General features: G+C 41.2%; 49 protein-coding genes and 2 tRNA genes (1 of these 51 running past the window's edge). 32 read left to right on the top strand and 19 right to left on the bottom strand.

What is annotated here, in order from left to right:
• Positions 1-64 precede the first annotated feature (64 nt).
• On the bottom strand, positions 65-280 hold the full coding sequence (locus F994_RS11425) for a hypothetical protein (RefSeq protein WP_004650633.1): 216 nt from the start codon (positions 278-280) through the stop codon (positions 65-67).
• A 240-nt stretch (positions 281-520) separates the two neighbouring features.
• Between F994_RS11425 and F994_RS11420 the strand changes: the two genes are divergently transcribed.
• The gene (locus F994_RS11420; protein ID WP_004650632.1) at positions 521-721 is read left to right on the top strand and encodes a dodecin family protein; all 201 of its coding nucleotides are present in this window, start codon (positions 521-523) and stop codon (positions 719-721) included.
• Between the two features lie 83 nt (positions 722-804).
• On the opposite strand, the gene F994_RS11415 is transcribed toward F994_RS11420, so the two are convergent.
• On the bottom strand, positions 805-1,506 hold the full coding sequence (locus F994_RS11415) for a DsbA family oxidoreductase (protein ID WP_004650631.1): 702 nt from the start codon (positions 1,504-1,506) through the stop codon (positions 805-807).
• A 180-nt stretch (positions 1,507-1,686) separates the two neighbouring features.
• On the opposite strand from F994_RS11415, the gene F994_RS11410 reads away from it, so the two are divergent.
• On the top strand, positions 1,687-2,436 hold the full coding sequence (locus F994_RS11410) for a hypothetical protein (protein WP_004650630.1): 750 nt from the start codon (positions 1,687-1,689) through the stop codon (positions 2,434-2,436).
• A 148-nt stretch (positions 2,437-2,584) separates the two neighbouring features.
• Here the strand turns inward: F994_RS11410 and F994_RS11405 are convergent, their stop codons facing one another.
• From F994_RS11405 to ompR, 3 genes are all read right to left on the bottom strand, one after another.
• Positions 2,585-4,102 (bottom strand): acetyl-CoA hydrolase/transferase family protein, encoded by a 1,518-nt coding sequence (locus F994_RS11405; RefSeq protein WP_004650629.1) that lies wholly within the window; start codon positions 4,100-4,102, stop codon positions 2,585-2,587.
• Positions 4,103-4,306: 204 nt separating this feature from the next.
• Positions 4,307-5,767 (bottom strand): ATP-binding protein, encoded by a 1,461-nt coding sequence (locus tag F994_RS11400; protein ID WP_004650627.1) that lies wholly within the window; start codon positions 5,765-5,767, stop codon positions 4,307-4,309.
• A gap of 231 nt (positions 5,768-5,998) precedes the next feature.
• Complete coding sequence (ompR, locus tag F994_RS11395) at positions 5,999-6,763, bottom strand: osmolarity response regulator transcription factor OmpR (protein ID WP_004650626.1); 765 nt, start codon at positions 6,761-6,763, stop codon at positions 5,999-6,001.
• A gap of 336 nt (positions 6,764-7,099) precedes the next feature.
• On the opposite strand from ompR, the gene F994_RS11390 reads away from it, so the two are divergent.
• On the top strand, positions 7,100-9,463 hold the full coding sequence (locus F994_RS11390; RefSeq protein WP_004650625.1) for a Tex family protein: 2,364 nt from the start codon (positions 7,100-7,102) through the stop codon (positions 9,461-9,463).
• A gap of 357 nt (positions 9,464-9,820) precedes the next feature.
• Here F994_RS11390 and F994_RS11385 read toward each other — a convergent pair whose 3' ends face one another.
• From F994_RS11385 to F994_RS11375, 3 genes are all read right to left on the bottom strand, one after another.
• Complete coding sequence (locus tag F994_RS11385) at positions 9,821-10,135, bottom strand: hypothetical protein (protein ID WP_004650624.1); 315 nt, start codon at positions 10,133-10,135, stop codon at positions 9,821-9,823.
• A gap of 80 nt (positions 10,136-10,215) precedes the next feature.
• On the bottom strand, positions 10,216-11,103 hold the full coding sequence (locus F994_RS11380; protein WP_004650623.1) for an SDR family NAD(P)-dependent oxidoreductase: 888 nt from the start codon (positions 11,101-11,103) through the stop codon (positions 10,216-10,218).
• A 333-nt stretch (positions 11,104-11,436) separates the two neighbouring features.
• The gene (locus F994_RS11375) at positions 11,437-12,714 is read right to left on the bottom strand and encodes an O-acetylhomoserine aminocarboxypropyltransferase/cysteine synthase family protein (protein WP_004650622.1); all 1,278 of its coding nucleotides are present in this window, start codon (positions 12,712-12,714) and stop codon (positions 11,437-11,439) included.
• Positions 12,715-13,022: 308 nt separating this feature from the next.
• On the opposite strand from F994_RS11375, the gene ettA reads away from it, so the two are divergent.
• Positions 13,023-14,684 carry an energy-dependent translational throttle protein EttA gene (ettA, locus tag F994_RS11370; RefSeq protein WP_004650621.1) on the top strand — a complete coding sequence of 554 codons (1,662 nt, stop codon included), beginning with the start codon at positions 13,023-13,025 and terminating at the stop codon, positions 14,682-14,684.
• A 79-nt stretch (positions 14,685-14,763) separates the two neighbouring features.
• Here ettA and F994_RS11365 read toward each other — a convergent pair whose 3' ends face one another.
• Positions 14,764-15,564: a DUF4198 domain-containing protein gene (locus F994_RS11365; protein WP_004650620.1), complete on the bottom strand. Its 801-nt coding sequence runs from the start codon at positions 15,562-15,564 to the stop codon at positions 14,764-14,766.
• A gap of 171 nt (positions 15,565-15,735) precedes the next feature.
• Between F994_RS11365 and F994_RS11360 the strand changes: the two genes are divergently transcribed.
• Positions 15,736-16,701 carry a cation diffusion facilitator family transporter gene (locus tag F994_RS11360; protein WP_004650619.1) on the top strand — a complete coding sequence of 322 codons (966 nt, stop codon included), beginning with the start codon at positions 15,736-15,738 and terminating at the stop codon, positions 16,699-16,701.
• A gap of 30 nt (positions 16,702-16,731) precedes the next feature.
• Here the strand turns inward: F994_RS11360 and F994_RS11355 are convergent, their stop codons facing one another.
• The 5 genes from F994_RS11355 to F994_RS11335 all read right to left on the bottom strand — a co-directional run bounded on the left by F994_RS11355 (position 16,732) and on the right by F994_RS11335 (position 19,677).
• Positions 16,732-17,073, bottom strand: a complete 342-nt coding sequence (locus tag F994_RS11355; protein ID WP_004650617.1) for a hypothetical protein — start codon at positions 17,071-17,073, stop codon at positions 16,732-16,734.
• A gap of 422 nt (positions 17,074-17,495) precedes the next feature.
• Positions 17,496-17,571, bottom strand: a tRNA-Glu gene (locus F994_RS11350).
• A gap of 30 nt (positions 17,572-17,601) precedes the next feature.
• Positions 17,602-17,677 (bottom strand) — tRNA-Ala (locus F994_RS11345).
• 58 nt (positions 17,678-17,735) lie between these two features.
• The gene (gene gltX, locus F994_RS11340; protein WP_004650616.1) at positions 17,736-19,244 is read right to left on the bottom strand and encodes a glutamate--tRNA ligase; all 1,509 of its coding nucleotides are present in this window, start codon (positions 19,242-19,244) and stop codon (positions 17,736-17,738) included.
• Between the two features lie 130 nt (positions 19,245-19,374).
• Positions 19,375-19,677: a hypothetical protein gene (locus F994_RS11335; RefSeq protein ID WP_004650615.1), complete on the bottom strand. Its 303-nt coding sequence runs from the start codon at positions 19,675-19,677 to the stop codon at positions 19,375-19,377.
• Between the two features lie 371 nt (positions 19,678-20,048).
• On the opposite strand from F994_RS11335, the gene F994_RS11330 reads away from it, so the two are divergent.
• From F994_RS11330 to F994_RS11290, 9 genes are all read left to right on the top strand, one after another.
• Entirely contained in the window at positions 20,049-21,050 is a 1,002-nt protein-coding gene (locus tag F994_RS11330; protein ID WP_004650614.1) for a sulfate ABC transporter substrate-binding protein, read from the top strand.
• A 245-nt stretch (positions 21,051-21,295) separates the two neighbouring features.
• Positions 21,296-22,315, top strand: coding sequence for a sulfate ABC transporter substrate-binding protein (locus F994_RS11325; RefSeq protein ID WP_004650613.1), 1,020 nt, complete (start codon positions 21,296-21,298; stop codon positions 22,313-22,315).
• 180 nt (positions 22,316-22,495) lie between these two features.
• Positions 22,496-23,419, top strand: coding sequence for a 16S rRNA (cytosine(1402)-N(4))-methyltransferase RsmH (gene rsmH, locus F994_RS11320; protein ID WP_004650612.1), 924 nt, complete (start codon positions 22,496-22,498; stop codon positions 23,417-23,419).
• 41 nt (positions 23,420-23,460) lie between these two features.
• The gene (gene ftsL / locus F994_RS11315) at positions 23,461-23,751 is read left to right on the top strand and encodes a cell division protein FtsL (protein ID WP_407079022.1); all 291 of its coding nucleotides are present in this window, start codon (positions 23,461-23,463) and stop codon (positions 23,749-23,751) included.
• Between the two features lie 13 nt (positions 23,752-23,764).
• Positions 23,765-25,588: a penicillin-binding protein PBP3 gene (ftsI, locus tag F994_RS11310; protein ID WP_004650610.1), complete on the top strand. Its 1,824-nt coding sequence runs from the start codon at positions 23,765-23,767 to the stop codon at positions 25,586-25,588.
• Between the two features lie 10 nt (positions 25,589-25,598).
• Complete coding sequence (locus F994_RS11305; protein WP_004650609.1) at positions 25,599-27,095, top strand: UDP-N-acetylmuramoyl-L-alanyl-D-glutamate--2,6-diaminopimelate ligase; 1,497 nt, start codon at positions 25,599-25,601, stop codon at positions 27,093-27,095.
• Positions 27,096-27,103: 8 nt separating this feature from the next.
• The gene (locus F994_RS11300) at positions 27,104-28,510 is read left to right on the top strand and encodes a UDP-N-acetylmuramoyl-tripeptide--D-alanyl-D-alanine ligase (RefSeq protein WP_004650608.1); all 1,407 of its coding nucleotides are present in this window, start codon (positions 27,104-27,106) and stop codon (positions 28,508-28,510) included.
• Positions 28,510-29,628 carry a phospho-N-acetylmuramoyl-pentapeptide-transferase gene (gene mraY, locus F994_RS11295; protein ID WP_004650607.1) on the top strand — a complete coding sequence of 373 codons (1,119 nt, stop codon included), beginning with the start codon at positions 28,510-28,512 and terminating at the stop codon, positions 29,626-29,628. The genes F994_RS11300 and mraY overlap by 1 nt, the downstream gene beginning before the upstream one ends.
• A gap of 84 nt (positions 29,629-29,712) precedes the next feature.
• Positions 29,713-30,516, top strand: a complete 804-nt coding sequence (locus F994_RS11290) for a putative RNA methyltransferase (protein WP_004650605.1) — start codon at positions 29,713-29,715, stop codon at positions 30,514-30,516.
• 42 nt (positions 30,517-30,558) lie between these two features.
• Here F994_RS11290 and ponA read toward each other — a convergent pair whose 3' ends face one another.
• Positions 30,559-33,090, bottom strand: a complete 2,532-nt coding sequence (ponA, locus tag F994_RS11285) for a penicillin-binding protein PBP1a (protein WP_034697101.1) — start codon at positions 33,088-33,090, stop codon at positions 30,559-30,561.
• A gap of 165 nt (positions 33,091-33,255) precedes the next feature.
• Between ponA and F994_RS11280 the strand changes: the two genes are divergently transcribed.
• From F994_RS11280 to F994_RS11190, 18 genes are all read left to right on the top strand, one after another.
• A complete protein-coding gene (locus F994_RS11280; RefSeq protein ID WP_004650603.1) occupies positions 33,256-34,317 on the top strand; it encodes a pilus assembly protein PilM in 1,062 nt (353 codons plus the stop codon).
• A complete protein-coding gene (locus F994_RS11275; RefSeq protein WP_004650602.1) occupies positions 34,317-34,958 on the top strand; it encodes a PilN domain-containing protein in 642 nt (213 codons plus the stop codon). Before F994_RS11280 ends, F994_RS11275 begins: the two co-directional genes overlap by 1 nt.
• On the top strand, positions 34,955-35,710 hold the full coding sequence (locus F994_RS11270) for a type IV pilus inner membrane component PilO (protein ID WP_004650601.1): 756 nt from the start codon (positions 34,955-34,957) through the stop codon (positions 35,708-35,710). The genes F994_RS11275 and F994_RS11270 overlap by 4 nt, the downstream gene beginning before the upstream one ends.
• Positions 35,710-36,237 (top strand): pilus assembly protein PilP, encoded by a 528-nt coding sequence (locus F994_RS11265; protein ID WP_004650600.1) that lies wholly within the window; start codon positions 35,710-35,712, stop codon positions 36,235-36,237. Before F994_RS11270 ends, F994_RS11265 begins: the two co-directional genes overlap by 1 nt.
• Positions 36,238-36,298: 61 nt before the next feature.
• Positions 36,299-38,416, top strand: coding sequence for a type IV pilus secretin PilQ (pilQ, locus tag F994_RS11260; protein ID WP_171065345.1), 2,118 nt, complete (start codon positions 36,299-36,301; stop codon positions 38,414-38,416).
• Positions 38,417-38,452: 36 nt separating this feature from the next.
• Positions 38,453-39,001 carry a shikimate kinase AroK gene (gene aroK, locus F994_RS11255; RefSeq protein ID WP_004650598.1) on the top strand — a complete coding sequence of 183 codons (549 nt, stop codon included), beginning with the start codon at positions 38,453-38,455 and terminating at the stop codon, positions 38,999-39,001.
• 17 nt (positions 39,002-39,018) lie between these two features.
• Complete coding sequence (aroB, locus tag F994_RS11250) at positions 39,019-40,104, top strand: 3-dehydroquinate synthase (RefSeq protein WP_004650597.1); 1,086 nt, start codon at positions 39,019-39,021, stop codon at positions 40,102-40,104.
• A gap of 3 nt (positions 40,105-40,107) precedes the next feature.
• Complete coding sequence (locus F994_RS11245; RefSeq protein WP_004650595.1) at positions 40,108-40,953, top strand: hypothetical protein; 846 nt, start codon at positions 40,108-40,110, stop codon at positions 40,951-40,953.
• Between the two features lie 455 nt (positions 40,954-41,408).
• Entirely contained in the window at positions 41,409-45,884 is a 4,476-nt protein-coding gene (gene gltB, locus F994_RS11235; protein ID WP_099049324.1) for a glutamate synthase large subunit, read from the top strand.
• Between the two features lie 73 nt (positions 45,885-45,957).
• Positions 45,958-47,379: an FAD-dependent oxidoreductase gene (locus F994_RS11230; protein ID WP_004650593.1), complete on the top strand. Its 1,422-nt coding sequence runs from the start codon at positions 45,958-45,960 to the stop codon at positions 47,377-47,379.
• A gap of 249 nt (positions 47,380-47,628) precedes the next feature.
• The gene (locus F994_RS11225; RefSeq protein ID WP_004650592.1) at positions 47,629-48,513 is read left to right on the top strand and encodes a metal-dependent hydrolase; all 885 of its coding nucleotides are present in this window, start codon (positions 47,629-47,631) and stop codon (positions 48,511-48,513) included.
• A gap of 145 nt (positions 48,514-48,658) precedes the next feature.
• Complete coding sequence (locus F994_RS11220; RefSeq protein ID WP_004650591.1) at positions 48,659-49,249, top strand: LemA family protein; 591 nt, start codon at positions 48,659-48,661, stop codon at positions 49,247-49,249.
• A gap of 28 nt (positions 49,250-49,277) precedes the next feature.
• Positions 49,278-50,348 (top strand): TPM domain-containing protein, encoded by a 1,071-nt coding sequence (locus F994_RS11215; RefSeq protein ID WP_004650590.1) that lies wholly within the window; start codon positions 49,278-49,280, stop codon positions 50,346-50,348.
• A complete protein-coding gene (locus F994_RS11210; protein ID WP_004650589.1) occupies positions 50,342-50,902 on the top strand; it encodes a TPM domain-containing protein in 561 nt (186 codons plus the stop codon). Before F994_RS11215 ends, F994_RS11210 begins: the two co-directional genes overlap by 7 nt.
• A 206-nt stretch (positions 50,903-51,108) precedes the next feature.
• Complete coding sequence (locus tag F994_RS11205) at positions 51,109-51,642, top strand: pilin (protein WP_004650587.1); 534 nt, start codon at positions 51,109-51,111, stop codon at positions 51,640-51,642.
• Positions 51,643-51,843: 201 nt separating this feature from the next.
• The gene (locus tag F994_RS11200) at positions 51,844-52,374 is read left to right on the top strand and encodes a pilin (protein ID WP_004650586.1); all 531 of its coding nucleotides are present in this window, start codon (positions 51,844-51,846) and stop codon (positions 52,372-52,374) included.
• 38 nt (positions 52,375-52,412) lie between these two features.
• On the top strand, positions 52,413-53,147 hold the full coding sequence (tfpZ, locus tag F994_RS11195) for a TfpX/TfpZ family type IV pilin accessory protein (RefSeq protein ID WP_004650585.1): 735 nt from the start codon (positions 52,413-52,415) through the stop codon (positions 53,145-53,147).
• A gap of 88 nt (positions 53,148-53,235) precedes the next feature.
• Positions 53,236-54,873, top strand: a complete 1,638-nt coding sequence (locus F994_RS11190) for an O-antigen ligase family protein (RefSeq protein ID WP_004650584.1) — start codon at positions 53,236-53,238, stop codon at positions 54,871-54,873.
• Positions 54,874-54,920: 47 nt separating this feature from the next.
• Here the strand turns inward: F994_RS11190 and bfr are convergent, their stop codons facing one another.
• From bfr to F994_RS11170, 4 genes are all read right to left on the bottom strand, one after another.
• Positions 54,921-55,385, bottom strand: a complete 465-nt coding sequence (gene bfr, locus F994_RS11185) for a heteropolymeric bacterioferritin subunit Bfr (protein ID WP_004650583.1) — start codon at positions 55,383-55,385, stop codon at positions 54,921-54,923.
• Positions 55,386-55,634: 249 nt separating this feature from the next.
• The gene (locus tag F994_RS11180; RefSeq protein WP_004650582.1) at positions 55,635-55,829 is read right to left on the bottom strand and encodes a bacterioferritin-associated ferredoxin; all 195 of its coding nucleotides are present in this window, start codon (positions 55,827-55,829) and stop codon (positions 55,635-55,637) included.
• A 165-nt stretch (positions 55,830-55,994) separates the two neighbouring features.
• Entirely contained in the window at positions 55,995-56,378 is a 384-nt protein-coding gene (locus F994_RS11175) for a RidA family protein (RefSeq protein WP_004650581.1), read from the bottom strand.
• Positions 56,379-56,447: 69 nt separating this feature from the next.
• On the bottom strand, positions 56,448-57,671 hold the 3' portion of the coding sequence (locus F994_RS11170) for a RelA/SpoT family protein (RefSeq protein ID WP_004650580.1). 882 nt of this gene lie beyond the right edge of the window; the window shows 1,224 of its 2,106 coding nt (coding positions 883-2,106); its start codon lies beyond the right edge, outside the window; it ends in the stop codon at positions 56,448-56,450.

Below are 57,671 nucleotides of genomic sequence, written 5' to 3'. Positions count from 1 at the left end.
ATTTGGAGTTTTTGCTCTAAGACAGGTTGTGTATTAACAAGCTGTCTTAACTGGTTTAAAAATATCAGTTTTTATGGCATTTGTTGTGACATTTTTTCTCGTAAATTTTACCAGAAATACCGCCAATAATAGCGCCACTCAAAGTGCCAAATAGGGATAATATGCTACCAGCAACGGCACCAATCAATACGCCTTTTACCGTAGGTGAAAAACGTGATTTTGAGCATGAGTGATGTTCAGGGGGGGAATCAACAGCAGGATTTTGAGCTTCAGTGTCCATATTGACCTCTTTTAAGTTGCATGATTTAGAACTTAAATGTTCCAGATATTAGACTAGCGAATTGTTGGTGCCTGTGTGTCCAAGCCTTGTATAGATACGTTGTATTTTGTAAGACTCGTGGAATAAAACCTTGTATTGTTTCTCTCTGTAAGTTTTTGCGCTGTAATGTTAAAGTTAAATATTTTGTCTAAAAAATAGCCTAGTATCGGACTTCAAAAGAATAAAATTTGAGGTTCCAAAATGGCCATCGCTAAAGTTGTGGAAGTTAATTCGAGTAGTCAAAAGAGTTTTGAAGATGCCATTCAAACAGGAATTAGCAAGGTGACGGAAACGGTAAAAAATGTACAAGGTGCTTGGATTAATGAGCAAAAAGTGATTATTCAGGACAATAAAATTACCGAATATCGAGTTAATTTGAAAATTAGTTTTTTGGTCGACTAGATGGATCAATCAGAGCATAAAAAATCCCCGAATTCGGGGATTTTTTATGATTAGTCATCTCAATCTAGATCAAAAAAATAGCATTATTTTTCTGGAAGATCACAGGCATCATCTTTACAAACAGCTGCATCTTCAGCAGCAATAGGGGCTTGTTCTGGTGCTGCTAAAGCTTTCTCAAAGACTTGTAAAAAGACTTCGCGCGGTTGTGCACCGGCTAAAGCAATGCGTTGATCAAAGACAAAGAAAGGCACACCCGTGACTTTTAATTGATCATGAGCGACTTCTTCATCAAATTTAACAAAGTCTGCATATTCTTCTGAATCTAATACATCTTCGACTTCAACAGGATTGAGTCCAATCCGTGCAGCGACGTCTTCAATTGTTTCACGTTCACCAATTGATAAACCTTGCGTCATATAGCTATAGAAAAAGGCTTCTTTGGCTTCTGAGCCTAAACCTTTGCTTTGCGCTAAATGAATAATACGATGTGCATTGAAGGTATTCCCTGAGTTGGCATTTTCCCAATTAAATTGGATTCCTTCCTCAGCAGCCATAGCGGCAATATTGCGTTGCATATCTTCAACATCGGCAACTGTGCGTCCGTATTTTTGCGCGAGGCGTTCAGAATTTGAAACTTCCTGACGAGTGGGTGCTTCTGGATCAAGTTCATAACTGTGCCAATGAACTTCAAGTTCTACACCCGCTTGTTTAGCTGCCGCTTCCAAACGTTTTTTACCAATATAACAAAATGGGCAAACCACATCTGACCAAATATCTACGCGCATGAGCAATCTCTTCTCTTTTCTTGCCTACATTGATGGGGGTTGCTTGTAAAATTTAAAGCATGAAAATTGAATTAAAAGATTATTTGGCACCAAAAACTGGCCGTATTTTAGCTGAATAAATAACCAGTTGTATTCTGAATCGCGTTATCATATTGAAAAGTCAGTCTAAGGGAGTCTCGTATGCCAAAGATTTTTTTAATCTTAGCGTTAGCGACATGTACCGTATTTGGTTGGATGTTTTATCAGTATTCGGTACAACAAGACGAGTTAAGCCAAATTAAAGACTATCAAACGGTATTGTATGAAAAAGCCGAACTCATTTATCAGCAAGCCCAAGATTGGTCGAAACCGATCGATATCAATGTGTCGGATAATCATTTGCAGGGCGATTATAAGGTGATGGCAGACTTTGTCCTGAGCGATATGATTCAAAATGCTGAAGCAAGAAATCAGTATTTACGTGAACTCAAAGCGCTGCATTGGGATCAGTTTTTAAATATTGATCGTTTAGAGAAAGATCGGAAACAGAATTTTATCGAAACCGAACAGATGTTAAAACAAGTGCATCTTTTGACGGCCCAGTATCAACAACAAACCCAGCAACGTGAAGAAGATACTTTAGATCGGGCGAAGCATTTGTCGATTAAAGCCAATTTGAGACATCAGTTGGCAGATAGCTTACGTGAAAGTCGGGACAGTGATCAAACCCATGCTTTATTTGCATTAGAGTTGCAGATCTTAAGCAAAGCCGATGCTGTGTTTGAGGTTTTGAAAAACAATAAATGGCAGAAAAACAAGCAGACGTTTATGTTTTATGAAGATCAACCCTTAAAGCAATTTAATGCTTTATATGCAGAGATAGTGCAGTTGAATGCAGAAATAGAAAAAATTAAAAAGCAAAATCGTAAAGCGATTGAACAGCGTTTATAGCATTTGAATTCGCTATGATCTGGAATAGAGAGCTTGGTTGAATTGAATCATCGAGGATCGAGATAGGAAATCATGTGCTTTAAACGTGAATTTCAGCCATAAAAAAAGCGTACCGAAGTACGCTTTTTATACGAATTAATGATACTGCTTAAGCAATTTTAGCTTCTGGCTGAGCAACAAGCATTTGACCTTGCTCTTCAAAGTTAACATGCCATGACAATGCTTCACGAAGAAGGTGAGGCGTATGTCCGCCTTTTGCACAAGAACGATCAAAGTAGTCATTCAACGCATCACGGTACATTGGGTGTGCACAGTTATCAATAATCGCACGAGCACGTTCGCGTGGTGCTAAACCGCGTAAATCGGCAAGACCTTGCTCAGTCACAAGAATATCGACATCATGTTCAGAGTGATCGATATGCGAAGCCATTGGTACGATTGAAGAGATGTCGCCACCTTTTGCAATCGACTTGGTCACAAAAATAGCCAAGTGAGCATTACGCGCGAAGTCACCTGAACCGCCAATACCGTTCATCATTTTAGTCCCGCAAACGTGAGTTGAGTTTACGTTGCCGTAAATATCAAATTCGAGTGCAGTGTTAATGCCGATAATACCTAAACGACGCACCAATTCAGGGTGGTTCGAAATTTCTTGTGGGCGAAGCACCAATTTGTCTTTATATGCGTCAAGGTTGTTAAACACTTTTTCGCCATATTTAGCAGAAAGTGTAATTGAGCTACCTGAGGCAAATTTCATTTTACCCGCATCGATTAATTCGAAAGTACAGTCTTGAAGTACTTCAGAATACATCACTAAATCTTCAAAGTTTGAATCTTTAAGACCCGTCAATACTGCATTAGCAATAGAACCGATACCCGCTTGTAATGGACCTAAATCTTTCGGTAAACGACCAGCAGCAACTTCTTGTTCGAAGAAATTGATCAAGTGGTTGGCAATACCTTGAGTTTCATCGTCTGGTTCAGTCACAGTAGATGGAGAATCATGGTATTCATTGTTAATCACGATACCGACAATTTTAGATGGATCAATATTGATGGCATGCGTACCAATACGTTCATCGACCTGAGTTAAAGGAATCGCTTGACGTGTTGGACGATAGCTTGGGATATAAATATCGTGTAGACCTTCAAAAGCAGGGCTTAAGTTGGTATTGATTTCGACAATCACTTTTTCAGCAAAAATGGCAAAGCTTGCAGAGTTACCCACTGAAGTGGTTGGAATAATACCGCCATCTTCGGTAATTGCGATCGCTTCAATGATGGCAACATCAGGTTTTTTAAGCTGAAGGTTACGCATTTGTTCAACTGTTTCAGACAAATGCTGGTCGATGAACATTACTTCGCCGTTGTTGATGGCTTTACGTAAAGTATTGTCGACTTGGAATGGTAAACGACGAGCAAGTACACCAGCTTCAGTCAATTGTTTGTCTAGGTCATTACCCAAACTTGCACCGGTAATTAACGTGATTTTTAAAGGATTTTCCTTTGCTTGTTTTACAAGTGCTAAAGGTACAGCTTTTGCTTCACCTGCACGAGTAAAACCACTCATACCTACAGTCATACCATCTTGGATAAAAGTAGCAGCTTGTTCTGCGCTCATGACTTTGTCATGAAGTGACGCTAAACGAATACGATCTAAAGACATGGTTTAAGCTCAATTCTTGTTCGAAACTGGGTAGATTGTACCGTCCTAAAAACAAATTGTGCATGCCTGTTAGGCTAAGGTCTAATTTTTTGAAAAAATGTGGGTATAACAATTTTTGATGATTTTTAATTGATTGATTTTAATGAGCTAAAAATCAACAGCTGCACAGCGAAATAAAACTGTTTGTTGTTTATTTAACCAGTACTAAAAGCGTTCACTGAATGTTTGTTTAATTTTTCCTAATGTCGTGCTGTGAATATTGTCCTCAATTTTCTCTTGAACAATCGGTAAAGAGATTAGGGCTTCTAACCCCCCTTCAGGACGATTATGCAGTGTGAGTTGCCCTTGGTGAATGTCAACAATACGTTTAACAATGGCTAAACCTAAACCACTGCCTTGTACGGTACGGGCTTCATTTCCTCGGACAAAGGGCTGCATTAAGTCTTCAATTTGATCCTCAGGAATCCCTTCACCATGGTCTGCAACACTAATAAAAATATGATCATTTTCAACTTTTGCTGACAATTCAATGGGTTCAGCGCCATAGCGTTTAGAGTTATTAATTAAGTTGCCAATCAGGCGTTTCAGCGAGAGACTTCGGGCTTGAATCACAGGAATATCTTCAGCTTTGAAACGAATATCTAAAGGTTTGAACTGCACCACTAATTCTTGTAACAACATATTAATGTCGGTGTCTTGTATTTCCTCATCTGAACCATCGCGCATGTAGGAGATAAACTGATTCAGAATGGCATCCATATCCTCGACATCATAAATTAAACCTTCTTTAAGAAAGTCGTCATCAGGCATCATTTCTGCACTTAAGCGAATGCGGGTTAAGGGTGTGCGTAAGTCATGGGAAATGCCGGCCAGCATAATCCGGCGGTCGCGTTCAGCCTGATCTAAGGTATAGATCATATGATTAAAGGCTTGATTCACCTCGCGGATTTCTTGTGGCCCATGATTGGTTTCAAGATAAGGTGCCGAACCAGTTTTACTATAATTATTGGCGGCATTTTGCAAACGACGTAAAGGGCGGTTGAGCTGGCGCACCAGCGTTAAAATGATGGCTGCTGCAATCAATGGTACGCCCAGCAACCAACCAAAGACCAGTTCAGGGCTATAGTTGGCATAGGTTTTCAATGGTTCACGCACCCAGTGTCCATTCATTTCAGGGGTCTGAATCCAAATACGGGGACTGGGTTTAAATTGGAAATAGACCGTCACATTTTCAACTTTGAGTTCTTTGGCCAGCTTTTTTTCAATTTGATTGGTAAAAAACTCAGCAATGACTTTGTCGCGAACGCTGGGATATTCTTTGGGGTCGGTGATGTATTCAATACCAACACGATTTTTTAACCAAGTGTCGACATCGACTTCAGCATCATTATGGAAAATGCGTAAATCGGGATTGTTAATGATTTCGAGTTCAACGCCCAGATATCGGGCATGTTGTTGAATTTCTGGAAGGTAGAGGGTGCGCCAAAAGAACCACAACGACATAAATAAACTGAAAAATACAATGAATAACACCAGCACGGTGGTACGCATTGCAGCCGAACGGGGCTTGATTTTGTCCAAAAAACGTTCTGAACGCGTCCGTTTCTTTTCTGAATACGCTTCGTAATCGGTAAATTTCTGTGGGTCGATGGGTTCGAGTTTCACATCTGATTCCTATGCTGAATCTGAAGTATTTTATTTGTTGAATTTTGAAGGAGTCTTACCGAATTAATTTTAATGGTAGGAGCTCGTATTGTTCTTTTAAAAAAGAACCAAAAACTTTGCCATTCGCTGAACTCGCGCACTTCAATGCGAGCCTTTAATTGAGGGTTAGCTCAAACAGCAGCGAATGGCGTTAAGGGACAAATATATGGTTCATATTGTCAGATTTTTTTCTTATTCCGCGCCATCTGGAACAAAGACATAGCCGACGCCCCAAACAGTTTGGATATAGCGCGCACGGGCTGGGTTTTCTTCAACCAAACGACGTAAACGTGACACCTGTACGTCAATTGAGCGCTCCATTGCACCCCATTCACGACCACGCGCTAAATTCATTAATTTGTCACGGGTAAGCGGTTCACGTGGATGTTGTACTAAGGCTTTAAGTACAGCGAATTCACCCGTGGTTAACGTCACCACTTGACCTTCACGCGTCAGGGTACGTGTGGATAAATCCAGTGACCATGGACCAAAACTGACCACTTCCATATGTTGGCTCGGCGCACCCGGAACTTCGCGAACTTGGCGGCGAAGTACGGCACGAATACGTGCTAACAATTCATTTGGATTAAAGGGTTTTGGCAAGTAGTCATCTGCACCGGCTTCAAGTCCTGCAATACGATCAGAATCACTGCCACGTGCAGTCAGCATAATGATAGGGGTGTCGATGTTCGATTGACGTAAACGACGACAAATACTCAGACCATCTTCAACCGGAAGCATGAAATCGAGCACGATGAGGGAGAAAAGTTCACGCTGTAACAAACGATCCATTTGTGTTGCATCGTGTGCCGTTTTCACTACGAAGCCTTTATCTTCCAGAAAGCGCTGTAATAACGTACGCAATCGCACATCATCATCTACAACGAGAATGCGTTCGACGCGATCAGTTTCGGTGTGTACTGGATCTGTTTTTTCAGCAGGTACAACTAAACTCATGATGTGCTCCTTTATTCTTTATTGTCATCGTAAACAAAAGTTCGGATAGCCTTGAGTATACGATTCATTTGTATCTGTTTACTATGCTCTAAAGCAACAAATATTGCAGATAAAATCAAGACATAGATACCAAATGTATACATCTAAATAGTCATTAATCTTGTTGAATATACAGACTAAAAAACGACTTATCCCTTAATTTTGTAGGGAAGTATGAAAAAAACATGGATTGGCAATATTGACCACTTATAAATTTAATAAAAACAATTGTGGATTTTATGGTCTTGGTCTTTATAATCATGCCATTTAGTACTTATCCTTGTGGGATCAAACACGATGACTGACTTAGTTCAGCAGTTAGCAAAAGAAATTGCCGTACGTCCAAATCAAGTAGAAGCTGCCATCAAGCTGATTGATGAAGGTGCAAGCGTTCCTTTTATTGCACGTTACCGTAAAGAGGTAACTCAGGGCTTAGACGATACGCAGTTACGCCAACTCGACACGCGTTTATCGTATTTGCGCGATTTATTTGAACGCCGAGAAAAAGTTATTGAATCTCTGAAAGAACAAAATAAATTGTCAGATGATTTATTAACGCGTGTAAATGCTGCTGAAACAAAGAATGTTTTAGAAGAACTGTATGCACCGTATCGTCCAAAACGTACCAGTAAATCATTTAAAGCCAAAGAAGCAGGTTTAGCACCGATTGCGGCAAAAATCTTTGCAGAGCAAGTCGATCCAACTGAAGCTTTGGCCGGTTTTAGTCATGAAGATTATCCTGATGTTGAAAGCCAGCTGGATGCGATTCAGCATATTTTAATTGATGACTGGGCGCAGAACATTGCTTTAACCACAGAACTTAAAGCCACTTTTGCTAAAACCGCTGTTTTAAAAAGTGCAGTTGCAAGTGATGAGAAAAAAGAAGTCGGTAAAAAATTCCGTGATTACTTCGATTTTTCTGAAAACTTTAGTAAAGTGCCATCACATCGTTTATTGGCGATGTTACGTGGTCGTCAAGAAAATGTATTGAACTTAAAAGTAGATGGTGAAAATGATGCACCACTCAGCCGGATTGAAACTGAATATCATCTTGATTCAGTTCAACCGCAAGCGCGTGCAGACTACTTAAAACAAACCGCTAAGTTGTTTTGGTTAGGTAAAATTCGTCCACAAATCGAACATTCATTGTTAACCGAAAAACGTTTGATCGCTGAAGCTGAGGCGATGGATGTGTTTGCTGAAAATTTACGTCATTTATTGCTTTCAGCACCAGCGGGTTCTCGTTGTACCTTAGGTGTAGACCCGGGTATTCGTACTGGCGTGAAATTGGCTGTAGTCAATGCATCGGGTGATGTGGTTGCGCATAGCACAGTTTACCCATTTGCACCGAAAGAAGACAAAGCGGGTTCAATTGCTGAACTTGCGCGTTTGTGCCGTGAGTTTGATGTTGATTTAATTGCCATTGGTAATGGCACTGCAAGCCGTGAAACAGAAGCGGTGGTTGCAGAAATGATGACACAAAATCCAGATTTGAAATTGACGCGTGTTTCTGTGAGTGAAGCAGGGGCGTCAGTTTATTCAGCATCTGAATTGGCATCTGCTGAACTGCCTGAGTTAGACGTTTCTATTCGTGGTGCAGTATCGATTGCCCGTCGTTTACAAGATCCGCTTGCTGAGCTGGTGAAAATTGATCCGAAATCAATTGGTGTAGGTCAATATCAACATGACGTGAACCAAGCAGGACTCGCAAAAACGCTTGAAGCAGTGGTTGAAGACTGTGTGAACTCTGTCGGTGTTGATGTCAATACAGCATCCGCTGCAATTTTGGGTTATATCGCGGGCTTAAATAAAGCAATTGCACAGCAAATTGTAGAATACCGTAAAGACAATGGTCGTTTTGACAACCGTCAAGCATTGAAAAATGTACCGCGTTTAGGCGAACGTACTTTTGAGCAAGCGGCAGGTTTCTTGCGCATTCAAGAAGGTTCGGAACCGCTTGATGCTTCAGCCGTTCACCCTGAAAGTTATGCTTTGGTGAGCAAAATTGTTGCAGCCAAAGCGACCACCGTGAAAGATATCATTGGTAATTCTGAAATCATTCGCCAAGTGAATGCAGAAGATTTTGCCGATGAAAAATTTGGTCTTCCAACGATTCAAGATGTACTTAGCGAGCTGGATAAACCGGGTCGTGATCCTCGTCCAGAATTCCGTACAGCAAAATTCCGTGAAGACATTACTGAAGTATCACAATTGACTGAAGGCTTACAGCTTGAAGGTGTGATTACCAATGTGACTAACTTTGGTGCTTTTGTCGATGTCGGTGTACACCAAGATGGTTTAGTGCATATTTCTGAACTGGCAAATGAATTTGTTGCAGACCCACATAAAGTCGTGAAACCGGGTCAAATCGTGCAAGTTCGTGTCTTACAAGTTGATGCTGAGCGTAATCGCGTGAATTTGTCGATGCGTCCTGAAGGTTCAGAAGCACCAGTCAAAGCACAGCGTCAACCACGCCGTGAGCAAAATGGTCAAAATGAACCACGTGGTGAGCGTAAGCCACAGGCTAAACGTCCGCAAACTGCACGTCCTCAAGGTGATCACGCACAAGCGAAGAAAGCTCAAGCCGCGAAACCTCAAGAGCAAAAAATTGGTGGGTTAGGTGCATTGTTATTACAAGCAGGGATTAAAGGTTCTAAGTAATCTTTAAACGCTAAAAAAACCTCCCAATCGGGATAATGCCAGTCAGTTAAGAAATTGACTGGCATTTTATTTTTTAAATTCATGATGTTATTCGATACACGGAAACGTCATCCGCAACTGTTCGAGGCAAAACTATTTTAAAAAAGTAAGGTTTCTGCGATTAATTGATCAATAAAAGGTATTTCACGAGTTTTGCGGATGACAATGCCTTTGATTACTTTGGGCTTATCCAAAGTAATAGATGAGCTCCAAGTATTTGATTTAAAAATATAAGACTCCGTTGTGAAGAACTAAAAAGTTAAAGAATCTATTACCAAACTCCTTAACTGATCAGCATTACCCAATCGGGAGGTTTTTTTATGCGAGTTTTGGCACGATCCAGCTACAAATAATCAGCATAATGCCCAAATGACCCAGCTTGCGGGTGATTTGTTCTAATGTTGAGACTTGCACAGGAGACTGTTGAGAGGTGGCTTTACTTTTAAGTGCTGCAATCGACTTGTTAAAATGTAAAAATATGCCTAAATCGATACAGATGAGAATCGTGCCGACATTACTGACGATTTCCATCAATTCATAATTTTGTTGATCAATAGAACTGGCAATTTGGTAGCCGAGAAACAGGGCAAAAGCAAAACATGCCAATTGGAACATAACAGCAGCAATGCGCATAAAAATCTAAAACAAAAAAGGGTTGCTGTTTATAACATAAAAAAAGCCAGTCTTATGACTGGCTTTCATTTATCGCAATTTTACCAATGTTCGCCTGGGAATAGACGTGCATATGCTTTTTGCACCCAATTGAGTTTTTGTGGTTCACCCACTGAAGCTGAAGAGCTTGGGAATAGGTTATAACCAATCGACATCAATTTATTATTGATATCTGGTGCTACTGAATAAGTGATAGAGGCTAAGCGGCCTAAGTTGGTCGCCACTTTCTTCGGACGTTTGACAATTGCATAGGCAATTAAGTCAGCCGCTTGTTCTGGCGATAACGTTGGTACGTACTTATAAATTTTAGTCGGTGCAATCATTGGTGTGCGTACCAATGGCATATAAACCGAAGTAATGGCAATTTTATGTGAGTGAACTTCAGCAGATAGGCAACGGCTGAATGCATCTAGTGCAGCTTTAGAAGCAACATAAGCCGAGAAACGCGTTGCATTCGCCAGTACACCAATCGAGCTGATGTTGATGATATGACCATCACGACGATCCATCATTTGTGGCAGGATGTTCATTACCAAACGGATTGCACCGAAGTAGTTAAGCTGCATGGTGCGTTCAAAATCATGGAAACGATCAGATGATTCATGCACCGCACGACGAATTGAGCGTCCTGCATTATTAATCAGAATATCAATATGATCGACAGAAGCTAAAATTTGCTGAGATACGTCATCAATCGATTGCATGTTATTTAAGTCACATGGAAAAACGGATGCCTTTCCACCTTTAGCTTCAATTTCTGCTTTGACTTCGTCTAATGTGTCTTTGGTACGTGCGACCAATAAAACATGTGCACCTGCATCGGCAAGTTTATGTGCCGCAGTTAAGCCGATACCACTGGATGCACCCGTGATTAAAACAACTTTACCCTTCACTTTATTTTGGAACTGTTTCTCTAGTTTTGAATTCACGCTGTAGTTTCCTTATTTGTATAGAATAAACTTCTATATTATGTTTTTTATAGTCGATTATTGGGCTCAAATACTGGGGAATTGAGCTGTCCTCATGTGGCATATAATAACCAATGTTTAAAAAAAATCCATAAATAAGTTGTTGAATTTATAAATATAATTAGAGTAATTGCTCTATTGTTGTTCGCTTTGTAATTGGGTTAGATTATTACATAGACATTCTGATTGGTGAAGAAGATAAACTCAATTAAAGATAAATAATCAGAAAATCAAAGGCTAAAAAACCTTCTTCCGTTAAGAAAGAAGGTTCAAAATATGTAGCAATAAGAAGTATTAAACGTGTGCCAATGCTTGTGCTAAATCGGCAATCAAATCATCAATATGTTCAATCCCTACTGATAAGCGCACCATATCAATACTGACACCTGCGGATTTCAATTCAGCTTCATTTAATTGACGATGAGTGGTGGTGGCTGGGTGGCAAGCCAAACTTTTAGCATCGCCAATATTGACCAAACGTGTAAACAGTTGCAGGGCATCAATAAAACGTGTACCGCCTTCTAAACCGTCTTGTACCCCAAAAGATAAAATGGCAGAGGGTTTGCCTTTGACATACTTTTGCGCCAAAGCATGCTGTGGATGGTCTTTTAGACCCGCATAATTGACCCATTGTACTTTAGGGTGTTGCTGTAAATATTCAGCCACTTTCTGCGCATTTTCAGTGTGACGTTCCATGCGCAAATTCAACGTTTCTAAACCTTGCAGGATTAAAAATACACTGAGTGGGCTAATCGCTGCACCGGTATTGCGTAATGGCACCACACGGGCGCGTGCGATATAAGCCGCTTCACCTAAGGCCTCAACGTAGTTTACGCCGTGGTAGCTTGGATCGGGGGTATTCAGCACTTTAAAACGCTCAGGATATTTGCCCCACGGGAACTTGCCACTATCGACAATGGCACCGCCAATCGAGTTGCCATGACCGCCAATATATTTGGTCAGTGAATGCACCACAATGTCAGCCCCATGTTCAAAAGGTTTCAGTAGGGCAGGTGTTGCAACGGTATTGTCGACAATTACTGGTACGCCATACTCATGGGCAATTTTTGCAATGGCTTCTAAATCAATAATATTACCCAGTGGATTACCAATCGATTCGACAAAGACCAGTTTGGTTTTATCATCAATTAAGCCACGTAGCGCTTCAGGATCTTGATAGTCAAAGAAACGTACTTCAATGCCTTGCTTAGGTAAAGTATGCGCGAATAAGTTATATGTACCGCCATAAAGGGTGGAAACAGAAGCAATATTGTCACCCGCTTCAGCAATGGTCTGAATCGAATAAGTAATAGCTGCCATGCCTGATGCTAAAGCTAAAGCCCCAATACCGCCTTCAAGTGCCGCCAGACGTTGCTCTAAAACAGCGGTGGTCGGGTTCATAATACGGGTATAGATATTGCCTTGAACCTTTAAATCAAATAAATCGGCCCCATGTTGTGTATTGTCAAAGGCATAAGATGTGGTTTGATAAATAGGCACTGCCACTGCTTTAGTGGTGGCTTCAGGGCTATAGCCTGCATGAATGGCAAGAGTTTCATCTTTATAGGTCATGTGTACATCATCTTCGTGAGTTAAATATTGCTCGAGTTTAGCATTCCTATATATGAATTAAAGTGCTATTTAAATGAAAATGTTATCTTAAATGCTTATATCAATACTGTTTTTTCAATTTAAGCTGAAAAAATAAACAAGGATTAATGTGTTTAAAAAATCGACATGCACTGAGTTGTAACATTCTATTGAAGATGTGTGCTATGCCTTATTTTTTCGCTGCTTTCATCGTATAATGCCCCGAATATTTGTTCGCATAAGGTGATTCAGCTTGTGCGAATGTTGCTTTTTCTATAGAGGAGTCCTACGTGGCCCAATATATTTACACGATGAACCGTGTGTCGAAGATGGTTCCGCCTAAGCGCGAAATCTTAAAAGACATCTCTTTATCATTTTTCCCAGGTGCCAAAATTGGTGTACTTGGTTTAAACGGTGCAGGTAAATCTACCTTGCTTCGTATTATGGCTGGCGTAGATAAAGATTTCTCAGGTGAAGCACGTGCTCAACCGGGTATTAAAATCGGCTATCTTGAGCAAGAACCACCATTAGATCCAAATAAAGACGTTCGTGGTAACGTGGAAGATGGTTTACGTGAACCGCTTGATGCCTTGGCACGTTTGGACGAAGTATTTGCCGAATATGCTGCTGAAGATGCTGACTTTGATGCGCTTGCGAAAGAGCAAGAAAAATTAGAGTCGATCATTCATGCTTGGGATGCACATAACTTAAGCAACCAAATGGATCAAGCTGCTGCGGCATTGAACCTTCCTGCTTGGGATGCAGATGTAAACTTGCTTTCAGGTGGTGAACGTCGCCGTGTTGCATTGTGTCGTTTGCTTTTGTCTAAGCCAGACATGTTGCTTCTGGATGAACCGACGAACCATTTGGATGCAGAATCTGTCACTTGGTTAGAACGTTTCTTGAAAGACTTTGCCGGTACAATCGTGGCAATTACGCATGACCGTTATTTCTTGGATAACGTGGCCGAGTGGATTCTTGAGCTTGACCGTGGCATGGGTATTCCTTACCAAGGTAACTATACCAATTGGTTGGAACAGAAAAATGCCCGTTTAGAGCAAGAAAATAAACAGGAAGAATCTTTTGCTAAAGCATTGAAGAAAGAACTTGAATGGGTTCGTTCTAATGCCAAAGGTCAGCAAAAGAAAAACAAAGCGCGTATGGAACGTTTTGAAGAGCTTAACTCTAAAGAATTCCAACAACGTAATGAAACTTCAGAAATCTATATTCCACCTGGTCCACGTTTGGGCAACAAGGTGGTCGATGTTGAAGGGATCAGTAAATCGTTTGATGGTCGCTTATTGTATGAAAACTTAACTTTTTCTGTTCCACCAACAGCGATTGTGGGTATTGTCGGGCCGAATGGTGCGGGTAAAACCACACTATTCCGTATGATGACCGGCGAACAACAACCAGATACCGGTACTGTCACATTGGGTGAGTCGGTTAAAGTGGCTTATGTGGGTCAGTTGCGTGACACCTTAGATGATAAGAAAACGGTTTGGGAAGAAATTTCTGGCGGTTTAGATATCTTACGTATTGGTGATTACGAAATCGCATCGCGTGCCTATATCGGTCGTTTTAACTTTAAAGGTCAAGATCAGCAAAAGCGTGTGGGTGAATTGTCAGGTGGTGAGCGTAATCGTTTGCAACTTGCGAAAATCCTGCAAATGGGCGCAAACGTGATCTTACTGGATGAGCCATCGAACGACTTGGATATCGAAACTTTACGTGCACTTGAGGATGCCATTCTGGTCTTCCCTGGTACGGTAATGGTGGTATCGCATGACCGTTGGTTCCTAGACCGTATTGCAACGCATATCTTATCGTTTGAAAATGATCAACCTGAATTCTACGCGGGTAACTATGCTGAATATGAAGCATACCGTCAGTCACGTTTAGGTGATTCTGCTGTACAAAAGCGTGCTAAATACAAAAAAATCGGCGTTTAATTGCTTATTTTTGTGTGATTAAAAAACCAGCCTACGGGCTGGTTTTTTTTGTAGGGGATTTATGGTTTGTTTTTACATATTAAGCAGCAGGCGTTTTAACCCCTAAGCTGATAATGGTGTAATACTGGTTTTGAGGTGTAGTTTTATTTTCCATTTTTTCACTGACTTCCAGCAAATAGCTCCCTGCATGTGGGAAAGTAAGTGTCGCTGTTCCATTGGGATTGACAGTCACCGTTTGAGCCTGTTTGTCGGTCGTTCCTTGAGCACGAATCAGTACTTCTGCATGGGCAAGTGTTTTACCTGCTTTGCTTAGTTGAAGCTGAACAGGTTGCCCAGCCACAATTTCATTCGGGTGAGTTTGAAAGGTCACTTGAATGGGCGCTGGCGTTGCTGCAATTGGTGACGTGGTTGCTTTACTGACATAACTTTGAATGCTCCACTCGCGAATAGTGTCGACTTTCTTTGGTGCTTTCCCTTTAAAGTCACTTGGAATCACATAGTCACGTTCACTCAGTGCTGGGACTTTATCCGCGGCGACATCTGCAAAAATTTTCCATTGTTTATTGTGTTGCACATATTGAATTGGATAAGACGTTTTGCCATAAACCGTGTAAGTACCTTGTTGTGGTAATTTGAGATCGAATGTGGTCACCGACTCCAACTGACTTTGCGTCTGAATACTGAGTTGCGTCTGGTTGGGTTGAATGACGCTAAACTGAACATCTTTCAAGGCATATTCTGCATTTAAGGCTTCTTCTGCGTAGCCACTGAGCATCGAAATTTGTGTATTTGCAGTCAGGTAACTTAAAGGTGCAATATAAGGTTCATGTGCTTGGCTATACGAGCAGGCGAGTAAAGCCAAAACTAAATATTTTTTCATCAGTAGCTTCCTGAATATTTCTTGTGCGGTTTCATGGGATAATTGAATTAAATGCAAGCAAGTATATCGAGAAATAATCTTAATTGATAATAATAATGATTATCAATATTGATTTAAGAGTTAATGAGTTGAAATTTTTAAAAAATCAATCAAACAATAAGAGGGGGCGCAATGAATAGCCATCATGGACATGATCATAGTCATGCAGTTGTGACTGAAGACAATGCAAAAAAACTCACTTTTGCATTGATATTAACCACCTCATTTTTAGTGATTGAAGTGATTGCTGGCTTTATTACTCAAAGTTTGGCATTGCTGTCTGATGCTGCACATATGTTTACGGATGCAGCAGCTTTGGCGATTGCTTTGGTGGCGATTAAAATTGGCAAACTTCCCGCGGATGATAAACGAACCTTTGGTTATCAGCGTTTCGAGATTCTTGCAGCGCTATTTAATGCCTCTATGCTGTTTGTTGTGGCGATGTATATTTTATATGAAGCTTATCAGCGCTTTTCACATCCGCCTGAAATCCAAAGCTTAGGCATGATGATTGTGGCCGCGATTGGCTTGGTGATTAACCTGATTTCAATGCGTATTTTATTTTCCAGTTCCAAAGATAGCTTGAATGTTAAAGGAGCCTATCTAGAGGTTCTAAGTGATGCATTGGGTTCGGTTGGGGTAATTATGGGTGCCGTGCTGATTTATTTTACCCACTGGATGTGGGTGGATACTTTAATTGCGGTACTGATTGGTTTTTGGGTGTTGCCAAGAACGTGGATTTTGCTCAAACAAAGTATCAATATTTTGCTTGAAGGTGTGCCTGAAGAAATTGATATTGAAAAATTGCGCAATGATCTTTTGAACTTAAAGGATGTGGAAAGTATTCATCAACTCAAAGTCTGGGCAATTACCTCAAAGAATGTGCATTTGACCGTACATTTGTATGCACCACAGGCCGATCATAATGCTTTATATCGTGAAGCATTGGAAATATTAAGCCATGAGCATGGCATCACTGAAATGACACTCCAGATTGAAAATGATGAATGCCTTGCACAGTCACATTGTCAGCCCAATTTGGATCACAAGGAACATTTACATGATCATGACGGGCATTCACATCAGCACCTAGGTTGAACATGGGGCTGATGTGAAAATAGCTTTAGGTTAAATTTCCCATTCGTGATCACATTCACGACATTTCCATTTTTTTTGTGACTGCATAAAACCTTGCATGGAAATTTTAAAATCGGGCAAATCACGATAAAACAGGAAGCCCAAAATTAAGCACAATACAAATATAACCACTGTTGCAACTTGCAAGGTGGTTCCTGCACCATCAGCAAAAATCCACATGGCAATACTAATTAACACCAATAGCAATAAAATGAAAATAGCAGAGATTAAAAAGACTAAGCTTTTAGGAACGACAGGTCGAGTCGTTGGCCCGCCAGCTTGTGCAACAGGTATGATTTTAGGGCTTTGGCATTTTGGGCAACGGTATTGCATTACAACTCCACAATTTTAATCTATGCTTTATTTTAATCGTAATGTCGCAGAAAGCAAAAAGATACTTGGCATCAGTACAGTATGAACGGAACGGATATCGCAGCGTGCTTCATTTGAGCAGTCCTGTTGATCTATATTGCATGATTAAAATATGTACTAGAATGGTGCTTTAAATTGAAAAATTAGATGATTGCGATGTGATGGATTGCTTTTATTTTATTTTGCTAGGAACTTATATCGGTGGCATTTTTGGCTTATTGATCACGATCACGCTGTATATTTGTAGCTTGGCGGTGTCTCGTAAGTAATTGGGCGGCAGAATAAAATGAGGTCAGTGAATCCATTTTTCTGCGACTAGATCAATTTATAGAGTGTACAGAGAATAAAAAAGCCACTGAATAGGTCAGTGGCTTTTTTGAATTTGGCGTCCCTACGGGGATTCGAACCCCGGTTACCGCCGTGAAAGGGCGATGTCCTAGGCCTCTAGACGATAGGGACTTATCGAGGCAACACAGGTAAAACATGAGATGGTGGAGTCAAGGAGGATCGAACTCCTGACCTCTACAATGCCATTGTAGCGCTCTACCAACTGAGCTATAACCCCCAGTCTGTGTGAGCGCAATATTAGGGGCATTGCGCTCATACGTCAACTATAAAATCAATTATACCGCATCAACTGCATCATTTTTCAGCAATTTTAAGCTTTCATTGAGTTTTTCCCACACTTTCGTTTCTTTTTTGCTCGGACCACCGACAATTTCCAGTGCATGGCGTAAACGAGCAAAGGTTAAATCTGGGCCAAGGGTGACCATCGACTGCATCACAGGGGTTGAACTGGTCGAACCCGCAATGGCAATAAAGAACGTTGGCATGAAATCGCGTAGCTTAATTTCCATTTGGCTGGCTAAATCCATCAGGGTTTGGCTAACGGTGTCATTATTCCAAGTAAATAAGCTTTCTAAGCGCCAAATTGCGAATTGTAAGCTTTGACGAACTTGTTCTTCAGACAGTTTCTTGCTTTCAAACTGCTCTTTAGACACTTGTGGGAATTGATTGAAGTAGAATCCAGCCCAATTGACTGCTTCAGACAATAAGTTGATACGCGGTTGAATGGCCGCAGCGATGTCTTCCAACATTTTACGGTCTGCTTTCCACGCTAAAAGTGTATTTAACAATTCAGCAGGAGAAAGCGCTTTAATCCATTGACCATTCAACCAATTGAGTTTTTCCACATCAAAAATTGGTCCACCCAGTGAGACACGTTGGATGTCGAAGTTTTCAATCATCTCTGCCAAAGTGAATTTTTCACGTTCGTCTGGCATTGACCAACCCATACGTGCCAAATAGTTCAACAACGCTTCTGGAAGTACGCCAATGTCTTTGTAGTAGTTGATTGAGGTTGGGTTTTTACGTTTAGACAATTTAGATTTGTCTGGGTTACGTAGTAATGGCATGTGACCAAGTACTGGCATTTCCCAGCCAAAGTATTGATAAAGCAATTGATGCTTCGGTGCAGATGGTAACCATTCTTCACCACGGAAAACGTGAGTAATTTGCATTAAATGGTCATCGACCACATTGGCAAGGTGATAAGTAGGTAAACCATCCGTTTTAAGCAGCACTTGCATGTCCACTTGAGCCCAAGGAATTTGCACTTCACCACGCAACAAGTCATTGACGGTACAAATGCCTTCTTCAGGCACTTTCATACGAATTACGTGTGGCTCACCTGCAGCAAGGCGACTTTGAACGTCTTCAGTAGATAACTTTAAACCACGACCGTCGTATTTTGGTGTTTCGCCACGTGCTTGTTGCTCGATACGCATTTGATCCAGTTCGTCGCTGGTTGCGAAGCAGTAAAAGGCATGACCTTTTTCAACCAATTCCAGCGCGTATTGCTTATAAATCCCCATACGTTCAGACTGGCGATACGGCGCATGTGGCCCGCCAATGTCTGGGCCTTCAGACCAGTTGAGACCTAACCAACGCAATGAATCTAAAATCATTTTTTCAGATTCAGGGGTTGAGCGAAGTTGGTCAGTATCTTCAATACGAAGAATAAATTCGCCACCATGTTGCTTGGCAAAACATAAGTTGAATAAAGCAATATATGCAGTGCCTACGTGTGGGAAGCCTGTAGGAGAAGGGGCAATACGAGTACGAACAGTCATAATCAATATTTTCAGAATGTGAATGGAAACTATTATAACGAAAAAGCCTAATCACTTAATGTTAAATTCAACATTGAAATGATTAGGCTTGATTGCAACGTCTTAAAGGGGGAAGACGTTTATGATGCTATTAAGAGCTACTTTGAGGAAAGAAGGCTTGTACGAAACGGGTAAATTTTTGATTTTGAGACGCAAAAAAGCTTTGTGTCGGTGCAACTTTAATTTCAGTGAGAATTTTTAAATCGTTATCACCACGTAAAGTATTGCTCCCTTGCTTTTGTTGCAGGAGTGCTTTTTCAATCAATGACGAGCGTTCAGGCGCAAGCGTGATCTTTGCATTCGTGGTTTTAATGGCAGCCGTATGTCCGACTTGGGCCATTAGACCTAAGCTTAGACTCAAACTACATATCTTGATCAACTGTGTATATTTCATTTCAACTTTCCCCTTTAGTACTGCCGTTTGCTACTGGAATTTACTAATTGTTGTTTTATTCTAGCACTATCATTTAAACACATAAAAAAATATAACAGTAGAACTGCCTCACACTCTTTTACAAAATGATGAAAACCAATTGAATATATGCCTTTGTATCAAAAAACTATGGATAGAACATGAAGATTTGTGCAGGTCATGCAGATTGATTGGCATTTGTTATATTTTTAGTCATAAAAGTGTATACATCAGCATTTAAATCGATATCTATAAAACTGATTTTGAATGAATTAAATGATATAACCATATGATTGATAAAATTATTTCAGATTTATATAGTGCTTAAAACCTTCAATAAGCGATTTATAAACATGAAAAAAATAATAGTGTCGACTCTTGTTGCTTTATTGGGCGGAATGACTTCACATAGTTTTGCTGGAAAAGATTTTCTGAATGTTTCCTATGACCCGACCCGTGAATTTTACCAAGAATATAATCAGGCTTTTGGCACATTTTGGAAACAACGGACAGGGCAAGACGTAGACTTTAAACAATCGCATGGCGGTTCGGGTAAGCAAGCACGTTCGGTAATCGATGGTTTACAAGCCGATGTAGTGACCCTCGCTTTAGCCAATGATATTGAAGAAATTGTCAATGCAGGGTTGATCCATAAAAACTGGCAGAAACAGTTTCCCAATAATTCTGCGCCATATACCTCAACGGTGGTATTTTTAGTGCGTAAGGGTAATCCTAAAAATATTAAAGATTGGAATGATTTAACCAAATCAGGTGTAGAAATTATCACGCCAAATCCAAAAACGGGGGGAGCACCACGCTGGATCTACCTTTCTGCTTGGGGTTATGCTTTAAAACAGCCGGGTGGCAATGATGCCAAAGCAAAAGCATTGGTGACAAAACTCTACGGCAATGTGAAAGTGCTGGATTCAGGTGCACGCGGTTCTTTAACCACGTTTGCTGAACGTGGTATAGGCGATGTGCTGTTGTCTTGGGAAAATGAAGCCTTACTGGCGACCCAAGGTTTGGGTAAAGATAAATTCCAGATTGTTTATCCTTCAATTTCAATTTTGGCAGAGCCTTCGGTGGCCATAGTTGATAAAACGGTCGATAAAAATGGTAACCGTAATTTAGCCAAAGGTTATCTGAATTATTTATATTCACCTAAAGGACAGGATTTGGCAGCACAGCATTTTTTCCGTCCACGTAATCCACAAATTGCGGCAAAATATGCAGCACAATTTCCAAAAATCAAACTGTTCACCATCGGTGATGTATTTGGTGGATGGACAAAAGCGCAGAAAACCCATTTTGTGAATGGTGCGATTTTTGATCAGATTTACAGCAGTAGACAATAGGTAAATAACCTGATTTTATTAGGGTTAAGGAAATGGATAGCGATAGTTATCCATTTTTATTATATGTAGTGCATAAAACGGTATAAATATTGAATAAGTAAACTGTCTTTTAATTTTCTAAACTAAAACAATAAATTAAAATAAAATATCTAATTTGATAGATTTTTCAGTAAGTTGAATGGATTGCGATTTATGATTTTATTTCATATATTTAGCATCAATCAAGATGAGTTGTCTGTATCGTAATGAAAATTCAATTTAAAGTTTTATTCAGTGCAGCATTGTTGGCAACCGGCATTGCTTTTACTGCCACATCTGCTCAAGCAGCAGATCGTGATTTTTTAAATGTATCTTATGATGCAACGCGCGAATTTTATGATGAATTTAATCAATCCTTTGGCGCATATTGGAAACAGCGTACCGGTTATACAGTGAATTTCAAACAGTCACACGGCGGCTCGGGTAAGCAAGCCCGTTCAGTAGTTGATGGTTTGAAAGGCGATGTCGTGACTTTGGCTTTAGCCAATGATATTGAAGAAATTGTAAAATCGGGTCAAATTCAGCCGGGTTGGCAAAAAGAGTTTCCGTATAACTCTGCGCCTTATACCTCAACCATCGTTTTTATGGTGCGTAAAGGCAATCCGAAAAAGATTAAAGACTGGTCTGATTTAACCAAACCGGGCGTACAAATTATCACGCCAAATCCAAAAACAGGCGGATTGCCACGTTGGGTGTATTTGTCGGCTTGGGGCTATGCGTTAAAACAACCTGCTGGTACGGATGCAACAGCCAAAGATTTTGTCGGCAAAATGTACCGTAACGTAAAAGTCATGGACTCGGCGGCACGTGCTTCAATGACCACATTTGCTGAGCGTGGTATTGGTGATGTGTTGTTGACTTGGGAAAATGAAGCCTTAGTAACGCAAAAAACTTTGGGGAAAAATAAGTTTGATATTGTCTACCCATCTATTTCAATTTTAACGGAACCTTCAGTTGCCATTGTGGACAAGACCGTAGAGAAAAATGGCAATAAATGGTTGGCCAAAGGTTATATCAATTATTTGTATTCACCCTTAGGTCAAGAGATGGCAGCCAAGCATTTCTATCGTCCGCGTAATGCTGAAGTGTTGGCAAAATACAAAGCACAATTTCCGCCATTAAAAACATTCACGATTGATGAAGTATTTGGGGGTTGGGCACAAGCGCAAAAAACTCACTTTGTGAATGGTGCAACTTTTGATCAGATTTATAATACGCGTAAGTAACTGATTGACGTGTGATTTTAGAAGCCTCCTTGTTGGGGGCTTTTTTTATGGCGTATTGCAAAAAGTTAAAACGGTTTTCTCTATAGAAAATAATATTTATCTACAAAAAGACGTTTGGAGCTTTATCAAAACAAGGTAATAATGTGCAGTTACACTTTTCATAGTATTGATTGAACCCTTATGTCGCATATTTCTGTATTACTTCACGAAACTGTTGATGCCTTATTGGCAGATCGAAATACAGGAATTTATGTCGATGGTACGTTTGGCCGAGGGGGGCATACGCGTTTATTGCTGTCTAAATTAGATGAAAATGCTCGTGTCTATGGTTTTGATAAAGATCCACAAGCTTTGGAAACTGCGGCAATTTTGGAGCAAGAAGATCCGCGTTTTAAAATTATTCATGCCAGTTTTGCCGATTTAAAACAAGAACTTGAAGCGCGTGGGATTGGTTTGGTGGATGGCGTGATGGCGGATTTAGGTGTGTCTTCGCCACAGCTGGATCAGGCAGAACGTGGTTTTAGTTTTATGAAAGATGGTCCACTGGATATGCGGATGGACAATTCAAAAGGTCCGACTGCGGCTGAATGGTTGGTCAATATTGAAGAAGAAGCTTTGGCCAATATTATTTTTCAATATGGTGAAGAGCGTTATAGCCGTCGTATTGCCAAAGCCATTAAAGCTGCGGGCTATATTGACACCACTGCACAATTAGCAGAAATTGTGAAAGTCGCGCATCCGAAATGGGAAAAAAATAAACATGCGGCAACACGAACTTTTCAGGGTATTCGTATTGCCATTAATAAAGAATTAGAAGATATTGAAGCGTTCTTACCGCAAGCGGTTGATGTGCTTAAAACAGAAGGACGTTTAGCGGTCATTAGTTTCCACTCGCTAGAAGATCGTTTAATTAAACAATTTATTCAAAAAGAATCAACTTTAGCAGAAGATACCAGTTGGGGTATGCCACAAGAACGGGAAGATACCCGTCGGTTAAAGAAAATTTCCCGAGTACGTGCCAGTGAAGCCGAGATCAAAGCCAATTTTCGTTCACGTAGTGCATGGCTTAGAGTTGCAGAACGCTTAGCTTTAAAAGGCGAATAATGAAAACTGAAGTTGTTGAAAAAAAAGCAGAAAAATTGGCGATGAAAAAAATCATCAGTTATATCATTTTATTGGTCTTGGTTTTTGTTAGCGCAATTATGGTGGTATTTCAAGTCTTTGAATATCGTCATGATTATCGTGAACTGAGTGCTTTTAACCGAGAAAAAGATGATCTGAATGCCGAGTGGGGGCGTTTGTTGATTGAGCAACAAACCTTTGGTGCGACTGCACAAATTGGGACACGCGCAGTGACCCAATTACGCATGTACTCGCCACCCGTGGCACAGACCGTTGTAATTTCTTTACCAATGACTTCAGAAGATAAAAAATAAGGCTAGCGGTAATATGGTGGACAAGAGAAATAAGCAAGTACGTAAAAAGCAGCAGTCTATTACGGAAAAAACCACACTCAGTGTCGATATGTGGCGTTTTTATCTGATGTGGAGTGTGGTTTTACTCTGCTTTTTAGCTTTAGTGGGACGTGCATTTTATGTGCAGATCATTAATAAAGACTTTTTGCAAAATAAAGCCAATGCCAATATTTTAAGAACTGAAAGAGTCAAGGCCATGCGTGGCGTGATTTATGATCGCCACGGTGTACCCTTAGCCATTAGTACGCCTGTCATGAAAGTGGTGATTGATCCGCGTGACTATTTTGAAACTAAAAAACAATTTGAGCAAATTACTGCGGAACTGGCGAAAGATCCAAATAATCGTAAGCTGAAACGCCAATTACCCGATAAAAATTTAAACTTAGATGAACTTGCCGATGCGGTCGGAATTGATCGTGCCGAGTTGAAAAAGAAAATGAACGAGCGCCCTCGTTCACGTTATTTGGTCTTACAAAAAGAAATTCCACCTCAGCAAGCGGAATTGATTGCAAAACGTGACTTCCAAGGTGTTTATACCGAGAAAAACTATAAGCGTTATTATCCGCAGCCACAGCCGAATGCACAAATTATTGGCTTAACCAATAGTGAAGGGATCGGAATTGAGGGTCTTGAAATGCAGCTGAATACTGCTTTATCAGGTCATGATGGTGCACAGCAAGTGGTTCGTGATAAAAAAGGCAATCGTTTCAAAGACCCTGAAGTGATTAAAGAAGTGGAAGCCGGGGAAAATATCACCTTAAGTATTGATTCACGTCTGCAATATATTATGTACCGTGAATTGACGGCTGCGGGTGTTGCCAATAACGCACGTTCAGCGACTGCGATTGCGGTGGATATTAAAACTGGTGAAATTCTCGCCATGACCAGTTGGCCGTCTTATAACCCGAACGATAAAAAAAGTTTAGGCAATAAAGATGCCATGCGTAACCGTGGTGCTGTTGACTCATTTGAACCCGGTTCAACCATGAAGCCGCTAACAGTTTCAATGGCCTTAGAAAGTGGTAAATACACGCCAAACTCAGTGGTGAATACTTCACCGGGCAGTATGCGAATTGGTAATCATACTATTCGTGATACCCATAATTATGGCGCGTTGACTTTAGGTGGCATCATTCAAAAATCATCTAACGTTGGTGTTGCGAAACTGGCCTTGTCTTTGCCTTATGCCACCCTGCCGACATTCTATAAACGGGTCGGCTTTGGACAGCGTTCAGCCGTGAAATTTCCCGGTGAAAGTGGCGGCTTAATTTTGCCACCGAGCAAATGGAATGTCTCTGAAGTGGGAACCATGGCGTATGGTTATGGTCTAAATGCGACGGTATTACAAATTGCCGATGCTTATGCCATGCTGGCTAATAAAGGAGTCAAGGTTCCTTTAAGTTTATACAAATTAGAACAACCACCGAAAGGTGAGCAAATTATTGATGCAAAAATTGCTGATCAAGTGCTTTTGATGATGGAAACCGCGACTTTGCCGGGCGGTACAGCAACCCGTGCCACGATTCCGGGCTACCGTGTTGCAGGTAAAACAGGGACCGCACATAAGCTGCGTGCTGACCGCAAAGGCTATTCAACCAGTGAATATCGTGCTTTATTTGCCGGTGTTGCTCCCGTCAGTGACCCACGTTTAGCCATGATTGTTGTAGTGGAAAATCCGGCAGGCAGTTACTACGGTGGTACGGTCTCTGCACCTGTATTTTCACGCGTGATGCAAGAGTCATTACGTCTGATGAATGTGCCTTTAGATAAACCTTTAGATACTCCCCAAATCCAGTAATAGGTGATGAATGTCCATTACATTTCAAGATCTCTACACTGCTGAGAAAATCACTGAGTGGATGAGCAAGCCATTCGGTGGTTTGAGTTTAGATAGTCGTAAAGTTGAAGCAGGACAAATTTTTATTGCCCTGAATAGTTTTTCGCAACCTGAAAAAACCTTGCAGTTTGCCGCCTCTGCTTTGGCAAAGGGCGCTTTAGCGGTGGTCAGTGAGGTTGATTTAGGTCTCGATCACAGTGTGGTTGTGCCCAATGTTCGTCATTTGATGGGGCAGTGGCAAAAACAATATTTACAGGCAACTGCACCGGTACAGGCAGCACGGATACTGGCAGTCACAGGCACCAATGGAAAAACCACGATCTCTCGTTTGGTGGCTGAACTGTTGATGCTACAAGGCCGAAAATGTGCCGTGATGGGTACGACGGGGAACGGTATTTTACCGAATCTAGAAGCATCTTCACACACCACATTGGATGCCTTGAATCTACAAAGTGCTTTGCATGCATATGCACAACAAGGTGCTGAATTTGCTGCAATTGAAGCCAGTTCACATGGTTTGGAGCAAGGTCGTTTAAATGGCTGTGATATTGAAATTGCAGCCTACAGCAATTTAAGTCGTGATCATCTGGATTATCACGGTACGCTTGAAGCCTATGCTGATGCAAAATCAGGCTTATTTAAATTTCCCGCTTTAAAAGTGGCGATCATTAACCTGGATGATGCCTATGCAGAGATCATGCTGGATGCGGCAAAAGCCAATCCTGCACAGCCGAAAATTTTGACCTATTCAACCACACAAGCGGCGGATTATCAGGTTAAAGATATTCAATACAGTTTGAATGGTGCAAATTTTAAATTGATCACCGCACAGGGCGAATTTGCCGTGCAAAGTCCTTTGTTGGGTCATTTTAATGTGGAAAATTTGCTGGCAAGCTTGATCAGCGCTGAACAGGCAGGCTTTGATTTGGCGGCATTAATTGCCGTGGTTGCACAGTTAAAAGGTGCACCGGGTCGCATGCAGGTGATTCGTGATGCTGAGCGTTTATTTGTGGTCGATTATGCGCATACTCCCGATGCTTTAACGCAAGTGTTGAAGACCTTAAAACGTCATGTTAGGCAAAATTTATGGGCTGTCTTTGGCTGTGGTGGTGACCGTGATCGCGGTAAACGTCCACTGATGACTCAGGCAGCCTTGGATGGGGCAGATGTTGCTTTACTCACATCAGATAATCCACGCACTGAAAATCCAGCACAAATTTTTGCCGATATGAAAAATGGCATCGCTTTTTCAAGGCATCTTGTGCATGAAATCCATGACCGCCGTGAAGCGATTAAATTTGCCGTTCAAAATGCTCAAGCTGGCGATATTGTGGTCATTGCAGGCAAAGGCCATGAAAATTATCAGGAAGTGGATGGCGTGCGCCATTGGTTTGATGATGTCGTGGAAGTGCAGTCAGCCATTGACGCACAGCATCACAGTACAGATTCAGCATATCCGGCTCAATAGGAAGAATTATGCATACCTCGACGACAAGTACCGTGCCTTTAGAGCCTTGGACCGCAGATTTATTGGCTCAAGCGACACATGGTTATTGGTTTAATGATCAAGCCCCTGTGGGGGAGATTAAGCGGATTTTGACGGATTCACGTCATGCAGAAGCTGGCGATGCTTTTCTAGCCCTGCAAGGTGAGCGTTTCGATGCGCATGATTTCGTGGCGCAAGTTGCCGAAAATGGTTGTCAAATCGCCATTGTCAGTCATCCTGTGGAGGCTGATCTTTGTCAGTTGGTGGTTGCCGATACGCGTTTGGCATTGGGTCATTTGGGTGCTTATCGCCGTGCGCAAAATACACAATTGAAAGTAATTGCATTAACCGGAAGTAGTGGTAAAACCACCACCAAAGAAATGCTGGGCAGTATTTTATCCCGTCTTGCACCAACCTTGATTACGCGCGGCAACTTAAATAATGATTTAGGCGTGCCGATGATGTTGCTAGAGCTGCGTACTGAACATCAATATGCCGTCATGGAATTGGGTGCCAGTCATCAGGGTGAAATTGATTACACCTCGAATTTGGTTCAACCGCATGTAGCAGGCATTATTAATATTGGTACAGCGCATTTGGGTGAATTTGGCGGACGCGATGGCATCTGCCGCGCTAAATCTGAAATTTATGCACATATTGCACCGTCAGGGACATCCATTCTTCCTGCGGCGGATGATTTTGCTGACTGTATTCGCCAGTCCGTTAAAACTGAACAATGTTTAAGTTTTGGTGAAGGCGGTGATATTTTTGCGACAGAGATTGCATTGTATCCGCAGTCATCGACTTTTAGCTTAAATACACCGCAGGGTGTGCGTACGGTGAATTTACCTTTTGCGGGTGAGCATAATGTACAAAATGCCACTGCTGCGGCCGCATTTGCTTTGGCGATTGGCATTACTTTGGATGATATTGTGCAAGGTCTGGAGCAAGCCCAAGGTGCAAAAGGCCGTTTGAATTTTATTCAGCAGGATAAATACCTATTCATTGATGATACTTACAATGCTAACCCAACGTCTATGCGTGCGGCAGCTGAAGTGCTTGCTCAGCAAGGTGGGGTAAAAGTGTTGGTGATGGGTGATATTGGTGAATTAGGTGCATCTGCGGCACAACAGCATTATATGCTTGGACGTGATCTGGTTGCGCAAGGCATTCATTTTGTGGTGGCCGTGGGGGAGTTTGCACCCGCAGCACAAGAAGGTGCGCGTAGTACTCAATATGGTAAAAAAATGCAGGCCTTTTTGACACAGCAACAGGCATTGCCTTTTTTAATTGATTTAATTGCAACACATCAACCGCAATCCATGAGTTTCCTGTTTAAAGGTTCTCGTTATACCCACATGGAAACATTGATGGCTGATTTGATGGAGAAACTTTAATGCTGTTATGGCTATTTGAACAACTGGCGGGCTATAACAGCTCATTTCAGGTGGTTCGCTATTTAACATTACGTGCTTTGCTCAGTGTCTTAACTGCGCTGACGATTGGGCTGGTTTTGGGTCCCGTGATGATCCGTAGGCTTCAGGCACTCAAATACGGTCAAGCAGTCAGTACATTTGCGCCTGAAAATCATGCTAAAAAAATGGGCACACCGACCATGGGCGGAATTCTCATTCTGCTCTCGATTGGTATTTCAACGTTGCTTTGGGCAGATTTATCCAATCCTTATGTGTGGATTGTACTGGCTGTGATGGTAATTTTTGGTGCTGTGGGCTGGGCAGATGACTGGATTAAAGTTCGCTATAAAGACAATGCTGGCTTGCCTGCCAAGAAAAAATTCTTTTGGACCTCGGTGGCATCCTTAGGTGCAGGTATTGCGCTGTATGTGATTGCGACAGAGCAAAGCAATCCAGTACATACCGCAAATATGTTGGATTTGTTGATTCCCTTCTTTAAAAATATCAGTATTCCATTGTCGGTAATTCCTTTGGGTATAGGTTTTATTCTGTTTACCTATTTGGTGATTAATGGCGCATCGAATGCTGTGAATCTTACCGATGGCCTCGATGGTTTGGCGATTATGCCCATCGTTTTGGTTGCAGCAGGTTTAGGTGTGTTTGCTTATCTTGCCGGTGATGTTCGTTTTGCCAATTATTTACATCTACCTTATGTGAAATATTCATCTGAACTGGTGGTGATTTGTGCCGCGATGATTGGTGCTGGCTTAGCATTTCTTTGGTATAACGCACATCCAGCGCAAGTGTTTATGGGCGATGTCGGCGCACTTTCATTGGGTGCAATGCTGGGGACGATTGCGGTGATGGTGCGTCAGGAAATCGTTTTTGCGATTATGGGCGGCGTATTTGTGGTGGAAGCCATTTCGGTATTTTTACAAATTGGCTCATTGCGGATGCGCAATAAACGTGTCTTCTTGATGGCACCTTTGCATCATCATTATGAGAAAAAAGGCTGGCGTGAAACCCAAGTGGTGATTCGTTTCTGGATTATTACAATTATGCTGGTTGTTTTGGGGTTAATGACCTTAAAATTACGTTAAGCAAATCCTTGAAAAAAGAGCCGGCATTTGCTCCCACATTTGCCGGCTCTTTTTTATTGCACATTTACGCTGTTGGAGAAAATAATGAATCTGCTCATGTGTCCGGTATGTCGTGAGGCATTGCACTTAACTGAGAAAACATGGAGCTGTGTCAATAAGCATAGTTACGATGTAGCAAAGCAGGGATATGTGAATTTACATGTCGTGCAACATAAGCACAGTAAAAATCCGGGTGATACAGCTGAATCTGTGCAAGCGCGTCGTGCATTTTTAAGTGCAGGTTTTTATGCACCACTACAACACGCGGTGGTGACAAAAATTGCTGAATTAAAAATGAATAACCTACTGGATATTGGTTGCGGTGAAGGTTATTACACCAATGCGATGCAAGCTGAAGTGCAGCAATGTATCGGGGTCGATATTGCAAAAAATGCCGTACAGGTAGCAGCAAAGCTGAATAAAAAGGTGACATGGGTGGTGGGTACAGGTGCGACTTTACCTGTATTGGATGCCTCAATTGACTTATGTACCAGCCTCTTTAGTCCAATTCCAAAGCAAGAAATATTGCGCGTACTCAAACCGAATGCTTACTTAATGGTGGTGGCACCGGCAACTGAGCATTTGTATGCCATGCGTGAAGCACTGTTTGAAGAAGTGAATCCGCATGAGTCGCATAAGTTTGTGGAGCAGTTGGAAGATGCTTTTGAATTGGTTGAAGCGTATGTTGTTGAATCGGCATTTACTGTGCAACAAGCCGACTTGAAAAACCTGATTGCGATGACACCCTACGCCTATAAAGCCAAACCAGAACGCCGTCAGGCTTTGGAGCAGAGTGAGCAATTTAAGTTAACAGGGCAGTTCCAAATTTACCTCTTTAAAAAGAAGTGATCTCAATAAAAAGCCCTCATCAAATGAGGGCTTTTTATTGTCTTACTGAACTTGATCAATCAGGTGTTCAAGCGCATCGGGTTTAGGCGGTGCTTTTTGCATCGTTGGAGGTGCTGCATGATTAGGGACAAGTGCTTCCTCATCAGGCAGATCATCAAAGTCACGTTCAGGCGCTCGTTTAGGTGTAACCACTGCTGGGCGGTACAATGGCAGTGCTAAAGGCGGTGAAGAGCGATCACCTTCGGTCTGCTCAGCGACAGTAACGGGCTGATTGCGATTGCTCGGTGCTTTGGCATTTTTATCGAAATGAACCCATGCTGCTGGTGTGCCTTTTAACGCATTCCCCATAAAGTTGGTCCAGATCGGTAAAGCCGCAACACCACCATATTCACGACGACCCAATGTGGTCGGCTGGTCAAATCCAACCCATGCTACAGTCACCAGCTTGCCATTAAAGCCAGCAAACCAAGCATCTTTAGCATCATTGGTGGTGCCTGTTTTACCGCCAATATCATCACGACCAATTTTAAGTGCAGCCCGACCTGTACCATGCTGAATTACATCACGCAGAATATTGGCCATATCATAAGCAGAGCTTGATTTTAAAATGCGTTGAGCTTGGCGGTACTGACTTTTTGACTCATCTAATTGGAGTTGAGTAAGCTCTTTTTCCACTGCCAAGGTTGGATTGGTCATTTCAATCACTTCATCATCTGGAGTGACAGCTTCTGCCGACTCAAGTTGTTCTGCATCTGTTTGATTGATACATGAAATACAGGCATATTCAGGATTACTTTGGTAAATCACTTTGCCATAAGCGTCTTCAATGCGATCAATAAAATGCGGTTGAATGCGATAACCGCCATTGGCAAAGGTTGCATAACCCGTTGCCATTTGAATAGGCAGAACTTGTGGTGTTCCAAGTGCAATGGTGTAATTACGAGGAATCTGATTTTCGTGCAAACCAAAATCCATAAATAATTGTCGAGTACGTTCAATCCCGACCGTTTGCAACAGACGGACAGAAACTGTATTTCGAGAAAGATATAAGGCACGGCGCAAGGGAATCATGCCTAAATAACGACCATCGGAGTTTTTAGGCGACCATTTGCCAATGGTAATTGGACTGTCATTGACCATGCTATACGGAGTCATGCCACGCTCAAGCGCCAAAGCATAGACAAACGGTTTGATGGTTGAACCAGGTTGGCGCCATCCTTGTAATGCACGATTGAATTTAGATTGATAAAAATTATAGCCACCGACAATGGCTTCGATTGCACCATTATTTGGATTGATGGCAATCAGTTGCCCCTGAGCTTTAGGGACTTGAACCAGTGCCCATGAGGTTTTGTTGTCATTCGGGCGTAAGCGAATAATATCTTTTATTTTTACAATTTGAGCGGCTTTACTTGGCGCAGGACCAACACTATTGGCATTGCGGTATGGGGCAGCCCATGACATACCTGACCATGGCACGGTCACGGTAGAGCCATCTTGCATCAAGGCTTCAAAAGAATTGCTATTGACTTGAATAACCTTGGCAGGGTAGGTATTTGCATAAGCATTAAACTCGGTCAGTGGTTTGTCATGCGCTTCGGCACCTCGCCAACCATGACGACGATCATAAGCTTCCAAGCCTTCTTGTACGGCTTGCTCTGCATAGGCTTGACGTTGACTATTGATCGTGGTGTAAACTTTATAGCCAGAATCGATGGCATGTTCACCAAATTTTTCAACCAGTTCAGAGCGCACCATTTCCCCGACATAAGGGAATTTATTATTGATCCCGCGGTCAGGCATATCTAAATTAATCGGTTCAGCAATCGCTTTTTGATATTGTGATTGATTGATTGAACCTAATTGCAACATTCGTCCTAAAATCCAGTTGCGGCGTTCTAAAGCACGCGTTGGATTGACCACAGGATTGTATTTAGATGGTGCTTTGGGTAGGCCCGAAATCATGGCCATTTGGGCAATACTGAGCTGATCTAAGCTTTTGTTGTAATAAATTTTTGCTGCTGCCGCAATGCCGTAGGCATTTTTGCCTAAGAAAATTTTATTGACATACAGGGTGAGAATTTCTTCTTTGCTTAGGTTTTGTTCAATTTTACGCGCGAGAAAAATTTCAGTCAGTTTGCGTTTTAATGTACGTTCAGGGGTTAAATAATAATTTTTTGCGACCTGCATGGTGATGGTTGAACCACCGGTTTGCACATTCGATCCGGTAATGGTTTCACTCACAGCTCGGCCTAAACCTTTAAAACTCACGCCGCTGTGTTCAAAAAATGAAGAATCTTCTGCGGCAAGAAAGGCAGAAATAAAGGGTTTTGGAATTTGTTTATATTCTACAGGGACCGATAATTTCCCACCGTATTCTGCAATCAGCTCATTATCAGCACTATACACCTGTAACGGTTTTAACAACGGCGCCTTTTTTAAGGTGGTCATTTTGGGTAAAGACGGGGCAATATAGAGATACATGCCATAGAATCCCATCGGAATTGAGACCAAAACTATAATTATGATCAAAAAAAATGGATGAACACGGCCTGAACGAGATAGCTTTTTCATAACAAGTAAGTTTTAATAAGAGCTAATGGCAAACTAATTGGCGGTCAGTATAGCCTTTACAAATACAGATTGTTAGATGAGTTATTGTATCTGTATAAAATTATAGACCAACACTGATTAGTGGGTTACTTTTATTGGGGATAAAAAAATAATAGGAATTGTATTGTGCTCAGGTTATATCGTAAGCCAAATAAGGGGTTAATTGGAGTAGATATCAGTTCTACTTCTGTTAAATTATTGGAACTTTCTGTTAAAAGCGGTAATAGATATTGGGTTGAAAGCTATGCACTGGTTCCATTACCAGAAGGTAGTGTGGTTGAAAAAAATATATTGAATCCTGAGGCAGTGGGTGATGCATTGGAGCGAGCAATCAATCTAGCCAATACTCAATCTACAGCTGCGGCTTTTGCAATTCCAACCTCAATGGTGATTACCAAAACAATTGAGATGGATGCAGATATGACGGATGATGAACGAGAAGTTCAAATTCGTATGGACGCTGAGCAATATATTCCTTTTCCTCTTGATGAAGCCAGCCTTGATTTCGAAGTTTTGCCAGAGCGTTTGGCTAACCCAAATCGAGTGAATGTGCTATTGGTCGCAACCCGTCTGGAAAATATAGAAGCACGATCTGAAGTTCTAGAGCTTGCGAACTTGACAGCGAAAATTGCTGATGTTGAAAGTTTTGCGATAGAAAATGCCTATCAAGTGTTTTCAGATACTTTACCTATGGGTGTGAATACCGTGGGGATTTTAGATATTGGTCATACCATGACGACTTTATCTGTCATGCAAAAAAACAAAGTGATCTATACCCGAGAACAGGTGTTTGGCGGCAAACAACTGACTCAAGAAATTCAAAATCGTTATGGTTTGTCTTTTGAAGAGGCTGGTCGTGCGAAAAAAAGTCGTTCATTACCCGACGATTATGATGTTGAGGTTTTAGAGCCATACTTAGATGCAGTGGTGCAACAGGCTGCACGATCATTACAGTTCTTTTTCTCGTCTTCACAATTTAATGAAATTGATCATATTCTATTGGCGGGGGGTAATGCCAATATTCCAGGGCTCGCGAAGCTATTACAACAAAAACTTGGTTATCGTGTGACTATTGCCAACCCATTTTTACAAATGGGATTTTCTCCACAAATTGATATTAAAAAGATAGAGAACGATGCTTCCTCTCTCATGGTGGCATGTGGTTTGGCATTGAGGAGTTTTGATTAATGGCAAGAATTAACCTACTCCCTTGGCGTGATGAGCTAAGAGAGAAACGAAAAAAAGAATTTATTGCAATTTGTATTGGGGCGGCATTAATCGGGGTTTTAGCCGTTGCACTGGCATGGTTTTACTATAACCATAAACTTGAAGACCAAGAACAAGCCAATCAACTGATTACCAGTACCAATCAAAATCTTGATGTGCAATTGAAGTCTTTAGAAGGCTTGGAAAAGCAGCGTGATGCGATTATTGAACGTATGAAGCTCATTCAAGGTTTACAAGGGCAAAGACCGATTGCTGTTCGTCTGATTGATGAAATGGTACGCGTGACACCAACTAATTTGTATATTACTAAATTTGCCCGTACAGGCGATAAGTTTACCATTGAAGGGAAAGCAGAAAGCCCAAATACGGTTGCGGAATTTTTACGTAATTTAGAAGCATCACCTTGGTATCGTAATGCCTTTATGAACTCTTTCTTAGCTGTAGAAGAGAAAAAAGATCAGGCACCAAGCTCTGTGGTACCACGTGTTGAAGAGAGTTATGGTTCATTTGTGGTGACTGCTGATTTAGATGAAATTGCAGCGCCAACAGAACCAGAAGTACCACCCAATACAGCTAATTCAACAGCGGGGGCAGCACAATGAGTCTCGATGAATTTGATGAATTAAATCAAAAAGAAGCTGTTGCAACTAAAAAGAAGATGACGTTGGATAAGTTTCTTCAGCAGTTCAATACCTTAGATATGAACAACTATGGAAGCTGGCCATTGTCAGTCAAAATCACTTGCTGGATTTTGATTATCATGATGATTGCTTTGCTGGGTTATTTCGCATCGATTAAGGGTAAGTTGGATGATATTTCCAATGCCAGTGCGCAAGAGCAAAATTTACTCAATGAATTTCGCGAAAAGGATTCAAAACTGCGTAATTTGCAACAGTTACAAGCACAGTTGTTGGAAATGGAAGCAAATTTTAATCAGCAATTAGAGCAGTTGCCAAAAGAAACTGAAATTCCAGGATTGGTTGAAGATATTAACGTCAGTGGTGTCAATTCAGGTCTGAAATTTAAAAATATTCGTTTAGAAAATGAAGTGAAACAAGAGTTCTTTATTGAACAACCGATTTCGATTGAAGCGACCGGTGATTATCATGCCTTTGGTTCTTTTGCTAGCGGTATTGCCGCGCTTCCGCGTATTGTAACGTTGCATGATTTTGATATTACCGCGACGGAAAATAAAGAGAAAAAAACCGATATTCCTCAAATTACTTATAATGTTAAAGCCAAGACCTACCGTTACATCGGAAATACGGACAATAGCTCATCAACCGCTGGAGCCGCTAATTCGACGGATAGTGCAACTGCTAGCTCACCTACTGCAGCAGGGGGGACACAGTGATGAAAATAGAAAAAATTACTTTAAGCCTGATGTTGGGATTGTTATTGGTGGGATGTGATTCTCGTATTGATGCTGTGAATGAGCAAATGGCGAGTATTCGTAATCAACCGCCTTTACCGATTGAGCCGGCACCCGTGTTTGCACCAGTGCCAACTTTTAATTATTCAGCCCACCAGCTCAAAAGTCCTTTTTTACCGGGCTCTTTGGCTGCTGAATTACAAATTATGGCTGGAAAACGGGTCTATCCGAATTTGTCACGTCAACCGCAACCTTTAGAAAGTTATGCGATTGAATCCTTAAATATGAAGGGCAGTATGCGTAGCCAAACTGGACAGGTTTTGGCATTAATTCAAACCCCAGATGGTGAAATTGAACGTATACAACTCGGTAGTTATATGGGTGTTAATCACGGTCGTGTGGTGAAAATTACGCCAACACAAATTGATCTCGTGGAAATTATTCCAGATGGGCGAGAAGGATATGTGGAGCGTCCAAGAAGTCTTATCTTAATTGGACCTGCGCCGTAAGTTTAAAGGAATAAAAATGAATAACAGTTTTAAAGATTTTATATTTGGGGATGGCAATACAATGAACCATTTGTTCCGTCAATTTTCTATGGGTGCTGTGGCGATTGCAGTCATGCAAGTTGCGAATGCACAAGTCAGTATTACCAATATTGTACCAATGCAAATTGCAGGTCAAGGTACAGAAATTCGTGTCATGTTTAATGGTCTGCCACCGCAACCTCAAGCCTATCAATTAGAACAGCCATCACGCTTGGTTCTTGACTTTGATAAAGCACAGCAGAATTTAAAACAAAGTAGCATTGCAGTTGCAACGCAAGAAGCCAGCTCTATAGATGTCAGTTCTGATGCTCAGCGTTCGCGTTTAACGGTCAATTTAGCGGATGCGGGTGCCTTCACGACACGTGTTGAAGGTAATACTTTTATTTTAAAAATTAATGCAGCTGGTAATGCTGTTGCTACTGAAAATGTCGCTGCCCAGAAATCGGCACAAGGAATTTCCAATATTGGTTTCCAGCGTGGCGGTCAAGGTGAAGGACAGATTGTTATTGATTTATTGGGGACGAATACTCCAGTCGATGTACAACAACAAGGCAGTAAGGTGGTGGTCAGGACTTTAGGCAATAAAGTGCCTACACATTTGGCTCGTCGCTTAAATGTTAATGACTTTGCAACACCAGTGTCCACCATTGATGCACATAATGATGGTGGAAATGGTGTGGTGACCATTCAAACGGCTGGAAGCTATGAATACATGGCATACCAAGCGGATAATAAACTCACCATCAGTTTGAAACGTCCAGAGGATAAAAGTCCACTGAAACCAAAAGCTGCAAATACCTATACGGGTAAAAAGATTTCACTCGATTTTCAGGATATAGAAGTACGTCGAGTTCTACAGTTATTGGCAGACTTTACTGAAATTAATATGGTTGCAGCTGATACTGTGCAAGGAAATATCACCTTGCGTTTAAAAGATGTGCCATGGGATCAAGCACTGGATATTATTCTAAAAACAAAAAATTTAGATAAACGTCGTAATGGAAGTGTGATTTGGATTGCTCCTGTTGCTGAGTTAATCAAGTCAGAAGAAGAAGAGGCGAAAGCAATCGCGCAAAGTATTAAACTTGCGCCGATTCAAACAGAATATATTAAATTAAGTTATACAAAAGCCGCAGATATTTTAAAGTTATTAGAAGAATCTCGTGATGGTAAGGGGGCTACATCAAATCGTACCGCTAATTCAGATTCACTTGCGCTAGAAAGCTTGTTGAGTTCACGCGGTAGTGCTGTTGCTGATATGCGGACTAATACGTTAATTATCAATGATACTGCACTGAATATTGATAAAGTTCGTAAAATGATTGATTTGCTGGATATTGCAGTGAAACAAGTCATGGTTGAGGCGCGTATTGTTCGTGCTTCAACTGACTTTACCAAAGAAATGGGCGTGAAATGGGGTATTTTATCTCAAGGTGTTAATAGTAATAGCAGTTTACTTGTTGGTGGTAGCGATACGACCTTATGGGATTTAAAAACACCTGATGATGAGGGGAAATATACCATTCAGCGGCCAGATAATCTCAATGTTGATTTAGGCGTAACCACTCCTGGGGCCAGCAGTATTGCCTTTGGTTTGATTAGTTTGTCTGATTTCATGCTAGATTTAGAACTTTCTGCATTACAAGCAGATGGTTATGGTGAAGTTATTTCAACACCCAAAGTTCTCACAGCAGATAAGCAACCGGCTCAAGTTGCGTCAGGCACACAAATTCCCTATCAGTCTGCTGAGGGTAGTGGTGTAAATGTAGTCTCTAAAACAGAGTTTATCGATGCAACCTTAAGTTTGGATGTGACCCCAAGCATTACGCCTGATGGTAAAATCCAGATGATGTTGAAAATTAAAAATGACTCAGTGGGTACGCCTACGCCGACAGGTCAATATACAATTAATAAAAATGAGATCAATACCAATGTATTGGTGGATAATGGCGAGACCGTTGTGCTTGGCGGTATCTTCGAACAGTTAACTTCCACGAGTCAAACTAAGGTGCCTTTCCTTGGTGATTTGCCTTATGTGGGGCGTTTATTCCGTAAAGATGCGAAAACGGATAAAAAGAGTGAGCTATTGATTTTTGTTACACCACGAATTGTTAATGACAGTGTTTCAAGAAATCATTAATATATTTTGAATTTAGCAAAATAAATAGGTGACTCCTTGCCAAGCAATGAGTTTGAAACCCTACCAAATATTTATTTGGTAGGGCCAATGGGGGCTGGGAAGACAACTGTTGGTCGACATTTAGCAGAACTGTTAGGACGAGAGTTTCTTGACAGTGATCATGAGATTGAGCGTAAGACAGGTGCAACCATTCCTTGGATTTTTGAAAAAGAAGGCGAGAATGGATTTCGCAACCGTGAAACCATGGTCATTAATGAACTGACTGCCCGCTCACAACTGGTTCTCGCAACGGGTGGTGGTGTCGTCACTCAACCGGCGAATCGTGAATTTTTAAAACAACGCGGAATCGTTGTTTATCTCTATACTCCCGTCGAAATTCAATTACAGCGTACCTATCGGGATAAAAACCGTCCTTTACTGCAAGTTGAAAACCCTGAACAAAAGTTACGTGATTTATTGGCAATTCGTGATCCTTTATATCGAGAAATTGCACATTATATTATTGAAACAAATCAGGGTGCTGCTCGTGATTTAGCGCAAAAAATCTTACATATGATTGTTTCTCAAGAAGCAGATTTAGTCTAATTAATGGTTTAAATTTCATGCAAACTTTACATGTTGAACTCGGCGATCGTCGATATCCTATTTTTATTGGCAGTGATTTAAACCCACAATCTTTACTTGAGCCGTATATTCACGGAAAACAAGTCATGATTGTAACCAATACAACAGTTAAGCCTTTGTATTTAGATCATTATGTGAGTGCGATTGAGCGTTTGGGGAAAACAGTTGCAACATGTGTTTTGCCTGATGGTGAAAAATATAAAAATATTGAACATTTAAATTTAATTTTTGATGCTTTATTAGAAGCAGGTTTTAATCGTGATGCGACAGTCTTAGCACTCGGTGGTGGTGTGATTGGCGATATGGCCGGTTTTGCATCTGCATGTTTCCAGCGCGGTGTTTATTTTATCCAAGTGCCGACCACGCTTTTATCTCAAGTCGATTCAAGTGTTGGCGGGAAAACAGGTATTAATCATCCTTTGGGTAAAAATATGATTGGTGCATTCCAGCAACCCCAAGTGGTGTTGGCCGATATGGCGCAATTAAACACATTGCCAGATCGTGAACTGTCCGCGGGTTTGGCAGAAGTGATTAAGTATGCCTTATTGGGTGATCTTGATTTTCTAACTTGGCTCGAAGCAAATATGGATGGCTTGGTTGGGCGTGATGCTATATTACTGGCTGAAGCGGTTTATCGTTCATGTGCGCATAAGGCACGAATTGTCGCCAATGATGAAAAAGAGCAAGGTGAGCGTGCTTTGCTGAATTTAGGTCATACCTTTGGTCATGCCATTGAATCCTATTTAGGTTATGGGGTTTGGCTACATGGTGAAGCGATTGCAACCGGTATGGTCATGGCTGCGGATTTATCGCAGCGCATGGGCTGGATTTCACTCGATGATGTCGAACGTACAAAAAAAATCATTCAACGTGCTCATTTACCCGTAAAATGCCCAGCGATTCCACTGGATGAATTCCTTGGTTTTATGGCACATGATAAAAAAGTGCTGAATGGACAATTACGTCTGGTCCTAATGAAATCTTTAGGGCAGGCGGTGATTAGCAAAGAATTTGATCTGGAATTGATGAAACAAGCGATTTTAACGAATCAAGAGAAGGCATAAGGCATGGCAACCATCCGTACACAATGGCAACGTATTCGAAACTATATCTGGCTCGTGTGTGGGATGGTGTGTTTGTTTGCGGCACTGGTTTTTTGGGCGATTACAGATAGTGATGCATTGGTGGAAGTGGAAAAATCTGCTGAAACTGAGTCTGAATTACAAATTCAACCTGAAAAAGTGGCTGCAACCAACCTTTTAGGTGCACTTCAAGACGAAGTGCGTCCTTTAGCAATGACGACCCGTGTGGTGACAACGGCAAGCTATGAACCAGAATTTCGTGGCAGTAAATTTATTAATGACAATAAAAATGCAATCACGATTGAGCTGTTTCGAGTGACTGAAGATGATGTTCTTCGCAGTTTTCTTAAAAAACAATCCGATCGTAGCAACTTTTTTTATATTCGCTTGAATGGCGAAAATCAAATTGAACAATATGTGCTGCTTTACGGTTTATATAAGAATAATGCTGAGGCGAAACAAGCGCTAGAAAAATTACCACTGCAATTTCCCAAGTCGATTCAACCTAAAGTGCAAGATATCGAAAATTATGTCGCATTGGTGAACGATATGGGGGCAGAAGAAATGGCGACGAATAACAAATTATATGCCGTCACTTTAAAATCTGCACCTTTGCCTCGAGTGGATGAGGCTGTATTGGCTTTACCTAAACTGAAACCTGCGGTTGTGCCTGTTGACCCGAAAACAGCGACTACAACGACCAAGGTGACACGTCGTGATGAGCAAGGGAATGTGGTTGATGTACAAGAATCTCATTCTACGGTTGACCCTGTTGCTAAACAAAGTGGCACTAAAGCAGCAGAAAAAGACATTAGTGATCCATTTAATTAAAAATAGAGTTCTAAAATAGAGCAAATTAAGTTATAAAAATATTTAGATGCACAAATATAGTGCGAAAAGTGTTTTTTAGAAAATGAGCTTATGCTATAGAAACTTTAATATTTCTATATTTAAAACATTTAGCATTGCATTTTTTAAATTGGCATAATTTTTGCTTTATTGGTGCATGAATTGAGTTATTGTCCCTATTTTGGCGCGAAAAGATTCAATGATTGTGCGAAGTTGTTGAATTTACCTGCTTTAAAAGAGTGCGTAAGGTCAACAAAACATTTTTGTAATTGATTCATGTATGCAAGATGAAATGCGACTATCTTAAGCATGTGAAGAAAATGATTTGGCTCAATCTTGATCTGCGTGTGAGTAAATTGGACTAAATCGCAAAGAAGATATTTGATTGTTAGACGCCCGCTATATGGGCCATGTTGAAAGAAGGGTACGCTATGCACATGCCATCGCCTAATACTGTAGCTCCCGCTCAAGGTTTATACCAACCGGATGAGTTTAAAGATAACTGTGGTTTCGGTTTAATTGCCCATATGCAGGGTGATGCGAGCCATGATTTGGTCAAGACCGCGATTCATAGTTTAAGTTGTATGACCCACCGTGGTGGTATTGCCGCAGACGGCAAAACAGGGGATGGTTGTGGTTTATTGCTGGCTATGCCAAAAGCGTTCTTCCGTGAAGAAGCAAAAAAACTCAGTGATATTACCTTAAGCGAAATTTTTGCGGTCGGTACTATTTTCTTAAATCTTGATCCCGCTATTGCGGCACATTCAAAACAAATTCTCACCAAAGAAATTGAATCTGAAGGTTTAAAAGTTTTGGCTTGGCGTTTGATTCCAACCAATGTTGAAGCTTTAGGTGAGATTGCATTGCAATCGATGCCAGCCTTTGAACAAATTATTGTCAATTGCCCTATGGGCGTGACTGAGGTTGAATTCAACCGTAAGTTATTCCTTGCACGTCGCCGTGCTGAACAGCTGTTAGTGAATGATTCATCATTCTATGTCACAACATTGTGTTCAACCGTGATTACCTATAAAGGTTTGATGATGCCTGCAGCCATTGCAGACTTCTATACTGACCTTGCAGATCCACGTTTGGAATCACATATTGTGGTATTCCATCAGCGTTTTTCGACCAATACTTTACCGCGTTGGCCACTTGCACAGCCTTTCCGCTACTTGGCGCACAACGGTGAAATTAACACCATTACCGCCAACCGTAATTGGGCAATGGCACGTGTGCCTAAATTGGAAAACCCATTATTGCCGGGTTTAACTGAATTAAATCCAATTGTAAACCGTACCGGTTCGGACTCTTCAAGCTTAGATAATATGCTTGAAATTCTGGTTGGTGGTGGTATGGATTTATTCCGTGCACTGCGTATGTTGGTTCCACCTGCGTGGCAAAATGTTGAAACTTTAGATGCCGATTTACGTGCATTCTATGAATTTAACTCGAAGCATATGGAAGCGTGGGATGGTCCTGCAGGTCTGGTGATTCAAGATGGTCGTCATGCCATTTGTATGCTGGATCGTAATGGTTTACGTCCTGCACGTTGGGTGATTACCAAAAATGGTTACATCACACTGGCATCTGAAATTGGGGTTTGGGGTTATCAGCCTGAAGATGTGGTTTCTAAAGGGCGTGTTGGCCCAGGTCAAATCTTAGTGATTGATACCTTCACGGGTAAAATGCTGGATACGCAAGACGTTAACAAGCATCTAAAAAATATGCGTCCTTACCGTCAATGGTTACGTGAAAATTCAGTTCGCGTCCAAGGTAGCCCAGAGCTTGAAGAATATTTATGTGATCAAGGCTTAAAAGGTGATGACCTTAAAGCAGCACAAAAAATGTTTATGGTGACCTTTGAAGAACGTGATCAATTGTTGCGTCCAATTGCAGAAAGCGGTCAGGAAGCCGTGGGTTCGATGGGTGATGATACGCCAATGGCGGTCTTGTCTCGCCAAGTCCGTCATGTATCAGATTTCTTCCGTCAACAGTTTGCACAGGTGACCAACCCACCGATCGATCCATTACGTGAATCGATTGTGATGTCTTTAGAGACATGTTTGGGTCGCGAGCAAAATGTGTTTGAACAAAGCGCTGAACATGCAGATCGTTTGATTATTTCCAGTCCTGTACTTTCAAACTCTAAAATGCACCAAATGCGTACTTTAGGTCGTAAAGGCTATGAAATTGCCGACATCGACTTAAACTATGTGGCAACTGAAGGTTTAGAAGCGGCGATTGTACGTATTTGCGAAGAAGCAGCTCAAGCAGTTCGTGATGGCAAAACATTATTGGTTCTTTCCGATAAGAAAATTCGTGAAGGTTATTTACCCGCCAATGCATTGATGGCAACTGGTGCGATTCACCATCACTTGATTCAAGTGGGTTTACGTACCGATGCCAATATTATTGTCGAAACTGGTTTGGCACGTGATCCGCATCAATTTGCCGTGATCTTAGGTTTTGGTGCAACTGCGATTTATCCATACTTGGCTTATGATGTGATCAATGATTTGGTTGCTAAAGGCGAGTTACTGGGTGACCCAATTCACGCCCAAGCCAACTTCCGTAAAGGTATTGAGAAAGGCTTGCTGAAAGTACTTTCGAAAATGGGTATTTCAACGGTTGCTTCTTACCGTGGTGGTCAGTTATTTGAAGCGGTTGGTTTATCCAATGAAGTGGTGGATAAGTGCTTCACAGGTGTACCAAGCCGTATTCAAGGGGCAACCTTTGCGGACCTTGAAAATGATCTTAAAAAATTGGCTGAAAATGCGTGGAAAGCACGTAAGCCAATCGATCAAGGTGGTTTGCTGAAATTCGTATTCGATAAGGAATACCACGCATTTAACCCAGACGTGATCAATGCTTTGCATAAATCGGTACGTTCAGGCAATTATGCCGATTTTAAAGAATATGCAGAATTAGTGAATAATCGTCCGATTGCCACTATTCGTGATCTCTTTAAACTCAAAACGGATAATTCAATTGCCCTTGAGCAAGTGGAATCAGTCGGAGATATTTTGCCGCGTTTTGACTCGGCAGGAATGTCTTTGGGCGCATTGTCTCCTGAAGCGCATGAAGCGATTGCGATTGCCATGAACACCATCGGTGGGCGTTCAAACTCGGGTGAGGGCGGTGAAGATCCTGCGCGTTATGGCACCATTCGTAACTCGAAAATCAAGCAAATTGCTTCGGGTCGTTTTGGGGTAACGCCTGCCTACTTAACTTCAGCAGAAGTGTTGCAGATTAAAGTGGCGCAAGGGGCGAAACCGGGTGAAGGTGGTCAGTTACCGGGCGGTAAAGTGAATGGCTTAATTGCACGTTTGCGTTATTCAGTACCGGGTGTAACGCTGATTTCTCCACCGCCACATCACGACATTTATTCGATTGAAGATTTATCGCAATTGATCTTTGACTTAAAACAAGTCAATCCTCAAGCGATGGTTTCGGTGAAATTGGTGTCTGAGCCGGGTGTAGGCACCATTGCAGCAGGTGTTGCAAAAGCTTATGCCGATTTCATTACCATTTCGGGTTATGACGGTGGTACAGCCGCGTCACCATTATCTTCGATTCACCATGCAGGTTCGCCTTGGGAATTGGGCCTAAGCGAGGCACATCAAGCGCTTCGCGTAAATGATCTTCGTGGCAAAGTACGCGTCCAAACCGATGGTGGTTTGAAAACTGGTCTAGACGTGGTTAAAGCAGCGATTCTTGGTGCGGAAAGCTTCGGTTTTGGTTCAACGCCAATGATCGCATTGGGTTGTAAATACCTGCGTATTTGCCACCTCAACAACTGTGCGACGGGTGTTGCAACGCAACAAGATCATTTACGTCAAGAGCATTATATTGGCGAGCCAGAAATGCTGATTAATTTCTTCCACTTTATTGCAGAAGAAACCCGTGAATGGTTGGCAGCATTAGGTGTTTCAAGCCTCAAAGATTTGATTGGTCGTACTGATTTACTTGAAGTATTACCGGGTGATACCGACAAACATGCACACTTAGATTTAAGTGCCTTGTTAACCTCACATCCTGCTGCGGAAGGTAAGGCGCAATACTGCCAAGTTCAAGGCAATGCACCTTTTGACAAAGGCTTACTTGCAGAGAAAATGGTGGTCGAGATGCTTCCGACCATTGAAGCAGGCAAGAGTGGTGAGTTTAACTACAATGTTGTTAACTGTGACCGTTCAATTGGTGCACGTATTTCAGGTGAGATTGCACGTCGTTATGGCAACTTGGGTATGGAAGCACATCCTGTTGTCATGAATTTGAAAGGCACAGCAGGTCAATCACTGGGTGTTTGGAATGCAGGTGGATTGCATATCAAACTTGAAGGTGATGCCAACGATTACGTGGGTAAAGGTATGGCGGGTGGTCGTATCTCGATTTTCCCACCAAAAGGTTCACCGTTCCAAACGCAAAATACAGCCATTATTGGTAATACCTGCTTGTATGGTGCAACGGGTGGTAAAATCTTCGCTGCGGGTACTGCGGGTGAACGTTTTGCAGTGCGTAACTCAGGTGCATTTGCGGTGATTGAAGGCGCTGGCGACCACTGTTGTGAATATATGACTGGTGGTATTGTGACGGTACTGGGTAAAGTCGGTCACAACTTCGGTGCAGGTATGACGGGTGGTTTTGCTTATGTACTTGACCTTGATAATGATTTCGTTGACCACTATAACCATGAGTTGATTGAGTTAAATCGTATCTCTACAGAAGCGATGGAAGAACATCAAGAATTCTTAAGCCGTATTTTAGATGAACACATTCAAGAGACAGGTAGTGCGTGGGCGTATAAGATCCGCAATGAGTTTGATTTTTACAGCCGTAAATTCTGGCTTGTAAAACCAAAAGCTGCTAATTTGCAAACGCTTTTGAAAACCACTAAAGCCGATCCACAATAATTCCACGACGAACAGATTGATAGGCAGGTGTAGCGGATAAATAAACCGACTGCACCTACCCACGGAGAGAGACATGGCAGAGCGCCTAAACAATGACTTTCAATTTCTGGATGTAGCACGTCAAGATCCAGAGAAAAAAGATCTCACTGTCCGCAAAGCAGAGTTTGTGGAAATTTATAAACCGTTTACAGCGGAAATTGCGGCCAATCAAACGCATCGCTGCCTCGGTTGTGGTAACCCGTATTGTGAATGGAAATGTCCAGTCCATAACTACATTCCAAACTGGTTAAAACTGATTGCTGAAGGTCGTATTTTCCAAGCTGCAGAACTTTGCCATCAAACCAATACGTTGCCAGAAGTGTGTGGTCGTGTATGTCCGCAAGACCGTTTGTGTGAAGGTGCTTGTACCTTAAATGATGGTTTTGGTGCAGTGACCATTGGTAATGCAGAAAAATATATTAATGACACTGCCTTTGCTTTGGGCTGGCGTCCAGATATGTCTTCTGTAAAGTGGACCGATAAAAAAGTCGCGATTATTGGTGCAGGGCCTGCAGGTTTAGGTTGTGCGGATATTTTGGTGCGTAACGGGGTTAAACCTGTTGTATTCGATAAGCGTCCTGAAATTGGTGGTTTGCTCACGTTTGGTATTCCAGAATTTAAAATGGAAAAAGACGTGATGAAACGTCGCCGTGAAATTTTCACAGGCATGGGTGTTGAATTCCGTTTAAATACTGAAATTGGTACAGATGTCACGATTGAGCAATTGCTTGCCGATTATGATGCAGTTTTTATGGGTATGGGAACATACACCTATATGAAGGGCGGTTTTGCCGGTGAAGATCAGGATGGTGTGTATGATGCACTGGATTTCTTGATCGCCAATGTCAACCGTACGCAAGGTTGGGAAAAAGACCCAAGCGAGTACATCAGTGTTGAAGGCAAGAAAGTCATCGTGCTGGGTGGTGGTGATACCGCGATGGACTGTAACCGTACTTCAATTCGTCAAGGTGCTGAATCGGTCGTTTGTGCATACCGTCGTGATGAAGAAAATATGCCGGGTTCACGTCGTGAAGTAAAAAATGCGCGTGAAGAAGGTGTGGATTTCCAATTTAATCGTCAGCCGATTGAAATTGTCGGCGAAAATGGCAAAGTCACAGGCGTTAAAGTGGTTACAACGCAATTGGGCGAAGCGGATAGTCGTGGTCGTCGTAGCCCTGAACCAGTACCGGGTTCAGAAGAAATTTTGCCTGCGGATGCAGTACTTTTAGCTTTCGGTTTCCGTGCGAGCCCAGCAGATTGGTTTGCAGGTGCAAACATTGGTTTGGATGGTTCTGGTCGTGTGGTTGCAGCTGAAAAGCAGCAATACAAATTCCAAACATCCAATCCAAAAATCTTTGCGGGTGGTGATATGGTACGTGGCTCTGACTTGGTTGTGACTGCAATCTGGGAAGGTCGTGAAGCTGCTGAAGGTATTTTGGATTACTTAGATATCTGATTGGACATCTGATCGGATATTTGGTTGGATATCTAATTCGCTATTTAAGCTCAGCTGAAAATATTTGAAAAGCGAATTGCTTAAATCCCCCTTTGAAAAAAGGGGGATTTCTTATTTTCCAAACGTTTTAGACAAAAACCGCTGATCATGTTGTCTCTTTTGGCTAATTGAACAAGCGCTTTTGCCATATAACAGCTGTGATTAACTTCGCATACTAAAATCCATTGTCTATTTTGACAGGATTACTCTATGAGCACCGTGGCGGCAGAAAAATCATATCAAAATCGTCCCAAAGCCATTGGCATTACCGTGCGACGTTTACAATTCAACCCTCAGGCCATTCGTCGGCATTATTTTGCCAATTCTCCTGTCATGTCACATTTACTTACTGCACTTTCTTCGACTTTTCCGATCGGGGAACAATTTTTTGTGCATAGCGTAAGAAATGTACGGGACAAAGTGAAAGATGAAAACTTACAAGCGCAAATCGCAGCATTTATTGGGCAAGAAGCCATGCACTCTAAAGCACATGCTGAATTCAATGCGGCTTGGCGCAGTGAGGATTATAATTTAGATCGTTTTCAGGCATGGCTTGCGCGTAAAGATGACTATGTCAAAAATCTACATCCTAAAATTCAACTCGCCATTACCTGTGCTTTTGAGCATTTTACTGCGTTACTGGGCGGTTATATTCTCAGGCATCCAGAGGTTTTGGCGACCTTAGATGAGGATGCTGCCAAACTTTGGATCTGGCATGCCATTGAAGAAATTGAACATCGGGCGGTCGCTTTTGATGTCTATCAGGCTGTATATGGCGATGATAAAATCCGGCGTATGATTATGCGTAGCGTAACCACGGGCTTTGCCAGCTTGATGCTCTATTCTGCTACACGGTTATTTTTGCAAGACAAGAAAAAAAGTTTACCTAAAGTGGGTGGGAATATTTTTGGATTTTACTTGCTGGGAAAAATGTTTCTGCAACTTGCCCCAGAATATTTAGCTTATTTTAAAACTGATTTTCATCCTTCAGAAATTGACTATACAAAACTGGTTATCTACTGGAAACAACGTTTAGCAGAAGATTATCAAGTAGAAAGTTTTCAGCAGGAATTAAAGCCAACTTTGCTGAATTAATGACTAAAAGAAACAGAGGCGAATGATGATATTCGCCTTTTTTTATTGATCATGTGGAATACTGAAATTAAACAGAACTCTGCCTAAATGTGGTTACAATAAAAATATCCAAACAAATACAAAGAAATATAGAGGATATAACTTGATGAATCCCATGAAGAAAAGTTTAGTCGCGATCGCGCTGGTCAGTACCTTAATATTATCGGGTTGTGGCTATAATACCTTACAGGTGAAAGACGAAGCCGTGACTGCATCGTGGTCTGAAGTACAAAACCAATATCAACGCCGTGCCGATTTGGTTCCTAATTTGGTCAATGTCGTTAAAGGCTATGCTAAACATGAAGAGCAAGTATTAACAGAAGTAACCCAAGCACGTGCCAATGTTGCCGGTTTAAAAGTGGATAAAGAAGTGCTAGAAGATCCCGCTTTATTTGAAAAATATCAACAAGCGCAGGCACAGATGACCAGTGCATTATCACGTTTAATTGCAGTATCTGAAAATTATCCAGACTTAAAAGCCAATGAACAATTTCGTGATTTACAAGTTCAACTCGAAGGTACTGAAAATCGGATTGCCGTGGCACGTAATCGTTATATTACGGCTGTTCAGGATTTTAATTCCTATTCGCGTCAGTTCCCGCAAGTGATGACGGCCAAAGTGATTGGTATGGAGACTAAACCGAATTTTAGTGCTGAACAAAGCGCACAAAATGCACCGAAAGTATCCTTCGATTAAGTCATGCACGATTGAATAAGGAATGCCGATGTCTGATTTTGATCAACAACCTATTTCACCCATAAGCATACTGCAAGCCTTATTATTATGCTGCAGTATATTGATGTGTTCAGTCACGTGGAGTGAAGTCGCCACAGCGACGGATGAAAGTGCTGAAGCTGTGGTGCTGGGTAAAATTGTCAAAGATCAACAGACAGCACAGAATCAAACATCAATTGAAAAAAATACTGAAATAACACCGCAACAAGCGAAAATTGCCAATGATATGGCAGAGGGTGAATCTATTCGTGGATTACCCACTTTAAATGAGCCCGTGGTTGATCAGGCAAATTTATTAAGTGCTAGTCAGAAGCAAGAAATTAGTCAGAGGATTCTCAAATTACATGAAGAAGGCAAAGCGCAAATCGGCGTGGTGATTGTTCCGACGACAGGGCAAGAAGATATTTTTGATTTTGCTATGCGCATTGCAGAAAAATGGCAATTGGGTTCAGCCAAACAAGACAATGGTTTGCTCATGGCCATTGCGGTGAATGATCGGCGGATTCAAATTCTAACTGGTTATGGTTTGGAAGGTGTTTTACCCGATATTGTGGCCAGTCGTATTATTCGTAATCAAATCACGCCTTATTTTAAACAAGCCCAATATGCGCAAGGGATTGATGCTGGTTTAGCGGAAATTGAACGTATTTTAACGATGGATCCTGAAGTGGCAGCGCAAGCGGCAGAGGAATTAAAAGAACGTCAAGCACAAGCTTTACACGAGCAGCAAGCCAAACAGAAAACCTTGAGCACAGCATTATTTATCCTCATTGCAGGGATTGCTGGGTCTTTCGTTGTGGGGAAACGCTTAAGTGCTGCAGCTGCTGCGGTTGCAGGCACAGTCGCAGGCTTGGTCAATGGTGCAGGTTTAGTGACCAGTTTGTTGATTGGTGGCGGGATTTTCTTTTTATTGATTACGGCTTTAGCACAAACCATTTTTCAGCTATTTCTAGCTTCCTCTGGTGGTGGACGTGGTGGCAGAGGTGGTGGTTTTGGTGGCGGTGGATATAGTGGTGGTGGCGGTGGTTTTGGCGGGGGAGGAGCATCAGGCTCATGGTAACAACAACAGATACGACAGAAATTGTCACACAGCCTAAAATTGAAGAAATCGCTCAGCCAAGCTTTAAGCGTTGGCTCAAGCATTTCTTTTTTATGCCAGCAACCAAGCGCTATTTTTCCAAGCAAGATCAATATGAAATTGCTCAAGCTGTACAACATGCGGAGCAGGGTCATGTTGGAGAAATACAAGTCGTGATTGAAGGTTGTATTCCATCAAATCAAGCGTATCAGCAAACGACCCGTATGCGTGCAAGACAGCTTTTTGCTGAACTGGGTGTTTGGGATACCGAGTTAAATAGCGGTGTGCTGCTCTATCTAAACTTATGTGAGCAAAAAGTTGAAATTGTGATTGATCGCGGCATTCAAAAAGCCACTGAACAAGTGGTTTGGGATCAGATTTGTCAAAATATAATTCAACAATTGGCAGCACAGCACTATAAAGTAGCCGTTATAAAGGGCGTGGAAAGTATTGGAGAGGTATTAATTGAGTTTTATGCACATGCCATAACAGATCAACAGAATGAATTGAGTAACGAACCGATTATATTGGGCTAGAAAACAGTGTTTAAGTGACAAAAAATGTCATTTTTTTACCTAAAAAAACATTAAAACCACACTGTAACAATTTTATTTTTTTAAAGTGCTGTTTTTTCTGTTAATTTTATTATAATCACTCTTGGCATATTTAGTGCTATACATAAAATAAGCTAAATAAGTTTATAAAGCTTATAAATAAACAATAAACATTTGTGGAGAATGTTATGAAATCTATACAAAAGGGTTTTACTCTTATTGAATTAATGATCGTTGTAGCGATTATCGGTATTTTGGCTGCAATTGCACTTCCTGCATATCAAGATTACACCATTCGTACCCGTATTACTGAAGGCTTAACAGTTGCTGGTGATTTACAAAAACAAGTTGCTGGGGCACCTACTCTCGTTGATCTTGGTGTTGCAGTAGATACTTGGAATGATCAAGTGGGTGTTGGTATTGGTGCTAAATCTAAATATGTCAATTCAGTGCAAGCTGTTCGTACAACGGGTGTTATTACTGTTACTTATAACCCAACAACAGTTGGTCTTGCACCAACAGAAAATATTATTCGACTTAGCCCATATGTTCAATCTCAAGCTGTTGCGGAAACCTTAGCTTCAGCTTTAGCAGCTGGTCGTACCGGTTCTGTAGACTGGGCATGTACTTCAGCAACTGCTGCAACCTCAGCTGCACAAGGCTTAGCAGGCGCTGCTGTTGGAACAGTACAAGCTAAATATGCGCCATCTCAATGCCGTTAATATTTGCTTAAAAAAAAGCAGCCTAAGGGCTGTTTTTTTGTGTTTAAATTTGTATTTTATATATAAAAGTGTGAATTAGTGACAAATTTTGTATTGATAAATTAACTGATTTTTATAAATAATTGAAATATCTTAATTTAATTGTTGGTACGGTTTTTGAAAAGAGAATAAGAATAACTATATAGGAACAGGGAGAGAGTTATGCAACGGGGATTTACTTTAATTGAACTTATGGTTGTTGTGGTAATTATTGGAATTTTAGCGGCAATCGCTTTGCCTGCTTATCAAGATTACAGCATACGATCACGAGTGTTGGAAGGTGTAACTTTAGCGAGTAGTGCAAAAGCTGCAATGGCTGCAGAAGCGATTGTGTCTGCTGGGGATTTACAGCGTGTTGCAAAGGCTTGGAATGATCAGGCTACCAATAAAGGTGCAACCAGTAAATATGTCGCGAGTGTATTAACGGATGGTCAGACTGGAGAGATTACGATTACGTTTAAGGCTTCTATGGTTGGTGTTGCGCCTACAGAAAATACTTTGGTGCTTAGTCCTTTTATTCGAGTTAATGCAACGACCATTGTACCATTACAAACGGCACTGACAGCAGGAAGCACGGGTATTGTGGATTGGGCTTGTTCATCTAAAACGCAAGAAACAGCTAAAGCTATGGGTATGATTGGTGCGACTTTAGGTACAATACAACCCAAATTTGTTCCATCAACTTGTCGTTAGTCGAAAAATATCAACTCAACGGTGTTTTAAGGTAAAACATGAAAACAGCAAAATTTAAGTTTGTTACTGCACATTTAATTATTTCTATATGCGTGGCTGCTGTTGCTGCTTGCATCGTGTTCTTTTGTTGGTATCCATTCCCCTTAAATAAAGCGGTAGGTGTTACTCATATTTTTTTGATGATGCTAGGTATTGATATTGTTTTAGGTCCATTCTTTACTTGGTTGGTTTATAAAGAGGGGAAAAAAAGCCTTAAATTTGATTTGACAGTCATTATTCTTATACAAGCTATAGCTTTGGGGTACGGGCTTTATCAGATTGCAGATGGTCGCCCAACATGGTTAGTGTACAATGTTGATCGTTTTGAGTTGGTTAAGAATAATGAAATTGTGATGGAAAATCCTAAGCAGATTAAATCACAATTTAAGCAGGCATCTTGGTTTAAACCGCAGTTTGTGGCTGCTGAATTTGCAAAAGAGCTAAAGCAGAAAAATAAAGAAATGTTTGCTGAGATAGGATCAGGTATTTCTATTGCACAACGTCCAGAGCGTTATGTAGAATTAAACAAAGCAAAAGAACAAATGCAACAACGCGCACAAAAACTTGAATTATTACAGCAGTACAATAACAAAACCGATGTGGAAAAAATCTTAGCAAAATATCCGCAGGCAACTGCATTTTTACCGATGAAAGCCAGTGCTGTAGATATGACTGTTTTGATAGATCAAAAAGCGAATGTCGTTAAAATTGTAGATTTACGCCCATGGCACTAAATCATTAAGAATGATGTAAGAAAAGCAGATTATCATTTAATCTGCTTTTTTATTATCATATGCCCATTCTATTTTCACTGATCTAATCATGAAATTTTTTTTACTGCTTTTAGCTAGTGTATTCATTGCCCTCAGCTGGCTTTTGCCTATTCATTACCGCCCGTGGGTGACGTATACAGGCGAGTTATTTGCCTTTTTATCCTTATTTGCCCTTGCTGCCATCTATCTAAAAGATAATATTAAGTTGCCTGTTATCAGTTTACCTTTATTGTTTTTGGTTGGCGTGCCTCTATTACAATATTTCTGCGGTGAACTTTTCTTCTTTGACAAGGCCTTACTCTGTTCACTCTTTGTTTTAGGATTTTGGCTGTGCAGCGTGTTGGGATATAACCTGACCCAAAGTAAACTTGACAGAGAAAAGATTTTTATTGGCTTTAGCACGCTTTTATTTTTGTCCGGAACACTGACTGGCATCATTGCCATTTGCCAATGGTTAACTCTAGATGCTCATATTCCGGGTATGGTGAATATGCAAAATGCTGTTCGACCCTACGCAAATTTTGCTCAACCGAATAACATGGCGACATTTTTAATCATGTCATTACTCGGTTGCGTATATTTATATGAAAAACAGAAAATAAAAACGTGGGTTCTCAGTCTTTGTACCTTTATTTTGATCTTTGCTGTGGCGCTTAGTCAGTCTCGTACTTCTTGGGTCGCGTGCTTATGTATCCTTGTTTACGGCGCTTATCAGCAATATAGGGGATTGATCACACTTAGGTGGTATTACACACTTGCATGGCTTGCGCTCTTTATCGGTTTAATTGCGCTATTACCTATCGCTACGCAATGGATTGGACAGGTCACAAATGTCGATATCGCTCAGACCAAAACGGCTGCTGAGCGTGCAACAGGGGATATGTCTCGCTTAGCCATTTGGGAACAAATGCTGCATGCCATTTTAGATCGCCCTTGGTGGGGCTATGGTTGGAATCAAACCAGTGTGGCTTATACTCTGGTCAGTGATCATTTTCAGGGACCCGTCTGGATACGTAGCGCCCATAATTTCATTCTTGATTTTGTGTTGTGGAATGGCTTACTGATCGGCATTCCATTTTTGGCCTACTTTGGTTATTGGGGCTATCAGCTGAATAAGCATGTTAATTCAGTGGAGTCCGTAATTGGTATATTGATGATTGGGGCGGTGCTGGTTCATGCCATGCTCGAATTCCCGCAATATTATGCTTATTTCTTGCTTCCTGTTGGCTTTATTCTGGGGCTAGTGCAATCACAACAACTCAATATCAAGACCATTACGCTTTCACCCAATTATATGCGTGTGGTTTATGTTGTGTCACTGTTGTTATTGGGATTGATTATTCGAGATTATTCGGTTGCTGCTGCAAAACTGAATCAATCGATACGTTATGAAAAAACACCTGAAAAAATAACCAATCAAAAGCCCATTTATTTGCTTGAAGAATTTGATCGACGAATTGCATGGATTCGTATGAGTCCCTATACCAAGCTTAATCAGCAGGAATTGAACGAAATTCGGGAAATGGTTTTAAACTATCCGACCAAATATGATTTGATTAAATATGCCAAAGCACTGGCTTTTAATGGTCATGAAAAAGAAGCCAGACATCAGCTGTGGCTACTTAAAAAATTAGGAAAAATGGATCTGGATTATGCATCATTAGCCCAACCCATTTCTAAAAAGTAGAACAGCAAATGTAAAATAGCCAGTCAATTGACTGGCTATTTTTTGGATTAAATTTGGCTTTGAATATAATTTTCGATGCCCACTTTTTCAGCTAAATCGAGTTGAGTTGTGGTCCAGTCCCAGTAAGCTTCTTCTTTTTCTAAAATTTCTTGCACAAGGTCACGGGTGACATAATCAAGTTCTTGTTCCGCTAGGCTGACGGTTTTTTGTAATGTTTCAATATTTTCTTTGACCTTACGCACATCACAATTGAGCACTTCAATGGTGTGTTGGCCAATATACAACTTACCTAAATGTTGTAAATTCGGTAAACCTTCTAAAAATAAAATACGCTCAATAATTTTATCTGCATGTTTCATTTGCTGAATCGATTCTTTGTATTCCGCAGAACCCAATTGTTCAATTCCCCAGTCATTAAACATACGTGAATGGAGAAAATATTGGTTAATAGCCGTTAAATGGTGGAACAGCACCTGATTTAACTGATTAATCACATCGCGATTGCCTTTCATGGGAAATACTCCATCAACAATTTCTGCCTTAACCATTTGTCAGGCAATCAAAAATTATTATTGCAATTATTTTAAACAAGAACAGAAATAATGGCGAGTAATTTATAGAACGGCAAATGAAAATCGCAATCAAGAGCAATTAAAGCGTTCATTTAGCATGAGAAAAGCATAAAAAACCCGCTTAGAGTCATAAGCGGGGGAGGAGTGATCTTTCGATCATCAAAACGGTATGATTATAAGAATAGAATTTTAAGCGGCATAAGACAGACGAGCAGCCAGATCTGAGAGTTCATCACTAATGATCGCGCGAGCTTCTGGCGCGCATCGACCACAACATGTTCCTAGATCAAGTAAATCACGAATTTCACGATAGCTTTCAGCACCATTTGCTACGGCATCTTTAATATCTTGATCGGTAATACCACGACATAAACAAACGTACATTTGAGGCTAACCATAAGAGTGAAATGGGATAAGTGATATTATTGATAATTGTTATCGTTTGTCAATGTATTTCATTTGAAATGTTATTCATTTTAATTGGATTTTTGAATAAAAAAACACCACTTTATTGGTGGTGTTTGATAAAAATATTTAACTATATGATTTTTAATTGTTAATAATGACAATGCCATCCATTTCGACTAAAGCACCTTTAGGTAAGCTTGCCACGCCTAATGCTGCACGTGCAGGGTAAGGCTGTGCAAAGTATTCACCCATAATCTGATTCACCAGCTGGAAGTGCGAAAGATCAGTCATGAAAATGTTCAGTTTAGCGATGTCTGCCAGCGAACCACCTGCTGCTTCACAGACTGCTTTTAAATTATCAAATACGCGACGAATTTGTGCCTCAATACCTTCAACCAATTCCATACTGTAAGGGTCTAAACCAATTTGACCTGAAAGGTACAGCGTATTTCCCACTAAAATTGCTTGAGAATAGGTACCAATTGCTGCAGGTGCATTTTCAGTATGAATGACTTGGCGGGACATTGATTTCTCCTTATATTGTCTGCAAACATCATAGCGCATATCCATGGATTAAAGGGGGATATGATTGAATTAACTTGCTTTTGATGCTTCTGAAATATTAATCGGTTGAGCTAAGCGGGTAATGCGCGGAAAGCCAAAATGCATGCGTAAATCACGAATGATTTGTGCAATTTGCTTACGATTGTGTACCACAATGTTGACGTAAGTTTTGCCTTCATGGCTGTGTACCATTTCTACACCAGTTTTTTCTTTACGGCATTGATAGATCAGGTCAGAGATTTGTTCATCATTCATGACCATATCAACACTTAGGTAAGCTGTAAAACTAATGTCATTCGCATCATCTGACGTCCAATGTAAAGGCATGATATTTTCTGGATGCAAATGTTGTTCGTGCAAAAGATTATGACAACGTGCACGATGTACAATTAAGCCACGGCGGGATAAATGTCCTTGAATCGGGTCGCCGAGTACAGGGTTGCAGCAATGGGCATATTTGACATCAACGCCTTCCGTGCCTTGAATCAGGCGCGTGGAAGCTTGAGGATCGATGTTTTGACCTTGTGCAAATAGATGATTTGCAACCAATTGAGGCAGTAAATCACCCACGGCAATTTGTTCAAAGAGTTGTTCTTGAGATTCAATATGCCGCCATTGCAGGATATCCAACCAATCGGCATCGGTTAAATCTGTGATTGAACGATTAAAGAGTTTAAGGGCGCGGTTTAAGGCCTGTTGGCCGACCAATTGTTGCTCTTCAATATCTTGATCGCGCAAAATATTTTGAATCGCACGTCGTGCTTTTTGGGTGTTAATAAAGCTGAGCCAATCTGGATTGGGGGTTGCTAAAACATCAGTAATAATTTCAATTACTTGACCACTCACCAATGGTGTAGAAAGCGGCTTGATTTCACCATTTATTTTTGCGCCTACAGCATGGTTGCCTAAAAATAGACTGGCTGAATAAGCAAAATCGACGACGGTTGCGCCTTGCGGCAGTTCGTGTAAATGGCCATGTGGGGTATAGACCCAAATTTTTTCTTGATGTAAATAATCTAACAGGTCGCTAAAGGTGGTCTTTGCGCAAGCGCCATCAATCAGGACATTGAGATTTTGCATCGAGGCTTGAATGGCTGAACGACAAGCTTGGGGAGCATTTTCACCGAGAATCACACCAAAACGGGCTGCTTTACGCATTAGCTCAGTTTGAATAGTCAGTGATAAGGTGGTTTTTTCCCCTTTTAAGCGCATCATCAGCGATTGATTGCCGCCGGGGAGTGGACGACGAATATG

The organism is Acinetobacter bohemicus ANC 3994 (genome assembly GCF_000367925.1).
Lineage (GTDB): Bacteria > Pseudomonadota > Gammaproteobacteria > Pseudomonadales > Moraxellaceae > Acinetobacter > Acinetobacter bohemicus.
This window is presented reverse-complemented; position numbering and strand designations above follow the sequence as displayed.

What these genes read in the sequence shown, in the direction of transcription:
- F994_RS11425 (WP_004650633.1), bottom strand. Translation starts at nt 280, where the DNA reads ATGGACACTGAAGCTCAAAATCCTGCTGTTGATTCCCCCCCTGAACAT.
- F994_RS11420 (WP_004650632.1), top strand. Translation starts at nt 521, where the DNA reads ATGGCCATCGCTAAAGTTGTGGAAGTTAATTCGAGTAGTCAAAAGAGT.
- F994_RS11415 (WP_004650631.1), bottom strand. Translation starts at nt 1,506, where the DNA reads ATGCGCGTAGATATTTGGTCAGATGTGGTTTGCCCATTTTGTTATATT.
- F994_RS11410 (WP_004650630.1), top strand. Translation starts at nt 1,687, where the DNA reads ATGCCAAAGATTTTTTTAATCTTAGCGTTAGCGACATGTACCGTATTT.
- F994_RS11405 (WP_004650629.1), bottom strand. Translation starts at nt 4,102, where the DNA reads ATGTCTTTAGATCGTATTCGTTTAGCGTCACTTCATGACAAAGTCATG.
- ompR (WP_004650626.1), bottom strand. Translation starts at nt 6,763, where the DNA reads ATGAGTTTAGTTGTACCTGCTGAAAAAACAGATCCAGTACACACCGAA.
- F994_RS11390 (WP_004650625.1), top strand. Translation starts at nt 7,100, where the DNA reads ATGACTGACTTAGTTCAGCAGTTAGCAAAAGAAATTGCCGTACGTCCA.
- F994_RS11385 (WP_004650624.1), bottom strand. Translation starts at nt 10,135, where the DNA reads ATGCGCATTGCTGCTGTTATGTTCCAATTGGCATGTTTTGCTTTTGCC.
- F994_RS11375 (WP_004650622.1), bottom strand. Translation starts at nt 12,714, where the DNA reads ATGACCTATAAAGATGAAACTCTTGCCATTCATGCAGGCTATAGCCCT.
- F994_RS11365 (WP_004650620.1), bottom strand. Translation starts at nt 15,564, where the DNA reads ATGAAAAAATATTTAGTTTTGGCTTTACTCGCCTGCTCGTATAGCCAA.
- F994_RS11360 (WP_004650619.1), top strand. Translation starts at nt 15,736, where the DNA reads ATGAATAGCCATCATGGACATGATCATAGTCATGCAGTTGTGACTGAA.
- F994_RS11355 (WP_004650617.1), bottom strand. Translation starts at nt 17,073, where the DNA reads ATGCAATACCGTTGCCCAAAATGCCAAAGCCCTAAAATCATACCTGTT.
- gltX (WP_004650616.1), bottom strand. Translation starts at nt 19,244, where the DNA reads ATGACTGTTCGTACTCGTATTGCCCCTTCTCCTACAGGCTTCCCACAC.
- F994_RS11335 (WP_004650615.1), bottom strand. Translation starts at nt 19,677, where the DNA reads ATGAAATATACACAGTTGATCAAGATATGTAGTTTGAGTCTAAGCTTA.
- F994_RS11330 (WP_004650614.1), top strand. Translation starts at nt 20,049, where the DNA reads ATGAAAAAAATAATAGTGTCGACTCTTGTTGCTTTATTGGGCGGAATG.
- F994_RS11325 (WP_004650613.1), top strand. Translation starts at nt 21,296, where the DNA reads ATGAAAATTCAATTTAAAGTTTTATTCAGTGCAGCATTGTTGGCAACC.
- rsmH (WP_004650612.1), top strand. Translation starts at nt 22,496, where the DNA reads ATGTCGCATATTTCTGTATTACTTCACGAAACTGTTGATGCCTTATTG.
- ftsL (WP_407079022.1), top strand. Translation starts at nt 23,461, where the DNA reads ATGAAAAAAATCATCAGTTATATCATTTTATTGGTCTTGGTTTTTGTT.
- ftsI (WP_004650610.1), top strand. Translation starts at nt 23,765, where the DNA reads ATGGTGGACAAGAGAAATAAGCAAGTACGTAAAAAGCAGCAGTCTATT.
- F994_RS11305 (WP_004650609.1), top strand. Translation starts at nt 25,599, where the DNA reads ATGTCCATTACATTTCAAGATCTCTACACTGCTGAGAAAATCACTGAG.
- F994_RS11300 (WP_004650608.1), top strand. Translation starts at nt 27,104, where the DNA reads ATGCATACCTCGACGACAAGTACCGTGCCTTTAGAGCCTTGGACCGCA.
- mraY (WP_004650607.1), top strand. Translation starts at nt 28,510, where the DNA reads ATGCTGTTATGGCTATTTGAACAACTGGCGGGCTATAACAGCTCATTT.
- F994_RS11290 (WP_004650605.1), top strand. Translation starts at nt 29,713, where the DNA reads ATGAATCTGCTCATGTGTCCGGTATGTCGTGAGGCATTGCACTTAACT.
- ponA (WP_034697101.1), bottom strand. Translation starts at nt 33,090, where the DNA reads ATGAAAAAGCTATCTCGTTCAGGCCGTGTTCATCCATTTTTTTTGATC.
- F994_RS11275 (WP_004650602.1), top strand. Translation starts at nt 34,317, where the DNA reads ATGGCAAGAATTAACCTACTCCCTTGGCGTGATGAGCTAAGAGAGAAA.
- F994_RS11270 (WP_004650601.1), top strand. Translation starts at nt 34,955, where the DNA reads ATGAGTCTCGATGAATTTGATGAATTAAATCAAAAAGAAGCTGTTGCA.
- F994_RS11265 (WP_004650600.1), top strand. Translation starts at nt 35,710, where the DNA reads ATGAAAATAGAAAAAATTACTTTAAGCCTGATGTTGGGATTGTTATTG.
- pilQ (WP_171065345.1), top strand. Translation starts at nt 36,299, where the DNA reads ATGAACCATTTGTTCCGTCAATTTTCTATGGGTGCTGTGGCGATTGCA.
- aroB (WP_004650597.1), top strand. Translation starts at nt 39,019, where the DNA reads ATGCAAACTTTACATGTTGAACTCGGCGATCGTCGATATCCTATTTTT.
- F994_RS11245 (WP_004650595.1), top strand. Translation starts at nt 40,108, where the DNA reads ATGGCAACCATCCGTACACAATGGCAACGTATTCGAAACTATATCTGG.
- gltB (WP_099049324.1), top strand. Translation starts at nt 41,409, where the DNA reads ATGCCATCGCCTAATACTGTAGCTCCCGCTCAAGGTTTATACCAACCG.
- F994_RS11230 (WP_004650593.1), top strand. Translation starts at nt 45,958, where the DNA reads ATGGCAGAGCGCCTAAACAATGACTTTCAATTTCTGGATGTAGCACGT.
- F994_RS11225 (WP_004650592.1), top strand. Translation starts at nt 47,629, where the DNA reads ATGAGCACCGTGGCGGCAGAAAAATCATATCAAAATCGTCCCAAAGCC.
- F994_RS11220 (WP_004650591.1), top strand. Translation starts at nt 48,659, where the DNA reads ATGAATCCCATGAAGAAAAGTTTAGTCGCGATCGCGCTGGTCAGTACC.
- F994_RS11215 (WP_004650590.1), top strand. Translation starts at nt 49,278, where the DNA reads ATGTCTGATTTTGATCAACAACCTATTTCACCCATAAGCATACTGCAA.
- F994_RS11210 (WP_004650589.1), top strand. Translation starts at nt 50,342, where the DNA reads ATGGTAACAACAACAGATACGACAGAAATTGTCACACAGCCTAAAATT.
- F994_RS11205 (WP_004650587.1), top strand. Translation starts at nt 51,109, where the DNA reads ATGAAATCTATACAAAAGGGTTTTACTCTTATTGAATTAATGATCGTT.
- F994_RS11200 (WP_004650586.1), top strand. Translation starts at nt 51,844, where the DNA reads ATGCAACGGGGATTTACTTTAATTGAACTTATGGTTGTTGTGGTAATT.
- tfpZ (WP_004650585.1), top strand. Translation starts at nt 52,413, where the DNA reads ATGAAAACAGCAAAATTTAAGTTTGTTACTGCACATTTAATTATTTCT.
- F994_RS11190 (WP_004650584.1), top strand. Translation starts at nt 53,236, where the DNA reads ATGAAATTTTTTTTACTGCTTTTAGCTAGTGTATTCATTGCCCTCAGC.
- bfr (WP_004650583.1), bottom strand. Translation starts at nt 55,385, where the DNA reads ATGAAAGGCAATCGCGATGTGATTAATCAGTTAAATCAGGTGCTGTTC.
- F994_RS11180 (WP_004650582.1), bottom strand. Translation starts at nt 55,829, where the DNA reads ATGTACGTTTGTTTATGTCGTGGTATTACCGATCAAGATATTAAAGAT.
- F994_RS11175 (WP_004650581.1), bottom strand. Translation starts at nt 56,378, where the DNA reads ATGTCCCGCCAAGTCATTCATACTGAAAATGCACCTGCAGCAATTGGT.